The sequence below is a fragment of the Rahnella bruchi genome (genome assembly GCF_003614975.1).
Lineage (GTDB): Bacteria > Pseudomonadota > Gammaproteobacteria > Enterobacterales > Enterobacteriaceae > Rahnella > Rahnella bruchi.
This window is the reverse complement of record NZ_QZWI01000001.1, coordinates 977,744-1,035,414: the sequence shown is the minus strand read 5'-3', so window position 1 is coordinate 1,035,414 and position 57,671 is coordinate 977,744. Positions and strand designations below refer to the sequence as shown.

Below are 57,671 nucleotides of genomic sequence, written 5' to 3'. Positions count from 1 at the left end.
GGGCAACGGGGCGCATTAAACCGTATTGGGCATGTGTCGTCAACGGCTTTTTGTAACAACGGAGGTGTTCGTCACCTGAATGATGCTTTTTACGACGATTTGTCGATTTAACTGCCGGAATCTGCGGTTTGCCGGAAATTTACAGGAAGAATTCCCTGCCAGGCAGTGTCGTAATTTGTAAGAAATTTGCGCGATTTACAGGGTTGAACAGGGGTCTAAAAGATGCCATTATTGCGCCGATTTATTAAACAACTCTGTTCCCGTTTTCACGCGACAGCTCAAGAGGGTTGCGGCATGGCTGGTTTATCACATCGCGCTTTTTATAAGTGCAGAAAAAATCTGATGATGATCTCCGGGTGCTGTAAACACCACGATTTCAGCTTTTCTCCTTTTGCAGTTTCTTTCATGCGGTAAGGCTACCGTTTGTCCGCTGTTAGACATTATTAAAAACAGAGAGTCATCCGCAGGGTATTTCTCTGATTTTACTGTTGTCTATCAGACGTGGCTGGCCTGAAACTCGATTTGTCACCACTTTGCCGCACCGGCATTGTCCTGTCGCACTCGATAACTCGCTTCAGCTAACGTCATTTGCCGGGCCGGGCTCTGCGCGCACTTGCTCCACGACGTAAGAACCTGCTCATTGCCGTGCCATCTGGCACACCCTCTTACTTAACCGTTTGAGAGTCTGAATGAAACACTTAAAACTTGCAGCAAGCGCTTCAGTCGCCCCTTATCTCCAGACTGCACGTCTGGTCGTTGACCTGCGTCGCGCCGATTACGCGGACGTTGCGGCCATCATCATTTCTGTGGGTGACCTGAACCACGGCAGGCTGGCGGAGATTGAAACGCTGGGATTTGGTATTCCCGCGTTTGTTGCTGTGCAGGGAACGGAGCAGGTTTCGCCGGAATTTTTACCGGCACTGAAAGGCGTGATCACCTTGTCGGATGCCAATCAGGCGTTTTATGCGGCACAGATTGAATCCGCCGCTCAGGCTTATGAGGAAGCGCTGTTCCCGCCGTTTTTTGACACGCTGAAAAAGTATGTTGAGATGGAGAACGCCACGTTTGCGTGTCCCGGACATCAGGGAGGGGAGTTCTTCCGTCGCCATCCGGCCGGACGTCAGTTTTATGATTTCTACGGCCCGAATATTTTCCGCTCCGACATGTGTAATGCGGACGTCAAACTGGGCGATTTGCTGATCCACGAAGGCTCGGCGAAAGATGCACAAAAGTATGCAGCCAAAGTCTTCAGCGCAGATAAAACCTATTTCGTGCTCAATGGCACGTCTGCGGCCAATAAAGTCGTCACAAATGCGCTGCTGACCCGCGACGATCTGGTGTTGTTCGACCGTAACAATCACAAATCAAACCACCACGGCGCGCTTTTACAGGCAGGCGCGACGCCGGTTTATCTCGAAACAGCACGCAACCCGTTTGGGTTTATCGGCGGCATCGATGCGGCCTGTTTCGATGAAGCGTATCTGCGCAAACAGATTAAAGAAGTGGCGCCGGATCGCGCTGAAGAGAAACGTCCGTTCCGTCTGGCGATTATACAGCTCGGCACCTACGACGGCACGGTGTACAACGCGCGTCAGGTGGTCGATAAAATCGGTCATCTGTGCGATTACATCCTGTTTGATTCCGCATGGGTTGGTTATGAGCAATTCATCCCGATGATGAAAGAGTGTTCGCCGCTGCTGCTGGACCTTAACGAAAACGATCCTGGCATCATCGTTACGCAGTCGGTGCATAAGCAGCAGGCAGGATTCTCTCAGACTTCGCAGATCCACAAAAAAGACAATCACATCAAAGGCCAGAAGCGGCATTGCAGCCATAAAAAGCTGAACAATGCTTTTATGATGCACGCCTCGACCAGCCCGTTTTATCCGTTGTTTGCCGCACTGGATGTGAATGCGCGTATACATGCCGGTGGCAGCGGAAAACACATGTGGATGGAGTGCGTGAAGCTCGGCATCGAAACCCGCAAAATGCTGCTGGATCAGTGCTCGATGATTTTGCCGTTTGTGCCGCCAACGGTAGGCGGCAAACGCTGGCAGGAACATGAAACCAATGAGATGGCTAACGACGTGCGCTTCTTCGATTTTGTGCCGGGTGAGCGCTGGCACGCGTTCGACGGCTACGCAGAGAAGCAGTATTTTGTTGATCCGTGCAAACTGCTGCTGACCACGCCGGGTATTGATGCGTCCAGTGGTAAATACACTGAGTTCGGGATCCCGGCGACCATTCTGGCCAACTATCTGCGCGAGAACGGCATCGTGCCGGAGAAATGCGACCTGAACTCGATCCTGTTCCTGCTGACGCCTGCCGAAACGCCGGCCAAAATGCAGCTGCTGGTGGAAGAGCTGGTGCGTTTTGAGCAGTACATCGAAGAAGATGCGCCGCTCAGCGAAGTGCTGCCGACGGTGTATCGTAAAAACGAAGATCGTTATCGTAATTACACCATCCGTCAGCTGTGTCAGGAAATGCATAACCTGTATGTCAGCTTCGATGTGAAAGAACTGCAAAAAGAGATGTTCCGCGAAAAGAGCTTCCCGAAAGTGGTGATGAATCCACAGGACGCGCACAACGAGTTTATCCGCGATAACATTGAGCTGGTGGCGATTGGCGATGCAGAAGGTCGTATCGCCGCAGAAGGCGCGTTGCCGTATCCTCCGGGCGTGTTGTGCGTGGTGCCGGGCGAACTGTGGGGCGGGGCGGTACAGCGTTACTTTATGGCGCTGGAAGAGGGCATCAACCTGTTACCTGGCTTTTCGCCGGAATTGCAGGGCGTGTATATCGAGAAGAAATCGGTCGGCTGGAAACGCGTGATGGGGTATGTTCTCGCGCAATAGTCCCCATAAAAACCCATCTCCGGATGGGTTTTTATATCGTTATCTCCCGGTAATAAAATGGGTGTCCGGATATGTGATGCAGGTCGAAAATTAAGCTCTCATTCAGCCAGAGTATAGATACCTGCGTCACAGTTGATTAAAAGCATAAAACGTAAATGAGAAATCACAATACTCAGAGTGATTTTCTGGAATTATAACTAATGCAGATCTCCATCTTAATAAAGGTGACTGCATGTCAGCATTAACTGAAAGGATCAGTGCGAAAGAAAAACTGGGTTTTGGATTAGGTGATGCGGCAAGTCACATTGTTTTTGATTCCTCTGTCGCTATTCTTGCTTATTTCTATACGAATATTTATGGCTTACCGCCGGCAGTAATGGGCACGCTGTTCTTAGTGGTCAGGGTGCTTGATGCGATCACCGATCCTATTATGGGGGCGATTGCCGATCAGACAAAAAGTCGCTGGGGAAGATTTCGTCCCTGGTTACTGATTATTTGCATTCCCTTTGCCGTCAGTTGTGTGCTGGTTTATTCGACACCGGATTTTGAACAAACCGGTAAAATTGTTTATGCAGTATTCGCCTATATATTTATGACCTTAATGTACACGGCGATTAATATTCCTTACTGCTCGTTAGGCGCGGCTATTACGGCGGATCCACAGGATAATCTTTCCCTGCAATCCTGGCGCTTTGCTATTGCGCCGATCGGTGGCGCAATGGGCACGGCGCTTATTCTGCCGTTAGCGGATTATCTCTCTCCGGGAGACCGTGCAACCGGCATGCAGTGGGCGATGGGCATCTTCGGCGTGATTGGTTGCGTGATGTTCTTTGTGTGTTTTCTGACGACGCGGGAACGTATTACGCCGGTGAAGGAAGAGAACATGAATATTGTCCGCGATGTCCGCGTTCTTTTGCAAAATGACCAGTGGCGGATCCTCTCCGTTTATAATCTTGCCATGTTATGCGGCGTTGTTGTTCGCGGGAGTTTGCTGGTTTATTTTGTGCAATATGTTCTTCATCAGGGAAGTGGCATTATTTCCATGTTCATGATGGCGACCACTGTTGCTGCTGTTATCGGCAGTTTATTTGCCAAAAAACTCGGCTCGTGGATGTGTAAAATCCGTGCATCCATCTGGGTGAATATATCAAGCGCATTCGCCGGACTCCTCTTCTTTGTGCTCCCCACCGATTACTGGATCCCGGCCTTTATCGTTCATATTGCCCTTAACTTATTACAGGGAATAAACGCACCATTGCAATGGTCAATGATTACAGATGCCAATAATTACGGCGAATGGAAAACTCAGCGTCGTATAACCGGAATGAACATTGCGGCGAATATTTTTGTGATTAAGCTCGGTGTGGCGATTGGTGGTGCGTTGACCGGATGGGGGCTGGCATGGTTTGGCTATCAGGCTGGCGTGGAACAACAATCGGCAGAGGCTGTACGCGGCGTTCTGATTTTATTCACCGTCTTACCGGCTATTTTCTATCTGATTACGGCTTTCTCTATCCGTTATTATCAGCTGACGGAAGAGCGGATGAATCACATCGTCAGTGATTTAGGTAAAGGTAAATTCCAGACGCAAAGTCTGCAAACACAGAGTGTACAGATCCACAGTTAAGACGTTCGTACCGGCTCCTCACGCCTGAAGAGCCGGTACGGTAAACGTTAATCCACGCGGCGGTAGCTGCGCTGAGTATTGTTCACTTTGTACAGATAGCGGCGCGATTCTGCCGACGGGTGTTTTGTCGTCAGCGTGGTGTAAACGTCGCCCGGTGCCATATTGTTGATAATGTTAAACGCCTGCGTTTTGTTCTGTGAGAACACGCGAAGAACGCTACCTGCACCACCGTTATAAGCCGTAATCACTGCATAGCGACGTGAGGTCGGGTTATCGATATTCCCCAGATACACGTTTTGCAGCATCGCCAGATAAGCCGTGCCGGTATTAATATTATTCTGCGGATCAAACAGATAGCTTCGGCTAGGTTTTCCCCATTTGCCTTCAGATTTGAACACATCCACACCTGCGGTGTGCTGCACAACCTGCATCAGACCCAGCGCATCGGCATTACTCACTGCATACGGGTTAAATGCGGATTCGGTTTGCATGATTGCGAGGATCAGTGACTGATCGACGCCATATTTGGCGGACGCTTCACGGATCATCGGCAGATATTTATGCGCACGTTTGTTCAGGTGGTTTGGCACCATCTGGATTGTGACGGAATAAATGATGTGCATGCCGGACTGACGGCGCATCAGCTTATTCTGCACCAGATAGTCGGCAAAGCTATTGGCACGCCCGACCCAGCGGATTGGCTGACCGGTGTTATCGAGCACCTGACCGTACAGCATCGGCTCGCGGCTGATCTGGATATCGTTGGCATCGGAATAGAGGTCAACGTTGCCCGGATCATCGCCCACCAGCAATGTGCTGACGATCGCCTGACGCAGGCTGGTCGCCGGATCAGTACCAGAAATGGTTTCGATAGTAATCGTACCCGCATCAAAGTTGATGTGGCTGCGGGTGTAATACTGATCGCTATATTTCACGTAGTCTTTCGGACCCGCGATCAGTACTTCATTCATACCCCAAATGTTTTCGATGTTGTGGGCAAATTGCCCCATCAAAATATCGAATCCGTTGGTGTCTTTTACATAAGCTTCGTTGAACTGGTCTTTCTTACTGCCGGAGCAGGAGATCAACATGGGCGCGATAACCAGCAAAGCTAAAATTTTCTTCATCTTAAAAGCCATTTCTGATGAAAGAAGCAGACGCTTTTCAGCACCTGCCTTAATATTTTAATCATTGTTATTAATGATTATTTTGACGGTGGGGTATAGCCTTCGATATGAACATCCTGACCTTCGAACAGGAAGTTGACCATTTCCTGTTCCAGCAATTTGCGGTCTTCCGGATTCATCATGCTGAGTTTCTTTTCGTTGATCAGCATAGTTTGCTTGGCCATCCACTGAGACCAGGCTTCTTTCGAAATCTCATTAAAGATACGTTTGCCAATCTCGCCAGGGTACAGCTGGAAGTCTTGCCCTTCAGCATCACGCTTGAGAAAAGTACAAAAAATCGTTCTGCTCATGCTAATTCCTTATCGATCGTTCTTTTGGGTCGGTTCTTTGGCCAGCTGCGTCAAAAGACGCTCTACCGGCGCGGCCAGCCCGACGGATTGTGGTTGCGCTAAGTTATACCAGAGACCCGCACCTTCATCCATGCAACCCGCAGCGGAACGCAGATTTAACCACATCGGGACAATATCCAGATGAAAATGGCTGAAAGTGTGACGAAAAGCGGTCTGCTGCTGCAACTGATTTTGCGTAACACCGTATTTTTTTAGCCCTAAAGCCAGTTCATCTTCGGTGGTAAATTGCGGGAAGCAGAACAGACCGCCCCACAGACCGACCGGCGGACGCTGTTCCAGCCAGACTTTATCTTCCTGCTGGATCATCAGCATAAACGCGGTCTTTTCGGGCAAGGTTTTCTTAGGCTTTTTACCGGGATATTTCGCCCAGCTGTGATGTGCATAAGCCTCGCAACCTGATTTCACCGGGCACAGTTCGCACTTTGGCTTGCTGCGGGTGCATACCATCGCGCCCAGATCCATCATTGCCTGATTAAACTGTGCAACGCCTTCGGCGGGCGTAACATCTTCGCTTATCGCCCACAGCTTGTTTTCGGTTTTCTTCTCACCCGGCCAGCCGTCAACGGCGTAGCAACGGGCCAGCACGCGCTTCACATTCCCGTCTAAAATAGGGTAGTGCTGATTGAGTGCCAGCGACAACACCGCTCCCGCCGTGGAGCGGCCAATGCCGGGCAGCGCGAGGATTTCATCAAAGGTCGTCGGGAATACGCCGCCGTGGTGACTGGCAATGGTCTGCGCCGCTTTATGCAGATTACGCGCACGGGCGTAATAGCCCAGTCCTGTCCATAAATGCAGAACTTCATCGAGCGGAGCGGCGGCCAGATCAGACACCGTCGGAAAGCGTTGCATAAAACGTTCAAAATACGGGATAACAGTCGCTACCTGCGTTTGCTGCAACATCACTTCTGAAAGCCAGACTTTATAAGCTGTTTTTGCGATTTGCCACGGCAGCGTTTTGCGGCCATAGCGCTGATACCAGTCGAGCACCAGAGGTGAGAAAAGTTGGGCTTCCATCATGGGTGAATTACAGTCCGGCAGGGTTAAAAGACGGGGCTGATCACATCACAGTTCCCGTCTGGCTGTAAACCGGAACTTTCCGCACTGCTTTACGCACGCTAATGACGGATTTCCTGCCCGCAAACCTTGCTAATCGGGAGTAAGTTTGGATAATGCGCCTTTCCTTATATTTAGTGACCAAAGCACAGGCATCCGCGCGCGGGTACCGCGTCTTGCCAATCGGAGTGGAAACACCATGAAAAACGACGTCATTTCACCGGAATTCGACGAGAACGGTCGCGCAATGCGCCGTATCCGTAGTTTTGTCCGCCGTCAGGGCCGTCTGACCAAAGGTCAGCAATTTGCGCTGGACAACTTCTGGCCGGTGATGGGCGTAGAGTTTCAGGCGGAACCACTAGCAATTGATGCCTTATTTGGTCGCTCAGCCCCCGTTGTGCTGGAAATCGGTTTCGGCATGGGCACTTCGCTTGTGACGATGGCGCAGCAGAATCCTGATCAGAACTTTATCGGGATTGAAGTCCACTCGCCGGGTGTCGGCGCATGTCTGGCGACCGCGCACGAAGAGGGCGTCAGCAACCTGCGTGTGATGTGTCACGATGCGGTTGAAGTGCTGGAAAAAATGATTCCGGATGGCTCGCTCGACATGGTGCAGCTATTCTTTCCTGACCCGTGGCACAAAGCGCGTCATAATAAGCGCCGTATCGTGCAGCCGGAGTTCGTTGAGAAGCTGCGCAAAAAACTGAAAGTGGGCGGTGTATTCCACATGGCAACCGACTGGGAGCCGTATGCGGAACACATGCTCGAAGTGATGACCAGTTTAGAAAGCTGGGCGAATCTGTCGCAGGAAGGTAATTATGTCCCGCGTCCGGAATCGCGCCCGGTAACCAAGTTCGAAATGCGTGGTCAGCGTTTAGGCCACGGCGTATGGGATCTGATGTTTGAGAGGAAGCAATAATGGCTACAAATCGCAGTCGTCGTTTACGTAAGAAGTTACACATTGCCGAGTTCCAGGAACTGGGCTTCTCTGTAAAATGGCGTTTCCCGGAAGGTACCGCGGTAGAAACCATTGATGAATCCCTAGATAAATTCATCGACGGTGTGATCGAGCCAAACAAACTGGCTTTTGATGGCAGCGGCTATCTGCAATGGGAAGGTCTGGTTTGCCGCCAGGATATCGGTCACTGCACTGATGAACAGCGCGCGCAGGTCAAAAAATGGTTAGAAGACCATAAAATGGAAGACGTGGAAGTCAGCGATTTATTCGATATCTGGTGGGATTGATTCCTCCAGGCAGATAAATTCTGAATCTTTTAAAGGTGCCTTTCCGGCACCTTTGTTACATCTGGAGGCAGGACGTTGGGTACCGAACTCGATAACAGTTTGCTGGAAGATATTCTTGCGCAGGTCAGGCCGCTGATTGGCCGCGGCAAAGTTGCCGATTACATTCCTGCACTGGCCGAAGTCAGTCCCGAACACTTAGGGATCGCCGTATGTACCACGAAAGGGGAGATCTTTCGTGCCGGTGATGCTGGAACCCGTTTCTCCATTCAGTCTATTTCTAAAGTGCTCAGCCTGACGCTGGCGCTGACCCGCTATCAGGAAAGCGAAATCTGGCAGCGCGTCGGCAAAGAACCGTCAGGGCAGCCGTTTAACTCCCTGGTACAGCTCGAACTTGAGCAGGGTAAACCGCGCAATCCGTTTATCAATCCTGGCGCGCTCGTGGTTTGCGATATGCTGCAAACCCGCCTGACTGCACCGAAGCAGAGAATGCTGGAAGTGGTGCGTCAACTGGCTGGATCGGCGGATCTCAACTACGATCGGCACGTTGCCCGTTCTGAATTTGAACATTCTGACCGCAATGCGGCGATTGCGTATCTGATGAAGTCTTTCGGTAATTTCGACAACGATGTCATCACGGTTTTACATACCTATTTTCACTACTGTGCATTGCGCATGAGCTGTGAAGAACTGGCGCGTACGTTTGTTTATCTTGCCAATAAAGGCCATCCGCTGGGCAGTGAAAAACCGCTCATAGATGCCCGTCAGGCGCGACAGATTAATGCGATGATGGTCACCAGCGGCATGTACGACGGCGCGGGTGAATTTGCTTATCGCGTGGGAATGCCGGGTAAATCCGGCGTGGGTGGCGGCATAATGGCTGTCGTTCCCGGAGAGATGTGTATCGCGGTATGGTCGCCGGAACTTGATGCGGCAGGGAACTCTTTGGCAGGTATTGCTGCCTTAGAATTACTGGCGCAACGTATTGGCCGTTCAATTTTTTGAGTTTGCTGTCTTAAGGGAGAGTACATGTTAGTAAAAAGCGGAGTGGTAAAAACCGGACTGGCTGCATTGCTGGCGCTGACTGCGTGGAGCGCGCAGGCTGATTATCAGTGTGCGGTGCAACCTAAAGACGATGTTGTCATCAAGCCGCAGACCGTTCAGGTTGTGGGCAAAAACGGTGACTTACTGATTACCCCTAACGGTAACGTGACTCTTAACGGAAAAGACATGACCCTGAGCGCCAGACAGCGTCAGGAAGCGATCGATTATCAGGCCGGTTTACGCCGCGATCTGCCGTGGATTGATCAGGGTGCGACGGCGCATCTCGAAAAAGGCCGCGCGGGGGTTGACCGGGTGATCGTCGAGAAACTCGGTACTGACAGCAACGTGCGTAACCGTCTGGTCAAGCTCGACAAGCAGCTGAAAGAACAGATGAACCTCATCATTGAACACCGCGCCGACGGGCTGACCTTCCACTATAAAGCAGTGGATCAGGTTAAACAGAATGGTCAGAAGCTGATGGAACAAACCATGGGCGGCGTGATGCAGGACAGCATCAACGAAATGGGCCTGAAACAGGCAGCCAGCGGCGGAAATCCGTTGCAGGCGATGATGGGGAATCTGGGCGGTTTGCAACAGGCCGTACAGGATGAGTGGAGCAAGCAGGAAAAAGAGTTCAAAGCCTTTGGCGATGACGTCTGTAAGCGGGTAACGAATCTGGATACTCAGCACAAAGCCTTGCTGGCGGATTTGAAGCAATAATCTGCCATCAATAAGAGGGGAGATATTCCCCTCTTATTCCGGTTAATACTTCACGTTAATTTTCTTTACCACGCATATTGCAGCCTGACCATCCAGGTCGAAATATCCGGTGATCCAGTCTCCTTTCTTGTCGTATCGGTATAAGCAAAAGCGCCGCCCAGCTGTGGCGATAACATAAAACCCACCGAAGCCCCCAGTAATACATTCTGCTGTTCGTTATCTTGCAGCACGCCATCAATCCGTGTTTCGCCGCCTTTACTGAGTGTACTGTCTAAAGATATCCATAACGCCGGGTTCAGCGTCAGACTGAAATGTCCTTCAGCAGCATAAAGGGGTTTTTGTGCCAGGCGATGAGTGCCGAGATATTCATTATTGTCTTCATAAAATGAAATCATGGGATTAATTTCAATCCAGAAGGGGCCAGCCGGATATCCAAAAGCCAGTTCCGGTTTTATTACCCAACGATTTCCGCCAATATTCAACAGCTTCTTTTTATCGTATTCTCCGGTAGGTGCCGTGACCCATATTGCCGTGGTCAAAAATGTCCCCGGTGTCCAGCGTCTGAACTCCTCCGTCGTCAGAGCTGGCGCACCAAAGAGGTTATAGACGAAAGCTAACTGCGTATCCCCGATTCCGTGACGGGAAGGCGTATTGTCTGAGGTCAGCGCTCCGTCTGCCGACGTGGTAATGTCCGCCACTGGCTGAAGGATTTGGATCCCGGCAGTCTGACCCCCGAAATTAAATGATCTCGCATAACGAAGAATATATAAATTTGCATCCACCGAAGCGTTATTTATTGGCAGCGAAGAATCAATTGAAGTATTGCTGTCTATACGATTGTAATAGCCGAATAAAATATTGATATCATCCGGCACATTTTGCCAGTCCCTGGCATTATCCGCGTAACTCAGACATGGAGTAGATAAGCAGACTAATAACATCAGCCTGTTAAATACGCGCGTGTGTTTAACCGTCATTGTAAACCTCTCTGACAGGCTGTGATTCCTTGAAAGAATTTTATGGCGTAACGATATTAAACATTCCCGGGAAGACATCGAGCATCCCCTGAAGTTCTTTTATTTCACCGGCATCACCTTCAACTTTAATATCTGACTGCTTCAGCTCATTATTCAGCGCTTCGCCTTGCATAAAGAGGCGGGAGAATGCATTTTTATCTGCCCTGAGGGTAATATCCGCAGAGGGTATGAGCTGGTTAAAATTATAAATAATGACGGAGTTTTTCAGTTCAATACCGTATTGCGTGCCGTCAGGGAGTATCCAGTTCATACGGATGTTTTTATTGAGCGCTGCCTGACTGTTGAGGCGAACCCCCATATAATCGAGGATCAGATCTGGTGCCATTGAACGGACCATATCCGGACTGGCTGTATTGACCGGTGGGGCATCAGGCACGCCGTTACGTAATTCATAGGCACCCATCAGATATTCATTTCTCCAGGTAGGATTTTCTGACTGATAACCGAGCTGTTCAAACGCATCCGCCTGGAGATCGCGCGCGGCCTGATTTTTCGGATCAGCAAAGACCACGTGTTTCAGTACTTCAGCGGCCCAGCGATATTCACCCGCAGCGATAGATTTTCTCGCTTTCTCGATGACCTGATTTTCTCCGCCCATAAACTCGACATATTTTCTCGCGGCTTCTTCCGGTGGAAGTGGATTAAGATCCGCAGGGTTACTGTCATACCAGCCCATATATCGCTGGTAGACAGCTTTGGAATCATGGCTGACTGAGCCGTAATATCCTCGGTTGTACCATTCGTTTGAAAGCGCCGGAGGCAACCGCAGTGTTTCGGCAATCTCATTCATTGTCAGACCTTTATTCACCATGTTCAGCGTCTGGTCATGAATGAATTTGAACATATCCCGCTGATCAGAGAGGAATTTGATGATTTTCTCATTTCCCCAGGTTGGCCAGTGGTGCTGAGCAATGACAATCTCGACGCGCTTGCCTTGCTGACTGATGGCGTAATTGAGTACTTTCCACCATGCGCTGGCGTCGCGTACCTGCGCCCCGCGCAGGGTATAAAGATTATGCAGGGTATGCGTGGCATCTTCGGCGGTGTCGAGCATGTTAAATTGCGGGAACCAGATCAGCATTTCAGAGGGCGCTTCAGTATCTGCCGCCATCTGGAACTGCATTTCAACGCCGGCAATGACGCGCTTTTCACCGGTTTTACTGACGGTATCGGTAGGAGGGATTAGCGTAAACGTGCCGAGTGATGTGGTTTTCCCCAGGCCCGCATCAATCTGGCCTCGTCCGCTGCGTGGCAGCATCGCCCCATACTGATAAAGCGTTCTGCGACTCATGGCATTTCCTGCCAGCACGTTTTCGCTGACTGCTTCTTTCAGAAAACCTTCCGGTGCAATAATGCTGACTTTACCTGAGTTTATATCCCGCTCATTCACCACACCGCGCACACCCCCATAATGGTCAGCGTGGCTGTGGGTATAAATTACTGCCACTACCGGTTTATAAGGGCGATGCTGGTAGTAAAGTTTTAATCCGGCGCTGGCAACTTCGGTTGTGACCAGCGGATCAATAATGATGATCCCTTTATCGCCCTCCACAATGGTCATATTCGATAAATCAAAACCGCGGATCTGATACACCGAATCGGTGACTTTAAACAGCCCATTTTGCATGTTTAGTTTTGCAATTCGCCAGAGACTCGGATTGACAGTATCTGGCGCTTTACCCTGAATAAAACCGTAGCTTTCTAGATCCCATGAAACATTTCCGGCAGTGTCTTTAATCACCATCGGGGAAAGGGTGGCGATAAAACCCTTTTTTGCATCCAGAAAATCGGATTCATCGCCAAAAGGTAGCGTCTTATAAACACTGTCATTCATCTGACGGGTAAATGAACTGGCCGCTTTAGGTAATTCATTTGAATAAGCCGAATGGCCGAGTGAAATAAAAGTGATGAACACAGCGATTTTAGAAACTTTCATTGAAGAGCCCCTTTAATAAAATTCCATTAATGTCGGGGGATACGCTATCTGAGTTTTAAATAGTTGATAAAGATCTATAAGTACTAACAGGCTCCAGGTTTTACTGATGCAATTATAATAATAACAATGCTATTAATTAGCAATAACATTTATTTTAAATATGCACAATGGGAAATTGATCTATATATCACATGAATTATTGAATAGTATTCCTTATTAAGTAAAGGCACCTGGTTTTAAATGATCAGGCAGGATGCGTTATGTATTGTTGATAATAAATAAATGAGTTGGTTCGAGGTAATTAAAGCAGAGGGAAGAGGGTGTAATTAAATGATTCCATCTGTAACATTTTATTAAAAATCACGCCTTCCAGGGCTATTCTTTCAGCAAAAAAAACGTATTTTTCTGAACATAAATAACCTGATAAGGGAATATTTTTACACTTATCAGGTTTTAAAGTAGAGAGACGCCTTCGGTTACTCCGTCAAAAACAGCTCAAGCAGCGAATTCAGGAACAGTTTTCCTTTGCTGGTGATCTGCCAGTGGGTGTCGGTTTCTACCAGATATTCTTTGGCGATGGCTTCGTCTAATGGCGCGCGGATCACCGATTCATTCAGTCCGGTATATAAACCAAACTCTTCACGGGGCGCGGCCTCCAGCAGGCGGAAGCGATTCATGAAGAACTCAAACGGCAGTTCTGCGGTTTCGACCGGATGCTGTTTATCCATGTAACGCCCCTGCATGTAACCGCGCGGGTGCTTGGTTTTCACGGTACGCAGGATCTGCCCGTCAGGTTGTGTCAGCTTGCCGTGCGAGCCGCAGCCGATGCCGAGATAATCCCCGAAGCGCCAGTAGTTCAGGTTGTGCTGACACTGGTAACCCGGTTTGGCGTAAGCAGAGGTTTCATATTGCTGATAACCGGCTGCGGTGAGCAGTCGATCGCCTTGCTCGAAAATATCCCACAGTGCGTCATCATCCGGCAGTTTTGGCGGACGTGAGGCGTACATCGTATTTGGTTCGATGGTCAGCTGATACCACGACAAATGTGGCGGATTTAGCGCGATGGCCTGACGTAAATCATCCAGTGCTTCTTCCAGCGTCTGATCCGGCAGACCGTGCATCAGATCCAGATTGAAGCTGCGCAGATTCAGGCCGGTCGCCAGATGCGCCGCGCGTTTAGCTTCTTCTGGGCCGTGAATGCGTCCAAGACGTTCCAGTTTCTGCGCATCGAAACTTTGTACGCCGATGGAGATACGATTCACTCCGGCGCGCTGATAGCCGCTGAAGCGGTCTGCTTCGACGGTACCCGGATTGGCTTCCATGGTAATTTCAGCGTCAGCATCGACCGGCAAGCGCGCGCGGACGCCGTCGAGCAGATTTTGCATCGCTTCGCTGCTCAGCAGGCTAGGAGTTCCGCCGCCGATAAAAATTGTCCCTACACTGCGCCCACCGACCAGATGCAGATCCGCATCCAAATCAGCCAGCAGATGCGCAACATAATCGTCATGCGGTACTTCACCCTTTAACGCGTGCGAGTTGAAATCGCAGTAGGGGCATTTTTGCACGCACCACGGAATATGGATGTAGAGACTCAGCGGCGGTAACTTACGCATTCTTCTTTACAGCCTCTTTCATCGCGGCAAATAACAATTTTAATGCCTGCCCGCGGTGCGAAACCGCACTTTTTTCTTCACGGCTCAGTTCTGCGGCCGTTTTACCCAGTTCCGGAACATAGAAAATAGGGTCATAACCAAAGCCGCCTGCGCCTGCTTCAGCAAAGGTAATTTCGCCGGCCCAGCTGCCGTGGCAGACCAGCGGCGTCGGATCTTCAGCGTGGCGCATATACACCAGCACGCAGTGGAATTGCGCACTGCGCTGGCCCTGCGGCACATCTTTTAACGCCACCAGCAGCTTATCGAGATTCTCCTGATCGCAGGCATCAGCGCCTGCGTAGCGTGCAGAGTAAATTCCCGGCGCACCGCCGAGAAAATCCACCGCCAGACCTGAGTCATCGGCAACAGCAGGCAAACCGGTGATAGCCGCTGCGTGGCGGGCTTTCAGGATGGCGTTCTCAATGAACGTCAGGCCTGTTTCTTCGGCGGATTCAACACCGAGTTCGGTTTGTGCGACCACATCCAGCCCGAAATCGGCCAGAAGATGTGCGAGTTCACGCACTTTACCGGCGTTGCCGGTAGCTAATACGACTTTCTGCATGGGAGAGTCCTGACTTAAACGTTATTCAGCGAGCAGTACCGCGACCTCAGTCGGGATATTTTGCGGATTGGTAATGCGGACTTGTTTATGGCGGCCCAGCTCGCCCTTTTCGATGCTTATCTGACTTTTGGCGACTTTAAACTGTTTTGCGAGAAATTTCACCAGATGAGTATTGGCCTGTCCATCTACCGGCGGGGCGGTGATGGCGACTTTCAGCTCATCGCCATGCAAACCTACCAGGCTGTCACGGCTGGCTTTGGGCTGGATAACCAGCCGCAAAACCAGCGCGTCAGACTGCCAGACTACCGGACTTAAAGCTGGAACCACAGCGCACCCAGCAAATCCATACCGAGATAGTTCAGCATATACAGAATAAGGATCACGACCATCGCTGAGAAATCGATACCGCCCATCGCCGGAAGAATACGGCGGATAGGTGCCATCAGCGGCTCAGTCAGCTGCATCAGCAGATAATCCATCGGTCCGCGGCCCTGGCTCACCCAGCTCATCAGCGAGCGGATAATGACCAGCCAGAACACCAGATAACCGGCAGCTTTGACCAGCCCTATCAGGCCAATCAGCAGGCTGCTCAGACCAAAGAAGATAGCGCCGCTCTGGATAAGCAACAGCAACGGGAATTTGATGGTGCAAAGAATGAAAGCCAGCAGCAGGCTTGCGCTGTCAATCGGGCCCAGCGGCGGAATAATCCGGCGAAGCGGTCCGATAATGGGCTGAGTAATCTTCACCACAAACTGTGAAAACGGGTTATAGAAATCGGTACGAGCCCACTGCATCCAGATACGCAGCAGTAAAACCATCACGTAGAGATCAATGAGGGTCTTAACCAGAAAAGTCAGCGTTAACATGCGTTACCTTTAATATTTTTAATTAGAACAGTTTTTCCATTTCCTGCGCGCGGGTAATGGCGGCCTGCATGGCCTCGGAAACGATCTCCGGTAATTTACGATCAGTGAACACTTTCAATGCTTCAAAGGTGGTGCCGCCTTTGGACGTCACATTCTCACGAAGTTGTGACAATGGCGTGTCCGGGCTGGCAGCAACCAGTGCGCTGGCACCGCTGGCGGCCTGTTCAACCAGCATCCGCGCGGTTTCAGCGCTGAATCCCAGACGCTGCGCTTCGGCTTGCATCGCTTCCATAAACAGGAAGAAATAGGCCGGTGCGCTGCCCGCGGCAGCAATCACGTGGTTGATACCTTCTTCGGTGTCGACCCAGCAAATTTTACCGACGGCGGTCATCAGTTCGCCACTGTAATCACGGTCAGCCTGTGAAACTTGTTCCGGTGCATACAAACCGCTCATGCCCTGACCGACCAGCGAAGGGGTGTTAGGCATAATCCGCACTACGTTCAGATTTTCGCCCAGCAGCGCGCAGAAGCGTGCCACGCTGACACCTGCGGCAATCGACAGTACCAGCTTGCCGCTGAAATCCACGTCTTTTTGCAGTGCTTTACACACATCCGCCATCATTTGCGGTTTTACAGACAATACAACGACATCCGCCGCTTTCGCGCAGCCGCTGTTATCGCTGCTGCTCTGTACGCCATATTTTGCGGCCAGCGCATCGCGATGGGTGGTGGAAGGGGCACAAACGCTGATCATATTGGCCGGATAACCACTTTCAACCAGGCCGGAAATGATGGCGCCTGCCATGTTACCGGCACCGATAAAACAAATTTTGCGATGTTGCATTCATGCTCCTTGCTTTTAATGGGGGCTGAATTGAGCCAATCAATAGTAAAGCAGTAAACCAGCAGAGTGCGGTTACTGTTTTGCGCTGTAATCACGGGCACCGAAAATGGCGGTGCCGATACGAACCATCGTGCTGCCTGCCGCAATTGCGGCAGGCATATCATCAGTCATGCCCATCGATAAAGTATCGGCCTGCGGGCAAATCTTTTGTAACTCTTTAAGGGCATCACGCATCTGGCCAAAAACTTCCAGCTGGCGCGCATAGTCGGTTTCCACCGCCGGGATCGCCATCAGACCGCGTAAAGTCAGGTTAGGCATCGCCATAATCTGCGTCGCCAGCTCCGCTACTTCACTCACAGCAATGCCTGATTTACTGCTTTCGTCGCTGATATTGACCTGGACGAGCACCTGTAATGGCGCTAAATCCCCCGGACGTTGCTCGTTGAGTCGCTGGGCGATCTTCAGGCGGTCGATGGTATGACACCAGTCGAAGTTCTCCGCCACCAGTCGGCTTTTATTTGACTGCAACGGCCCGATGAAATGCCAGGTCAGCGCAGGCTGGTGTCCGGCAAAGTGGGCAATCTTATCCACGCCTTCCTGCACATAGTTTTCGCCGAACGCTAACTGCCCGGCGGCAATCGCTTCTTCGACAGCGCTCGCAGGTTTAGTTTTACTCACTGCAAGCAATGTAATTTCTTCTGAAGGCCTGCCGCAAAGGTGTGCAGCGGCTGCGATTTTCTCGCGGACATTCTGTAAGTTCTGCTCAATAGCGTTTTGCTGACTAAGGCTCATAGGGACTCAGAAGGATTTCAACATGGATATTGATGGATTGGTGGGACGTAGTGTAAAGCAAAATGCCTCTGATCTGCACCTTTGTACCGGCTATCGGCCTGTGCTGCGCATCGGAGGGGAATTATGTCCGTGTGAAGACCTGCCGGTGATAGACGCTTCGCAGATGCAAAAGCTTGTCAGCCAGTGGCTGAATGTTACGGAACAGACAAGTCTGCAACTGAGCGGACAATTCGATAAAGCGCTGACGCTGGCGCATGGAGTACGAATGCGCCTGAATGTGTTTCAGCAATTGCAGGGTTTGTCGGCGGCACTCAGGCCGGTTCCCGCCTGTTGTCCAGAACTGGCCGCACTGCTGGCGCCGGATATTTTGCAGCAAATCATTATGCGGGAAGATGGCCTGATCCTGGTGACCGGCGCAACGGGCAGCGGGAAGTCCACCACGCTGGCGGCAATGATTGATTACCTCAACCGTCATACGGCGCGACATATTATTACGCTGGAAGATCCCATTGAGCTTATCCATGTCAGCAGGCAGTGCCTTATTCAGCAGCGCGAACTGGGGCTGCATACCCGTTCATTTAAAGAAGCGGTTCGGGGGGCATTGCGTGAGGATCCGGACGTGTTATTGCTGGGAGAACTGCGTGATACCGAAAGCATCCGGCTGGCGCTGACGGCAGCAGAAACAGGGCATCTGGTACTGGCGACACTGCATACGCGCAATGCGACGCAGGCCATCGACCGGCTGATTGATGTTTTTCCGGCTGAGGAAAAAGCCTTTGTGCGGGCGCAGCTGGCGGGCAGTCTGCGGGCTGTTGTCGCGCAAAAACTGGCGGTGACGAAAGAAAAGGACGGTAAAAAATCGGGAAGGGTGGCGTTGTTTGAAGTGCTGACGTCAACGCCCGCAGTGTGCAATATGATCCGCGAAGGAAAAACTCATCAGCTGGCGGATATTCTGCAAACCGGCGCACAGGCCGGAATGCAGACATTTGCCCAAAGTCTTCAGCAGCGACAAAGTGCCGGGCTGCTGGCCGAAAATCAGGGCTGACTCCATTGTTTCTCGAACCAGCTTTCCAGAATGATCACCGCAGAAGCGGCATCCACGCTACCTTTGTCCAGCGCGCGGAATCCGCCACGGTCAAACAAATCAGCGCGGGCTTCAACAGTGCTCAGACGTTCATCATGCAGCTCAACCTGAACGCCAAACCGGCCATGCAGGCGGTTAGCAAATTTGCGCGCGCGCGCAGTCAGAGGTTGTTCTGTGCCGTCCATATTCAGTGGCAGACCCACAACGACCAGATCCGGCAGCCATTCTTTCAGCAGTTTTTCGATTTTCTGCCAGTCCGGCGTGCCGTCCTGCGCTTTAAACGATGTCAGCGGGCGGGCTGTGCCGGTAACTTCCTGACCGATGGCCAGACCGATACTTTTAGTGCCGAAGTCGAAAGCAAAAACAGTGCGGTTAGCCATTATGCGTGCCCTGCATGCGTGGCAAGCTGGCTGACATCGACACCGATCATTTTCGCGGCTTCACGCCAGCGGTCGGCAATCGGGGTACGGAATAAAATGTCACTGCTGGCCTCAATGGTCAGCCAGGAATTTTCCAGCAACTCTTTTTCCAGCTGGCCCTGTTCCCATGCGGCGTATCCGAGCGCCACCAGCACATCTTTCGGCTGGTCTGGCGTACCCAGCGTTTCCAGTACGTCTTTAGACGTCGTGATCATGGTGCTGTCCGAGATAAGGATACTGGAGCCAAAACCTTCGCGCGGCGTATGCAGAATAAATCCGCGATCGTCAGCCAGCGGACCACCGGAAAAGACCGGGCGGTCGAGACGGATGTTCAGGTCGCGAGGTTCAGGGGTAATATCCAGTTTTTCGAGGACGTTTTCTACGGTGAAATCTTCGACCAGTTTGTTTATCACCAGACCCATTGCGCCGTCTTCATTATGTTCGCAGATATAGACGACCGAACGTTTGAACTGGGGTTCATCCAGGCCAGGCATCGCAATAAGAAAGTGATGTTGTAGATTCATGGTATGTAGGATGTTTAACCTCAGAAAATTAAAATACAGCGGAGAGGGCAGTGTAGTACGTCATCCGCAGCAAAAAAAGTGGGTTATCCAGCATAGCTGAACAACCCATCAGATTATGCGGTCAGACAGTTCAGCGGGCGGCCAGACGCTTTTCGATAGCGTCCATCAGCATGCCGGTGATGGAAATCGGGAATGCTGCTTCGATTTCACGCGCACAGGTCGGGCTGGTGACGTTAATTTCAGTCAGGCGGTCGCCGATAATATCCAGACCGACAAAAATCAGGCCTTTCTGCTTAAGGACTGGCGCGACAGTGCGGGCAATCGCCCAGTCGCTTTCGCTCAGCGGGCGTGCTTCACCACGACCACCGGCCGCCAGATTGCCACGGGTTTCGCCCTGTGCCGGAATGCGCGCCAGGCAGTAAGGCACCGGTTCGCCATCGACGACGAGAACGCGTTTGTCACCGTCCTTGATGGCCGGCAGATAATTTTGCGCCATACAGAAACGGCTGCCGTGTTCGGTCAGGGTTTCAATCACCACTGAAACGTTCGCATCTTCCGGTTTCAGACGGAAAATTGAAGCGCCACCCATGCCGTCCAGCGGCTTGAGGATCACGTCAGTGTGTTCTTTGTGGAACGCTTTCAGCTGTGCCGCATTGCGGGTGACCAGCGTATCTGGCGTCAGTTCCGGGAACCACGCGGTGAACAGCTTTTCGTTACAGTCACGCAGGCTCTGCGGCTTGTTAACGATCAGCGTGCCTTTTTCTTCGGCACGTTCAAGAATGTAAGTGGCGTAAATGAATTCGGTATCGAACGGAGGATCCTTACGCATCAGGATGACATCCAGTTCCTGCAGGGCGATATCCTGCTCAGTACCAAACTCATACCAGCCGTCGTAATCCTGCTTCACGCTGAGTTTTTTGGTGGTCGCACGGCCTTCGCCGCCACGCAGATACAGGGAATTCATTTCCATGTAGTGCAGCTCGTAGCCACGACTCTGCGCTTCCAGCAACATAGCGAAACTGGTGTCTTTTTTAATGTTGATGGAAGAAATCGGGTCCATCACGATGCCAAGCTTGATCATTTGGTCTCCTCTTAACCCAGATCGCCGAAACGAACCTGTAAGGCCGTTATCGCGGTGAGTGCTGTGGTTTCTGTACGCAGAACACGGGGTCCCAGCAGGATATCAGTAAATCCGTAGCCGGAGGTCATTGCAATTTCGTCAGCGGATAAACCGCCTTCAGGGCCGATCAGTAAGCGGACGTGGCTCACCGGCAGCGGCAGGGTATTAATACTGTGGCTGGCGCGCGGATGCAGGTTCAGCTTCAGGCTGTCGTCCTGTTCGGCACACCAGGCTTCAAGCTGCATCGCCGGGCGAATTTCAGGGATGCGGTTACGTCCGCATTGCTCGCAGGCCGCGATGGCAATTTTCTGCCATTGCTGCAATTTTTTTTCCAGACGTTCGCCGTCAAGTTTGACGCCACAACGCTCAGAGAAGAGCGGGGTAATGGTATTCACACCCAGCTCGATGGATTTCTGAATGGTGAATTCCATCTTCTCGCCGCGTGAAATTACCTGACCGAGATGCAGATTCAGCGGGGATTCGTTGTCTGACAGCACGCCTTCGCTCAGGCTGACACGCACACTTTTCTTATCAACCTGAGTGATGCTGGCTTCGAAAACCTGATTACTGCCATCAAATAACTGGATCGCCTGACCGGGCTGCATTCTCAGAACGCGTCCGACATGGTTGGCGGCATCTTCGCTCAGCGCAATCTCGCTGTGAGCGGTCAGTGTTTCCGGATGATAAATGCGGGGTATGCGCATGTGAGGCTGCTGTCCTTAAAGTCTTTTCTGGAGGGCTATTTTGGCGTGATTAGCCCGCGTTGTCGCGAGCTAATGTGCCCTGATGACGTGTTAATACTAAGTTAGCTTTTTCGTTGTGCGCAAGCCTGCTGAACGTAAGGATTATGATTGCCCTGTACGCTGGCGATGCGGTTGTCGCGTTCACATTCCCAGGAGGTGACCGGATACTGGCGATCCCAGGCGGTAAACAGCTGGGTTTGCTGGCGGGACAAATTCAGTTTGTACTGGTCTCGCATGTAGAAATAGGTGCGAGCGATAGCGCCGCGGGCGCGAACCGGCGGCTCAGCGGCTTTTGCCTTGAAGTCGACTTTCATTTCGCAGCGGCCATATTGTCCTTCTCCGCCATTCCATTGACCGTACATGAAGTTATTGCGGTCACCGTTCACTTCACCGATGGCCGGTTCAAGGTTATGCAGATCAGTTTCTACCTGACGATAATCGGCGTTTTTCGCACAATTTTTGCGTCCGCCATCCTGCCAGCACTGCATCTGATGGCCGAACTGCCACGCGGGAACCACATGCTCCCACTCAATCCGGCTGGCGCGCTGTTCGCTTTTTCTTACCTGATAGCCGCAGGATTGCAGGTTCGGCGTCCCTTTTTTCCCCTGCCAGCTGATATCACAGCCGCAGTAAAAGGTCGGGGCACCCTGATTGATTTTAACGGCGGCGGCTTTGGCCTGGCTGAAGTTATTGATGGCTTTGCCAGACTGGCTGAAGGCGCTCAGCGGTACCAGCGCACCGATAAACAGAAAAGATAAGAACGTTTTACGAAACATGTTTCTGAAAGCCCTGAGACTAAAAGGCCGGAAGGGTAACGGATACCAGTGGCTGTGACAATGAGACTTTACCGCTATTAGTGATTGAAAAATCAACAGTTAGTGGTGCCTTTAGCGTTGAAACGTAAGAGCTCGCCGCAATGGCGACAGCGATATTCTGACTCTTTTCGCATCACTTTATTATGACGACGCACGGTGAGCTGATGATCGCGACAGGCGCATAAATATGGATAGGTTTTGCTTTGTACCGAGGCAACTTCAAATTTGTGCGTTCTGCTGGCGGAAACGCCCAGCACGTGTTCCATCATCCAGCGCCACTCTTTGCCATGCGGGGCCGGTGCCCGGCCAAAACGCCGGTATACCAGCAAATGAGCCAGTTCGTGGGGGACGACTTCATCGATAAAAGGCTGTTGATTTTCCATCAGCAGCACCGGATTCAGGCGGATTTGCCAGTGTTGAAGATACGCGCTTCCCGCGCTGGTGCCGCGTTGCTGATAGGTGATTTCCGGCTCGGAGTAATCGGTGCCGAAAAACTGATTGGCCATCTGGAGTTTTTCCCGCAGGCAGCGCATAACGGCTTGCTGAAGGGCGATGGGGAGACGTGAGGTTTTCATCTGGCGAAGGATAAATCTGGTGGGGAAGAGATGCAATCTTGAATTCCTCCCCTTTGCAGGGGAGGAATGGCGGACTTACTTACCGATGTCGCGCAGGGCTTCGCCTTTCATCAGATTGCGTTCGATATGTTCCAGAGAGACGTTTTTGGTCTCAGGGATCAGCGCAATGGTGATGAAGATGAAGACCACGTTCAGCGCGGCGTACACCCAGAAGGTGTTGGCGTTGCCGAGGCTGTCGAGCATGGTCAGGAAGGTCGCGCCGACGATCATGTTGGCAATCCAGTTGGTCGCGGTGGAAACGGTGATACCAAAATCGCGGCCTTTCAGTGGCTGAATTTCAGAACACAGAACCCAGATCAGCGGACCGGCACTCATTGCAAAACCAACGATAAACATCAGCAACATGGCGATGGAGAAGTATTTCGCCGCATCGGATTCGACACCGATGTGCAGCATGGTACCCAGCACGCCCATACCCACTGCCATCACCAGGAAGCCCAGTTTCAGCGTTGGCTTACGGCCCCAGCGGTCAACCAGCCCGATAGCAATGAAGGTTGCCAGAACGTTGACCAGACCAACAATTACCGTGCCCCACATCTGCTGAGAGGTGCTGGCGAAACCGGCGATACCGAAGATTTTCGGCGCGTAGTACATGATGACGTTCATACCGGTGAACTGCTGCATTACCTGCAACAGAATGCCGAGGTAAACCGCACGACGGAAGTTTTTGTTGTTAACAAATAAACCCCAGCCGCTTTGTTTTACTTTCAGACTTTCACGGATTTCATCCAGTTCGCGTTTTGCCTGCTCGCTGGAATCACGCAGTTTTTCCAGTACGCGGCGCGCTTTACCGTCATCGCCACGTGCAGCCAGCCAACGCGGGCTGTCCGGCAGGAAGAAGACGCCAACCAGCAGCAGCAACGCAGGGATAGTGATGATGCCCAGCATCCAGCGCCACGCGCCGGTGTAGCTGAATGCGGTATCAGACAGATACGCCGCCAGAATACCAATGGTGATCATCAGCTGGTACATGGAAATCATACTGCCGCGGATTTTTTCCGGTGCGATTTCTGACAGGTAAATCGGCGCAGTGTAAGACGCGATACCGACCGCCAGACCCAGCAGTACGCGCGCAACAATCAGGATTTCTGCATTAGGCGCAAAGGCGGAGCACAGGGAACCAATGACGAACAAGATAGCGCCGATCATCAGGCTATACTTACGTCCGAGGCGGAAATTCAGCCAGCCACTGCCCACAGCGCCGACAGCAGCACCAAACATCATAGAACTCACCACCCACTCCTGTTGGTGGTTGGTAATTTGAAAGTCATGGCTGATAAATGGCAGGGCACCAGCGATGACGCCGATATCTAAGCCGAACAGCAGTCCGGCCAGTGCAGCGAGAAAACAGACAAAGAAAGTGACGCTTTTGTTAGAGCGTTTTCCTTTGGTCGATGTTGAGTTGTTCATCCGGTCTCCAAAATAATGCAATCGTTTTGAGTTTGTAATAATGCTTAGGTTGTTATGTTATTTACCCTGCGCACAGCTTAACGTGAACCCGGTCACAGTGTTGTAATCGTTTACACTTATAGGTGTGATTGGGAGGGTTGTTCGGTAAGGGTTTCAAAGAGATATGCAGCAGGGGAGGGACTTTCATGCAGAGTAATAGCCCATAAATTGATTTATATCAATCAAAATTATGTGACACATTTTTAATCATGAAAATAATCTATTAATTTATAACAAGTTATTATCTGTAACCGTTTTCATTTCCCATCAAAATTCAGACTCCATCCCAATAAATCCCTTAAAAACAAGCAATAAAAAACCCCGCCGCAAGGGCAGGGTTTCAGTGCAGAACAGTCTGAAAAAATTATTTCAGGCCTGCTGCCTCGCGCAACTGAGCCGCTTTGTCGGTTTTTTCCCAAGGGAAATGTTCGCGACCAAAGTGACCGTATGCAGCGGTTTCTTTGTAGATCGGGTGCAGCAAATCCATCATCTGGATCAGGCCGTATGGACGCAGGTCAAAGAACTCGCGAACCAGCAAAGTCAGCTGTTCGTTAGACACTTTACCGGTACCGAAAGTTTCCACCATGATGGAAGTCGGTTCTGCCACGCCGATAGCGTAAGACACCTGAATTTCACAACGGTCAGCCAGGCCGGCAGCCACGATGTTTTTCGCGACATAACGTGCCGCGTAAGCTGCTGAACGGTCAACTTTAGACGGATCTTTACCCGAGAACGCACCGCCACCATGACGTGCCATGCCGCCGTAGGTATCCACGATGATTTTACGACCGGTCAGACCGCAGTCACCCATCGGGCCGCCGATAACAAAACGGCCAGTCGGGTTGATGTGGTATTTAGTACCGGCGTTCAGCCATTCTGCCGGCAGTACAGGTTTGATGATTTCTTCCATCACCGCTTCCTGCAAATCTTTCAGCGCAATATCTTCAGAGTGCTGAGTAGACAACACCACCGCATCGATACCGACGATTTTGCCTTCGTCATACTGGAAAGTGACCTGGCTTTTTGCATCCGGACGCAACCATGGCAGGGTGCCTGATTTGCGAACTTCAGCCTGACGCTGCACCAGACGGTGTGCATAAGTAATCGGGGCAGGCATCAGTACGCTGGTTTCGTTGGTGGCATAACCAAACATCAGACCCTGGTCGCCCGCGCCTTGTTCCAGCGGATCGGTACGGTCAACGCCCTGATTGATGTCCGGCGATTGTTTGCCGATAGCGCTCAGAACTGCGCAGGAATTGGCATCGAAACCCATGTCAGAATGGATATAGCCAATTTCACGAACAGTCTGACGCGTGATTTCTTCAACGTCGACCCATGCGCTGGTGGTGATTTCACCGCCAACCAGGACCATGCCGGTTTTGACATAAGTTTCACATGCAACACGTGCTTTTGGGTCTTGCTCTAAGATTGCGTCCAGGACTGCATCGGAAATCTGGTCAGCAATTTTATCTGGATGTCCTTCCGAAACGGATTCGGACGTGAAGAGGTGTTTAGCCATTATGTTCTTTACCTTACATACGACGGGTTAGATATCACTGCATAGCACTGGGGAGACTGGCAGATGAGGAGCTGAGCTCGCCATTGTCGCAATGCGTCCTGCATGTCCCCATTAGGCAAAGCCTTGAAGCAGTTTGCGCGTTAAACCACCCAAGCGTGCGGACGGATTAACATCTGGACGGCTATTTTAGGATAGCAGATGCCGCAATTGCCAGTCATTTTTGTGATGGATATGGCGTTATTGTGCGGGATTGCAGTGATATTCACGTCCGGAAACTATTTGCACTGCATTTTCATTTTGCAATTACAGCGGGTTGCCGGTATAAACGGCGCGCGCTATGCATATTTCTGTAGTCTCTATAGAAGCAGCGTATTCCAGTAATTACTGTTTTCTCAGCTCGAATGCCCGCGGGTGATGCGTGGCACGTGTGGAGGTGGTTAGTTTAATGACCCACTTTTTACCGTTTGTAACATTTCTACAGCATCCCCTGCAGCCTTCATTGCGTTCTGCAGCACTTCTATCAGACCTTCATTGTGAAAAGCGTCTGTCCTCTCTGCGATGTTTCAGACAGCCTGACTATAGACAGGTCAGTCGCCGACATCGGTACGCTACTCAGTAAGTTCCGGTTTGCGTGAGCATCGCAATCCCGACATATAACTGATGTAGCCTGCAACCTCTTGGGGCATTCATCCCCTGATTTCTCCCGACTCGTTACACGGAGTCTAAAAACGTGTTTTACAATGATATGAGTGGAAAACAGTCCCATGGCTGTGGCACGCAGGGTTTTATCCTGTCTGAAAGCCAGCCTTACGGGTTGTTCTCACTTGTTGTTACTGCGATAGTGGCTGGCCATGTTGTCAGTATAGAAAGAGGATTTACCTATGTCTGATGACATCCAGTCCCACCGTCCGTCACACGCGGGCGATACTGTTTCTTTGCGCTCCATGCAGGAGGTTGCCGTGAACGATCGTGATGCCAGCAAGATGCTGCGCACTTACAACGTTGCCTATTGGGGTAACAACTATTTTGACGTCAACGAACTGGGCCACATCAGTGTTTGCCCAGATCCTGATGAGCCTTCTGCCCGTGTTGATCTGGCACAACTGGTAAAAGACATGCGTGAGCAGGACGGTCAGCGTCTGCCGGCATTGTTCTGTTTCCCACAAATTTTGCAGCACCGTCTGCGTTCAATTAACGCCGCGTTCAAACGCGCGCGCGAATCGTTCGGTTACGAGGGTGACTACTTCCTGGTTTATCCGATTAAGGTCAACCAGCACCGCCGCGTGATTGAATCGTTGGTGGAATCCGGCGAACCGCTGGGTCTGGAAGCCGGTTCGAAAGCTGAGCTGATGGCCGTACTGGCGCACGCCGGGATGACCCGTTCCGTGATCGTTTGTAATGGTTATAAAGACCGCGAATACATCCGTCTGGCGTTGATTGGCGAGAAACTTGGCCACAAGGTGTATCTGGTTATCGAGAAGATGACTGAGATTAAACTGGTGCTGGAAGAAGCCGAGCGTCTGAACGTGATCCCGCGTCTGGGTGTGCGCGCGCGCCTGTCTTCGCAGGGCTCCGGGAAATGGCAGTCAAGCGGTGGCGAAAAATCCAAATTCGGGCTGGCGGCATCTCAGGTTCTGCAACTGGTCGAAATGCTGCGTGAAGCAGGGCGTCTGGAAAGCCTGCAACTGCTGCACTTCCATCTGGGTTCTCAGCTGGCGAATATCCGTGATATCTCAACAGGTGTACGTGAGTCTGCGCGTTTCTACGTCGAACTGCACAAGCTGGGCGTCAACATTCAGTGCTTCGACGTCGGCGGCGGTTTGGGTGTGGATTACGAAGGCACCCGTTCGCAGTCTGACTGCTCGGTGAACTACGGTCTGAACGAATACGCCAACAACGTCATCTGGGGTATCGGCGATGCCTGTAATGAGCATGGCCTGCCACACCCGACGGTGATCACCGAGTCAGGTCGCGCCGTGACCGCGCACCACACCGTGCTGGTTTCCAATGTGATTGGCGTTGAACGCAACGAGTTTAAAGAGCCGGTTGCGCCAGAAAATGACGCACCGCGCGCGCTCGGCAGCATGTGGGATACCTGGAATGAAATGCACGATCCGGAAAATCGTCGCTCACTGCGTGAATGGCTACATGACTGCCAGATGGATCTGCACGATGTCCATTCGCAGTATGCACACGGTATTCTGGATCTGACGCAGCGTGCCTGGGCGGAAGACATCTACCTGAATATCTGCAATAAAATTCAGGATCAGTTGGATCCGAGTAACCGTGCGCACCGTCCGATCATTGACGAATTGCAGGAACGTATGGCGGACAAACTGTACGTCAACTTCTCGCTGTTCCAGTCAATGCCGGATGCGTGGGGTATCGATCAGTTATTCCCGGTTCTGCCGCTGGAAGGTCTGGACAAGCCACCGGTAGGTCGTGCGGTTCTGCTCGACATCACCTGTGATTCCGATGGCACAATCGATCACTACATTGACGGTGACGGCGTGGCGACCACGATGCCAATGCCGCCGTACGACCCTGAGAATCCGCCAGTGCTGGGCTTCTTTATGGTCGGCGCGTACCAGGAAATCCTCGGTAACATGCATAATCTGTTCGGTGATACGGCGGCGGTCGATGTGTTTGTCTTCCCTGACGGCAGCATTGAAGTGCAGCAGTCTGATGAAGGCGATACCGTCGCTGACATGCTGGAATACGTGCAACTGGATCCGAATGTGTTGCTGGCCCGTTTCCGCGATCAGGTGAAAGAAACCGATCTGGACGCTGAACTGCAGGCGCAGTTCGTCGAAGAATTTGAATCCGGTTTATACGGATACACTTATCTGGAAGACGAATAACAGTACGTAAAATGTTATCAATAATTAATCAGCGCCCGATATTATTCGGGCGTTTTTATTTGTGCTGTGAATGCTAACTCAGCAACCAATATTAAATATCAATTAATACCTCACTAAATTCTATTCATTAAAATTATTTCTTTGCAAATAGCCCCCGTCCGCACGCGTTAACAATTCCTCCGTGTTTTTATCCCGTATCGTTCGCCCCATTATTTATCTTCCTTTCTAATTTGTTTTATTTGTTGAGTGAATAGTTAAATTGAAATCAATTCATAAGCTTTATAAAAATAAAATAATATCGTCATTTATTTTATTGCCTTTATTTCTGTCCGTGAGCGGATGCGCATGGGTGCATGACGAAAAACCTGCACTGCCTGTCACAGATATTGCAAAGCTGCGCACCCCGGAAGTCCCTGCTTCCGCCATGCGCGAATGGCCGGGTTCAGACTGGTGGCTGAACTACCATAATCCGCAATTAAATACACTGGTTGAGCAGGCACTGAGAGATTCGCCTTCGATAGCCGTTGTGCAGCAACGCGTTGAACTGGCGAAAGCTAAGATCAAGATGCAGGAAGCCCGTGGCGGTCCGCAGCTGGATTTCGGTGCGGATGTCGAGCGGCAGAAGATGTCCGCAGAAGGTGTGATGGGGCCGTTTGCGCTGGATGATCCGGCGGCGGGAACCACCGGCCCGTGGTATACCAACGGGACTTTTGGCTTGCAGGGCAGCTACGAGCTGGATCTGTGGGGCAAAAACCGTTCGGAAATTCAGTCGGCGCTGGGCGTTTCACAGGCGAAACAAGCTGAGCTGGCCGAAGCGCATTTACTGGTGTCATCGGCGGTGGTCGAGTTGTACTGGGACATCCAGACATACATGGCGCTGCATCAGACCTTGCTGGATTTACGTGAGCAGGAAGCCATCATCGCTAAAACGGATCAGCAGCTCTATGCGCAGGGGGTTCGTTCTTCATTCGATGACACCAGTACCAAAATTCGTCTGGCGAAAATTGACGAAAAAATTGATGCTTCAAAAGGCCGCCTGCAATTGCTGCAAACCTCCTTGCAGGCGATGCTGGGTCTGAAATCGCCAGCGGTTCACCTGACACCTGTTGCCTTGCCGCCGGTCAGAGAGAGTTTGCCGCCGCGGCTCGACTATGAGCTTATGGCGCGCCGTCCGGACTTGCAGGCAGCGCACTGGTATATCGAATCGTCCCTGAGCGCGGTTGATGCGGCGCACGCTGCATTTTATCCAAGCATCAATCTGATGGGGTTCCTGCAATACGATGCCTTGCATATGAGTGATTTGTTCCGCAGTTCCGCGCAGCAAATGGGTGTCGTCGCCGGGCTCACGCTGCCGATATTTGACAGCGGCAGACTGAACGCCAATCTGGATATTGTGCGCACCAGCAGTAATCTGAGCATTGCCTCGTATAACAAGGCAGTCGTCGATGCGGTAACCGACGTGGTGAAAAGTGCCAGTCAGGTACAGACACTTTCCACTGAAAATGCACATCAGCAAATGGCAGTTGATGGCAGTCAGCATCTGTGGGAACTGACCCGGCAGCGATATGAAGTGGGGATCCTGAGCGGGGCCGATGTCGCCAGAGCGAAGTTGCCATTGTTACAGGAACAGGCGACACAAATTCAGATGCAGGGCGAATGGATCAGTGCTGATATTCATCTGACCCGTGCGTTAGGTGGCGGTTACCGTGCCGCAGAGCCTGATTCATCTCACCAAAGATAAAACGAAAAGGGGGCATGTTTGAATGCCCCCTGACTTTTTAGTTTCTGAAACTTTTCATCCTGGCAAACACTTTATTTCTGACGACTATTTATTGTCAGCAATACGCTGTTTGATATGGTCGGCGCGTTCCTGAGATGGCGGATGCGAGCTGAATAAACTCTTCTCGCTGCCACCGCTCATTTTCGCCAGTTTCTCAAAGGCTGTCACTAAGCCCTGAGTCGGCAGACCACGTTTTTTAAGCAAGTCATAGGAATAATCATCTGCGTCAGATTCCTGTTTCTGCGAGAACTGCGCGTTGATCAGGTCTTCACCCAGATCAGCCAGCTGGGTGCTGGAAAGTTGTCCCGCAATGCCACCGGCTGCACCCGCAGCATTGTGCGCGGCAGAAGCGCTATACGCGACCTGCATGGCTTTTTTGGTGTGACCGAGGGCGACGTGACCCATTTCATGACCCAGAACGCCTTCCACTTCATCGTCTGTCATCATGTCCATCAGACCGCTGTAAACGCGGATACAACCGTTGGCCATCGCCCAGGCGTTAACGTCGCTGGTGAGATAAACTTTGTAATTCGCCGGTGTGCCATTGATATTATTACCAAGATTTTTGGCAATTTTATTCAGACGTTTTGTGTATTTGCTTTTTGATGAAGCAATTTTAGATTCGGCATCCATCGCTTTACAGGCACCGTCAGTCATGTTGATGACATCCTGATCTGTCAGCGTAGCCGCTTTGTAAGCGTCTGAGCCGGATTTCATCATTGCATCAGTATTTAATGAGCCGTTCTGACAGCCGCTTAATAATACCGCTACGCCTAATGCAATTGAGGTTAAACGAAAATTCATAATCCATCTTCCTTAATAGTTAAATTAACTGCTGAGGAAGAATAACCAATCGGCTTAAGTAAGCGAGAAAAAGCGCGGGTAAGATGTTATTTTCAGATTTAGTGATGGCTTATTTCTATTAATCAGAAAGTTAAGGAAATAATAAGCTTTTTGGAATTTTAAAAACGGGATGCGAAAAATGACGCATCCCGTAAAATGATTACTTTCCGGAAGCTATACGATCGCGAATATGCTGAGCGCGGGCTTCAGAGGAAGGGTGATCGTCAAACCAGCCGATGCTGCTTCCCTGATCCAGTTTCGCCAGCTTCTCAAAGCTGGTCGCCAGACCGGTCGGATCGATGCCGCGTTTTTTCAGCAAATCAAAAGAGTAATCATCGGCTTCAGATTCCTGTTTCTGCGAGAACTGCGCATTGACGTATTTCTCGCCCAGATCCGCCAGCTGTGATTGCGACAGAGTGGCGCTGACACCGCCGAGTGACGAAATCGCAGAACGCGCCGCCGTGGTGCTGTAAGCCACCTGCATGGCTTTACGGGTATGGCCCAGCGCGACGTGGCCCATTTCATGGCCGAGCACGCCTTCAACTTCGTTGTCGTTCATCATATCCATCAGCCCGCTGTAAACGCGGATACAACCGTTGGCCATCGCCCAGGCGTTGACGTCTTTAGTCAGATAAACCTTATAGTTGGCGGGCGTACCGTTGATGTTATCGCCCAGCGCCGCCGAGATTTTCTTCAGGCGCTGTGCATATTCACTGTCGTCCGGAGCAATCTGTGCTTTTTTATCCATTTCTTCGCAAGACTGCACGCTCAGCGTTTTAACGTCGGCATCGCTCAGCGTATATGCCTGATAAGCCTGAGCGCCGGACTGCATTAACGTATCGGTATTGACGGTCGCGCAGCCGCTGACCAGCGACGCGGCAAAAAGGCTCAACAAAACAGGGCGAAATTTCATTAATTTGGGTTCCCGGAGAAAGTTAAAAAAACAGTGAATGCAGCCAGAAAAAGGCTCTGACTGTAAGAATAGCGTTAGGGTAGGTTTTTCGCAGTACCCGATCTATAGTGTAAGTCCGAAAAAACGCACTGATTTAAAAGCGGATTTTGTGAACTTAATCACGAGAGTGATTAGAGATTGCCGTTTTAATGCCGAGTCTGAGAAAATGACTTTCTTGACTGCTTTTTTAATCCGACCTGGAGTAGAACATGTCCTCTCGTAAAGAGCTTGCGAACGCTATTCGCGCACTTAGTATGGATGCCGTGCAGAAAGCGAATTCCGGCCACCCTGGTGCCCCTATGGGCATGGCAGACATTGCCGAAGTGTTGTGGCGCGATTACCTGAACCATAACCCGACGAACCCGCACTGGGCTGACCGCGACCGCTTCGTGCTGTCCAACGGCCATGGTTCAATGCTGATTTACAGCCTGCTGCACCTCACTGGCTATGATCTGCCGATGAGCGAACTGGCAAACTTCCGTCAGCTGCATTCCAAAACCCCGGGTCACCCTGAATACGGCTACACTCCAGGCGTTGAAACCACCACGGGGCCGCTGGGGCAGGGTATCGCGAACGCCGTTGGTTTTGCTATTGCAGAACGTACGCTGGCTGCGCAGTTCAACAAACCAGGCCATGACATCGTCGATCACCAGACTTATACATTCCTGGGCGACGGCTGCATGATGGAAGGCATTTCTCACGAAGTGTGTTCTCTGGCCGGTACCATGAAGCTCGGCAAACTGACCGCGTTTTATGATGACAACGGTATCTCCATCGACGGCCACGTAGAAGGCTGGTTCACTGATGATACTGCTAAGCGTTTCGAAGCTTACGGCTGGCACGTAGTCAGCGGTGTTGATGGTCACAATCCTGACGCCATCAAAGCGGCTATCGAAGAAGCACATAAAGTGACCGATAAGCCATCCCTGCTGATGTGCAAAACCGTGATCGGTTTCGGTTCTCCGAACAAAGCCGGTACTCACGATGTGCATGGCGCGGCGCTGGGTGCTGCTGAAGTTGCTGCAACCCGCGAAGCTCTGGGCTGGAAATACGCTGCGTTTGAAATCCCGCAAGATATCTATGCTCAGTGGGATGCAAAAGAAGCGGGTAAAGCGAAAGAAGCTGCATGGAACGACAAGTTCGATGCTTACGCTAAAGCGCATCCTGAACTGGCAAAAGAGTTCAAACGTCGTGTGAACGGCGAGCTGCCAGCGAACTGGGAAACCGAAGCACAGAAATTCATCGAACAGCTGCAGGCTAACCCTGCAAACATCGCCAGCCGTAAAGCGTCCCAGAATGCGCTGGAAGCTTTTGGTAAAGTGTTGCCTGAATTCCTGGGCGGCTCCGCTGATCTGGCACCAAGCAACCTGACCATGTGGTCTGGTTCTAAGTCTATCGGCGACGATCAGGCGGGTAACTACATCCATTACGGCGTGCGTGAATTCGGTATGACGGCGATCACCAACGGTATCGCGCTGCACGGCGGTTTCCTGCCGTACTCTGCGACCTTCCTGATGTTCGTGGAATACGCGCGTAACGCTGTGCGTATGGCTGCGCTGATGAAAATCCGCAACGTATTCGTATACACCCATGACTCCATCGGTCTGGGCGAAGACGGCCCGACGCACCAGCCTGTTGAGCAAATCGCCAGCCTGCGCGTTACGCCAAACATGAGCACCTGGCGTCCTGCGGATCAGGTTGAATCTGCTGTGGCATGGAAATACGCGATTGAGCGTAACGATGGCCCGGTTACCCTGATCTTCTCCCGTCAGAACCTGACCCAGCAACCACGTACCGCTGAACAGCTGGCAAACGTGGCACGCGGTGGTTATGTGCTGAAAGATTGCGACGGTACGCCGGAAGTGATCCTGATCGCGACCGGTTCCGAAGTGGGTATCACCGTGGAAGCGGCCGATAAACTGGCTGTTGCTGGCACCAAAGTGCGCGTGGTTTCCATGCCTTCAACTGACGCTTTCGACAAACAGGATGCCGCTTACCGTGAATCCGTACTGCCGAAAGCCGTTTCTGCACGTGTTGCGGTTGAAGCGGGTATCGCGGATTACTGGTTTAAATACGTTGGCCTGAATGGCGCAATCGTCGGTATGCACAGCTTCGGTGAGTCTGCTCCGGCAGACCTGCTGTTTAAAGAGTTTGGTTTCACTGTGGATAACGTTGTTGCTCAGGCACAGGCGTTACTGAAGTAATCTGACCTTTTTTAATCAAAAGCACCTTCGGGTGCTTTTTTTTCGTCTGCAATTTCATGCGCAGGTTCTCAGTTTCTCGCGAAATGACGCAGGTCAAACCCTTCAGGTGCGGACTCAGCTAAACTCCCTGCATCCTGACGCTGTTTCATTCCGTCGGTTTTTGAGAATAATCACTGTCGAAAAGGTGATGAAAAAGTAAAATCACTGTGAATACACAGAATTGCCTGATGTTTTTTTAAGCGTTCGGCGCGATTAATGCGCCTGAGACTGACGAATTATTCCTTTTGTTCATTGTTTGGTTTATTCTCAGCTGAACCGTTTCAGTCGGGCTATTTGAGCTTAACATCGTCACCAGGTTGTTATCGTGCCGGAAACTGAAATTTTTCTGCCGCACGCATCGTGCTGACAGATGACGATGGTGATTCACCGTAAACGCACGCTGCATTACTATAGGTGTTACTGATATTGAGTAACAACCGTGTAACAGGGAGATGTATGCCAATACGTATTGCAATTAATGGCTTTGGTCGCATTGGCCGTAGCGTATTGCGCGCGTTATACGAATCCGGGCGTCGGGCGGAAATCACCGTCATTGCCATCAATGAAATTGCCAGCCCTGAAGGCATGGCCCATCTGCTCAAATATGACTCCAGCCACGGGCGCTTCGCCTGGGATGTCCGCCAGGAAGGTGAGAACCTTTACGTCGGCGATGATTCAATCCGTTTACTTCATCAGTCTGATGCCAGCCAGTTGCCCTGGGGCGAACTGAGCATTGACGTGGTGCTCGATTGCACCGGCGTTTACGGCAGTCGCGAAGACGGTGAAGCACAGCTTGCGGCCGGAGCCAAAAAAATTCTGTTCGCGCATCCAGGCGGTCATGATCTTGACGCCACCGTGGTTTACGGTGTGAACCACGATCTGCTCGAACGTCAGCACCGCATTGTGTCCAATGCGTCCTGCACCACCAACTGTATTATCCCTGTGATCAAACTGCTCGACGATGCCTTTGGCATTGAGTCCGGCACGGTAACGACCATCCACTCTTCGATGAATGACCAGCCGGTAATCGATGCGTACCATGCGGATTTACGCCGTACGCGCGCTGCCAGCCAGTCCATTATTCCGGTCGATACCAAACTGGCCGCAGGGATCACGCGCATCATGCCAAAATTTTGCGATCGCTTTGAAGCGATCTCGGTGCGTGTGCCGACAATCAATGTTACAGCCATTGATCTGAGCGTATTTGTCGAGGGTTCTGTGACGGTAGACGAGGTGAACCAGCTGCTGCAAAAGGCCGCAACAGGCGCTTTTCGTGGTATAGTTGACTATACCGAACTACCATTAGTCTCGACAGATTTTAACCACGATCCCCACAGCGCCATCGTAGATGGAACGCAGACGCGGGTAAGTGGAAAGCACCTGATAAAAACACTGGTCTGGTGCGATAACGAGTGGGGTTTTGCCAACCGAATGTTGGATACAACATTGGCAATGTCCGCTAGCGGTTTCTAGTACGGCTGTTCCGGCCTTCTGGCCGAAATTGCCTTCAAGCAACTTTAAAGAGAATCAACGAGAGGATTCACCATGTCTGTTATTAAGATGAGCGATCTGGATTTAGCGGGTAAACGCGTACTGATCCGTGCCGATCTGAACGTGCCAGTTAAAGATGGCAAAGTAACTTCAGATGCACGTATCCGCGCTTCTTTGCCAACCATCGAAATTGCCCTGAAACAAGGCGCACGCGTGATGGTTACCTCGCATCTGGGTCGTCCGACTGAAGGCGAATATAACGAAGAGTTTTCTCTGCTGCCGGTTGTTAACTACCTGAAAGACAAACTGTCTTCTCCTGTACGTCTGGCTAAAGACTATCTGGATGGCGTTGAAGTTGCCGAAGGCGAGCTGGTTGTTCTGGAAAACGTTCGCTTCAACAAAGGCGAAAAGAAAGACGACGAAGCACTTTCCAAAAAATACGCTGCCCTGTGTGACATCTATGTAATGGACGCATTCGGTACTGCGCACCGTGCGCAGGCTTCTACTCATGGCGTGGGCAAATTTGCTCCAATCGCTTGTGCGGGTCCGCTGCTGTCAGCAGAACTGGAAGCACTGGGTAAAGCGCTGGGTAACCCGGCTCGTCCGATGGTTGCTATCGTGGGTGGTTCTAAAGTTTCTACCAAACTGACCGTTCTGGATTCCCTGTCCAAAATTGCTGACCAGCTGATTGTTGGCGGTGGTATTGCGAACACCTTCGTGGCTGCTCAAGGCAACAACGTCGGTAAATCCCTGTACGAAGCAGACCTGGTAGGCACAGCAAGCAAATTGCTGGAAACCTGCGACATTCCTGTTCCTACAGATGTTCGCGTGGCCACTGAGTTCTCCGAAACTGCAACTGCCACTGTGAAGTCTGTAAAAGACATCAAAGATGACGAACAAATTCTCGACATGGGCGACGAGTCTGCATATCGCCTGGCTGAGATCATTAAAAACGCTAAAACCATTCTATGGAATGGTCCTGTAGGCGTGTTCGAGTTCCCTAACTTCCGTAAAGGGACTGAGATTGTGGCGCAGGCTATTGCTGACAGCGAAGGTTTCTCTATCGCAGGCGGCGGCGACACTCTTGCAGCGATCGACCTGTTCGGTATCGCTGACAAAATTTCCTATATCTCTACTGGCGGTGGCGCATTCCTGGAATTCGTTGAAGGGAAAGCACTGCCAGCGGTTGTGATGCTGGAAGAGCGTGCTAAGAAGTAATGAACCCTGAGCGGGGAGCCAGCGGCTTCCTGTTCTTCTTTGCCGCGCGAGGGGCTGCACAGTGGAACTCGCGCGACATAGCAAACCGATTCAATCCATCTACGGCCGACGAATACAGGACAAAGAACTATGTCTAAAATTTTTGATTTCGTAAAACCAGGCGTTATCACTGGTGATGATGTACAGAAAGTTTTCGCTATTGCTAAAGAAAACAAATTTGCTCTGCCAGCGGTTAACTGCGTAGGCACCGACTCTATCAACGCCGTTCTCGAAGCTGCTGCGAAAGTCCGTTCACCGGTTATCGTTCAGTTCTCTAACGGTGGCGCTGCGTTCATCGCGGGTAAAGGCCTGAAAACTGACGTGCCACAAGGCGCGGCAATCCTGGGCGCAATCTCTGGCGCGCATCACGTGCACCAGATGGCAGAACATTACGGCGTGCCAGTTATCCTGCACACCGACCACTGCGCGAAAAAACTGCTGCCATGGATCGACGGTCTGCTGGACGCGGGTGAAGCTCACTTCGCCAAAACCGGTAAACCACTGTTCTCTTCACACATGATCGACCTGTCTGAAGAATCTCTGGAAGAAAACATCGAAATTTGCAGCAAGTACTTAGCTCGCATGGCAAAACTCGACATGACTCTGGAAATCGAACTGGGTTGCACCGGCGGTGAAGAAGATGGCGTGGACAACAGCCATATGGACGCATCAGCACTGTACACTCAGCCACAAGACGTTGATTACGCATACGAAAAACTGAACGCAATCAGCCCGCGTTTCACTATCGCTGCGTCATTCGGTAACGTACACGGTGTCTACAAACCAGGTAACGTTAAACTGACTCCAACGATCCTGCGCGATTCTCAGGAATACGTTTGCAAGAAACACAACCTGCCACACAACAGCCTGAACTTCGTATTCCACGGCGGTTCCGGTTCTACTGCAGCAGAAATCAAAGAATCTGTAGGCTACGGTGTTATCAAAATGAACATCGATACCGACACCCAGTGGGCTAACTGGGATGGTATCCTGCAGTTCTACAAGAAAAACGAAGCTTACCTGCAAGGTCAGTTGGGTAACCCGGAAGGCGCGGACAAACCTAACAAGAAATTCTATGACCCGCGCGTATGGCTGCGTTCTGCTCAGTCTTCCATGGTGACTCGCCTGGAACTTGCATTCAAAGAACTGAACGCAATCGACGTACTGTAATTCTTACGCTTCCGGTGCTTGACCACCGGAATGTGAGGATAATCGTCAAAGGGGCTTCGGCCCCTTTTTTATTGCCCGTTTTATCTTCACAATGTCAGTCCTGTTAACGGAAACGCCCCTGGCGGAGAAAATTATGCGTATAGCTTTGTTCGCGTTATTTGCCCTGACACCGTTCGTTCATGCTGCTGAAGTTGATTGTAAAAATGCCACGACGCAGATAGATATGAATATCTGTGCCGGACAGGATTTCAAGCGCAGCGATGTGTTGTTAAATCAGGCCTACAAACAAAAAATGGCGCAACTTACGCCGGAGCAGCAAACCAAATTCAAAGCAGCCCAGCGCAGCTGGATTGCATTTCGTGATAGCGACTGCGCCTTTATGTCTTCCGGCGTTGACGGGGGCTCTGTCCAGCCAATGATTTATTCAGGCTGTCTGCAACAAAAAACCGAGCAGCGCACCAAAGAAATTAATGACATTCTGCACTGCGAAGAAGGCGACTTAAGCTGTCCTTAACATGAAGTCTGAAGGTAGAGAGCCATGAAGCCAAAATCTGTCACCCTTGATGATGTCGCGCGCCACGCGGGTGTGTCCTATCAGACCGTTTCGCGCGTACTGAATCAGGCGGCGCATGTCTCGTCGAAGACGCGTGATAAAGTGGAACAGGCGATGGCTGCGCTGAACTACGTGCCGAATCGTGTGGCCCAGCAACTGGCCGGTAAGCAAAGCTATACGCTGGGTCTCGCAACCACAGAACTGGCGCTGCATGCCCCTTCACAAATTGCCTCGGCGATGAAAACCCGTGCTAACCAGTTAGGTTTCAACGTCGTGATTTCGATGATTGATAACCTGAGTCTGACCGCCTGTCGCACGGCGGTGAACGAACTGATGTCGCAGCGGGTGGATGGCGTACTGATTAACGTGCCGCTGTCGAATGACGATGCTGGCGCAATTGCGCAGCTTTGTGGCAATTTACCGGCGTTGTTTCTGGATGTGGATCCGCAGGCCGACGTTTTCAAAATTCTGTTCGATCCGCACTGCGGGGCGGAGCAGGGCGTGGAACATTTGCTGGCGCTTGGGCATCGGCAAATCGCGGTGCTGACCGGCCCGCTGGAATCCATCTCTGCGCGCTTACGTTATGAAGGCTGGCTGAATACACTGGCAACACGTGATATTACGCCCTGTGCGGTTCAGCACGGCGACTGGAGCGCCGCTTCCGGTTACCAGCAGGCATTGTTATTACTCAGCGAGACTGTGCGGCCTACGGCGATCCTGGTGGCCAATGACCAGATGGCGCTAGGCGTGCTGCGTGCTGTCCATGAGTTTGGCCTGCGCGTGCCGGAGCAAATCTCGGTGATTGGCTATGACGATACCGAAGACAGCGCGTTTTTCTTCCCGCCGCTGACCACCATCAAGCAGGATTTCCGCCAGCTCGGTTACGAAAGTATCAACCGGCTTGTCGGCCATCTGCATACACATGGCGATCATCAGCAGCCCTCGCTGTTGCTGCCCACTTCTCTGGTCGAGCGCCACACAACGGCCACACCCGGCGCAGAAAATGTGTCGCAGGAAACCTTATCTCAGGAACTGATCCGCATCGCGCGTCAGCTCAGCGCGCTGTGATCCTCTTTTAACGATCCTGTGACGCGGAATTTGTGATCCGCGTCCCTTTCCGGCATCCCTCTGCTTTACTTACTCTCTCCGGTTACGCATGTTTATAATATTGTGAGCGCATAACAATTTACCGGGGAGATATTATGAATCCATCAGCGGAAGATAAATTATCATCGCTGGCCGTCGTTCTGGCCCGCCGTGACTGGGAAAAACCTGCCTCGACGCAGTGCAACAGATTACCCGCGCATCCGCCATTCAGCAGCTGGCGTGATGCGCAGAAAGCCAGAGAAGATAAGCCTTCAGAAAACTTCCGCAGCCTCAATGGCGAGTGGGTGTTCAGCTATTTTACCCGTCCCGAAGCAGTGCCTGAACAATGGTTGCAACAGGATCTGGCTGATGCAGACCGCGTGCAGGTGCCGTCGAACTGGCAACTGGCAGGCTATGACGCGCCTGTTTATACCAACGTTCAGTATCCGATCCCGGTCAATCCGCCGTTTGTGCCAGAAGAAAACCCTACCGGTTGTTACTCGCTCACAGTCTCTGTGGATGATGACTGGCTGAGCAGCGGACAGACGCGCATCGTGTTTAACGGCGTGAACTCCGCGTTCTATCTGTGGTGTAACGGTCAGTGGATAGGTTATTCGCAGGACAGCCGTTTACCGGCAGAATTCGATCTCAGTCATGTGCTGCACGCCGGTGAAAACCGTCTGGCGGTGATGGTGCTGCGCTGGAGCGATGGCAGCTATCTGGAAGATCAGGATATGTGGCGTATGAGCGGAATTTTCCGCGATGTCACCCTGCTGCATAAACCGGCTGAGCAAATCACCGACTTACAGGTGCGCACGCATCTGTTCCATAGCTTCACGCAGGCCGAACTGGAAGTGCAGGTCAGCGCCGCGGTGCCGCAGGAAAACGCCACCGAATATCAGGTGCGCGTCCAGCTCTGGCAGGGCGATGAACCGGTCGCGGAACATCAGCAATCGCTTGGCAGCGAAATTATTGATGAACGCGGATCGGCATTTGACCGTACCACGCTGCGTCTTCCGGTGAGTAAGCCCTCATTGTGGAGCGCAGAACAACCCGCTCTTTACCGCGCAGTGATTACCCTGATTTCTCCGCAAGGGCAGCTTATTGAAGCCGAAGCCTGCGACGTCGGTTTCCGTCAGGTGGAAATCAGCAACGGCCTGCTGAAAGTGAACGGTCAGCCGGTGCTGATCCGCGGCACTAACCGTCATGAGCATCATCCTGAAAACGGTCAGGTGATGGATGAGGCGACAATGCGTCGTGACATCGTGCTGATGAAACAGCACAACTTCAACGCCGTGCGCTGCTCGCATTATCCGAACCATCCGCTGTGGTACAAACTTTGCGATGAATACGGCCTGTATGTGGTCGATGAAGCCAATATCGAAACCCACGGCATGCAGCCAATGAACCGTCTGTCTGACGATCCGGTATGGTTCAACGCTTTCAGCGAACGCGTAACGCGTATGGTCCAGCGCGACCGCAACCATCCGTGCATCATCATCTGGTCGCTGGGCAACGAATCCGGGCATGGCGCGAATCATGACGCGCTGTACTGCTGGATTAAATCCGTTGATCCGACGCGCCCGGTGCAGTACGAAGGCGGCGGCGCTAACAGTGCAGCAACCGACATTATCTGCCCGATGTATTCCCGCGTCGAACAGGACCAGCCTTTCCCGGCCGTACCAAAATGGTCGATCAAAAAGTGGATCAGCATGCCGGGCGAAACACGCCCGCTGATCCTCTGCGAATACGCCCATGCCATGGGCAACAGCTTCGGCGGCTTCGATAAATACTGGAAAGCGTTCCGTCAGTTCCCGCGTTTACAGGGCGGTTTTGTCTGGGACTGGGTAGATCAAAGTCTGCTGCGTACCGGCGAAGACGGGGAGCGTTATATGGCCTACGGCGGTGATTTTGGCGATACGCCAAACGACCGCCAGTTCTGTATGAACGGTCTGGTGTTTGCCGACCGCACGCCGCATCCGTCCTTGTTTGAAGCACAGCGCGCACAGCAATTCTTCCAGTTCTCGCTGACTGGCACCTCGCCGCTGACGCTGGAAATTCACAGTGAGTATCTGTTCCGTCACAGCGATAACGAACAGCTGGTCTGGCGTATTGAACGTGACGGAGACGTCATTTCTGAGGGCGAAGCGGTACTGAATATCGCGCCAAATGGCAGGCAGATAATGGAGCTGGGAGCCATTTCGCAGTCAGAAGGCGATTTATGGCTGAACGTTGCGGTGCATCAGCCGCAGGCGACCGCGTGGTCAGAAGCCGGACACCGCAGCGCCTGGGATCAATGGCAATTGCCACAGCCGCTGAGCCTGCCGGTTCCGGAGAAAATCTCCGCTGCTGCGCCGGTTCTGGATCAACAGGGTGACCTGATTTCTGTCGTGCATGGCGCGCAGCGCTGGCAGTTCAGTCAGCAGAGCGGGCAGCTGGAACAGTGGTTCGATGGCAAAACGCCGCGTCTGCTTTCTGCACTTCGCGATCAGTTTGTCCGTGCGCCGGTGGATAACGATATCGGTGTCAGCGAAGTGACGCGCATTGACCCCAATGCCTGGGTGGAACGCTGGAAAGCCGCCGGAATGTATCAGCTGGAATCGCGTCTGCTGAATATCTCCGCCGATCAGTTACAGGACGGCGTGGTGATCATTACCACGCACGCGTTTATGGCGGGTGAGGAAACGCGTCTGCTGAGTCGCAAAATTTTCCGCATCGATAATCAGGGTGAGCTGCATATCAGCGCCGATGTCCGTGTGGCATCCAACGTGCCGTCGCCGGGGCGCATCGGTCTGACCTGTCAGCTGGCGGAAACCGCAGAAAACGTCAGCTGGCTGGGGCTGGGGCCACACGAAAACTATCCGGATCGCCGATTGGCCGCGCAACACGGACGCTGGACCCTGCCGCTGGCGGAACTCTATACGCCGTACGTTTTCCCGACCGAAAACGGCCTGCGCGGTGAGACACGCGAGCTGGATTACGCGGGCTGGAAACTGCGAGGTAATTTCCACTTTGGCCTGAGCCGCTACAGCCTGCAACAGCTGACGGATACCCCTCATCGTCATTTGTTGCGTGAAGAAGAGGGCACCTGGCTGAACATCGACGGCTTCCATATGGGCGTCGGCGGCGATGACTCATGGAGCCCGAGCGTCAGTCCGGACTTCCTGCTGACTGCCGGTCAGTACCATTATTCGTTCACCTGGAAACGTGCCTGACCGCCTGCGCCGTGGCGATTTTGCCACGGCGCGACATTCAGACGTAAGGAAACTGCTTATGTATTACCTGAAAAATACTAACTTTTGGATGTTCGGGCTGTTCTTCTTCTTTTACTTTTTCATCATGGGCGCCTACTTCCCGTTCTTCCCGATCTGGCTCCATGACATCAATCACATCAGTAAAAGCGACACCGGCATTATCTTCGCCAGCATTTCGTTATTCTCGCTAATGTTCCAGCCGGTGTTTGGTTTACTGGCCGATAAACTGGGGCTGAAAAAGCATTTGCTGTGGATCATCACCGGCATGCTGGTTTTGTTCGCGCCATTCTTTATCTACGTGTTTGGCCCGTTGCTGAAGATAAACATTTATCTGGGATCAGTGGTCGGCGGAATTTATCTCGGTCTGATTTACAACGCCGGTGCGCCAGCCATTGAGGCCTACATCGAAAAAGTCAGCCGCCGCAGCAGCTTTGAATTTGGTCGTGCGCGAATGTTTGGTTGTGTCGGCTGGGCACTGTGTGCGTCAGTGGTCGGCATCATGTTTACCATCAACAACGAATTCGTGTTCTGGCTCGGCTCCGGCTGTGCGGTGATCCTCGCCATTCTGTTGCTGATCGCCAAACCGGAAGTCACGTCGAGCGCCCGCGTGGCCAATGAACTGGGAGCCAACTCCAAACCCTTCAATCTCAAACTTGCGCTCGAACTGCTGAAAGACAAAAAACTGTGGTTCCTGGCGCTGTACGTGATTGGTGTTTCCTGCACTTATGACGTATTCGACCAGCAATTTGCCAACTTCTTTACCTCGTTCTTCTCATCATCTTCCGAAGGAACCAGGGTCTTTGGCTATGTGACCACGATGGGTGAATTGCTCAACGCCTGCATCATGTTCTTCGCGCCGCTGATTGTGAACCGTATTGGTGGCAAGAATGCGTTGCTGCTGGCCGGGATGATTATGTCAGTGCGCATCATCGGTTCTTCATTTGCTTCAACGCCACTGGAAGTGGTGGTGCTGAAAACGCTGCATATGTTTGAAATACCTTTCCTGATTGTGGGCTGTTTCAAATACATCACATCAGTGTTTGAAGTACGGTTCTCCGCGACGATTTATCTGGTCACATTCTGCTTCTTCAAACAGGTGGCGATCATGTTTATGTCCGTCTTTGCCGGGAACATGTATGACCGCATCGGTTTCCACGGAACCTATCTGATCCTTGGTCTGGTGGCACTGACCTTCACGATAATCTCAGCTTTCACGCTGAGTGGCCGCGGACCTCTTCAGGCATTCAAAACTGCGGAAACGTTAAAAAACAGCCACGCGAATTCTTAATTCACCGGAAGTCTTTCGTGCAGAATTGGCACTTCATGACTTTGTTAGTTAACCTTAAAGCACACTTGCTGCCCGCCTCGTCGGGCAGTTTTGTTTTCTTACAGCCCGTCAGGGTGTAATTTTGAGGTACTTTAAATGGATGATTTAAAAGTTGTGGGCAGCATTAATAATGCTGGCAACTGGCTGGTGAGAAACCAGGCGTTACTGCTTCATTATGCTGTGAATATTGTGGCTGCTATTTTCATTCTGATTATCGGTATGATTATCGCCCGTGCCGTCTCCGGTGCCGTCAGCCGGGTCTTAAAAATTCGTGGCATTGATATCACAGTTTCCGATTTCCTTTCCGCTATGGTGCGTTACGCGATTATCGCGTTCACGCTGATTGCGGTTCTGGGGCGAATTGGCGTGCAAACCACGTCCGTGATTGCGGTCATCGGTGCCGCCGGTCTGGCCGTTGGTCTGGCATTACAGGGGTCGCTTTCTAACTTTGCAGCAGGCGTTTTGCTGGTGATCTTCCGTCCGTTCCGCGCCGGTGAGTATGTTGATCTCGGTGGTGTAGCCGGTACGGTCACTCAGGTGCAAATTTTCTCGACCACCCTGCGTACGCCTGACAACAAAATCATTGTGGTGCCAAACGGAAAAATCATCGCCGGCAATATCATCAACAACTCCCGCGAACCGACCAGTCGTATCGACCTGACCATTGGCGTGGGTTATGACTCTGACATCGATCTGGTCAAGCAACTTCTGACCGAGATCGTTTCTGCCGATCCGCGCGTTTTGAAAGATAAAGATGTCGTGGTTCGTCTGAACGAAATGGCAGCGTCTACCCTGAATTTTATCGTGTACGCATGGACCAACAACGGCGATGCGCAGAACGTGAAATGGGATCTGCTGGAATCGTTCAAGCGCGCCCTGGATAAAAACAAAATCAATATTGCTTACCCGCAAATGGATGTTCACCTTTATCAGGTGGCGAATGCGGCAGACAACCAGCAGGAAGAACGACGCTCGTTCGAGTAACCGATTCTTGCCGGATCCAGATTTTCAGAGGCGCCTGCGGGCGCTTTTTTTATGCCGCAGATTGACGATTTGTGTTTATAAGCCAGTCTAATGAGCGATTAGAAATATCCATTTCCTCTTATGCCAGAAAAGCCCTTACACTGCGCGCAATCTCTGTTATCCACTTTCTGTTATCAACTCTCTGAAGGATATCCCGTGCTGGCTATTTTCCTGCAAGGACTGGCGATGAGCGCCGCAATGATTTTACCGATTGGCCCGCAGAATGCGTTTGTAATGAATCAGGGCATTCGCCGTCAGTATCACCTGATGATTGCCGGATTATGCGCGCTGAGCGACATCGCGCTGATCTGCGGCGGCATTTTTGGCGGCAGCGCGCTGCTGAGCAAATCCCCTATGTTGCTGTTACTGGTGAGCTGGGGCGGTGTGGCATTTTTACTCTGGTATGGCTGGGGTGCGTTTCGCACGGCATTCAGTAAAAATCCCGAACTGGCGCAGGCGGAAGTGGCGAAACAAAGCCGCTGGAAAATCGTCGTCAGTATGCTGGCGGTCACCTGGCTGAATCCGCATGTTTATCTGGATACCTTTGTGGTGCTGGGGAGTCTCGGCGGCAGCCTGAGTCACGATGAGCGTTCGTGGTTTGCGCTCGGTGCGGTCAGTGCTTCCGTCATTTGGTTCTTCGGGCTGGCTATTCTCGCCGCCATGCTGGCGCCGTGGCTGAATACCGGCAAAGTGCAGCGGGTCATCAACTTTATCGTTGGCACGATTATGTGGGGCATTGCCGTACAATTGGCGCGTCAGACCGGCGTATTTTAAGTTTTGTCACTAATCTTAGTTTCAGTTGTAACGGATTATGCTACGGTTTCGCAGATTGTTTTGACCTATCTATTGCCAGATCTTTGATGATTAATGGAGGCACTGTGAAACTGAAAGCATTAGCTGTAGCAGCGATGTTGGGATTAGGGACATTACCTTTGGCGTTGCAAGCGGCGGAATTACCTGCCGGGCCGCATGTGGTGACGTCAGGCACGGCGAGCGTTGATGCAACGCCGGATATCGCGACGCTGGCAATTGAAGTCAGCGTGTCGGCGAATGATTCAGCCAGCGCCAAGAAACAGGCCGATGAGCGCGTCGCGGAATATTTTGCTTTCCTGCAAAAAAACGGCATTGAGAAGAAAGATATCAATGCGGCCAACCTGCGCACTCAGCCGGAATATAACTACCTGAAAGACGGTACCTCACAGCTGAAAGGCTATCGTGCCGTGCGTCAGGTTCAGGTGACATTGCGTCAGCTGGACAAACTGAACGAGCTTCTGGATGGCGCACTGAAATCAGGTCTGAATGAAGTGCGTGCGGTTGAACTGGGCGTGGCAAATCCGGATAAATTCCGTGATGAAGCACGTCAGAAAGCGATTGAAAACGCCACGCAGCAGGCAAAATCTCTGGCCGAAGGTTTCCACACCAAACTGGGGCCGGTTTACAGCATTCGCTATCACGTAGCCAACTATCAGCCTATGCCGGTGGCGCGGATGTATAAAACCGCCGAAGCCGCAGGTCAGAGCGATGTCGCACAGACTTACGAGCAGCAAAGCATTCACTTCGACGATCAGGTCGATGTGGTGTTCGAATTGCAGCCGCAGGCTCCGGCACCCGCGCAGTAAAAATGACGCCGTCATAATGAAAAAACCCGCTCCGGCGGGTTTTTTGTTTGTGGACATGTGCCTGCGGCACTGCGGGCATTGCTCGAGATGGTCCGGGAGAAAAGCAGGTAAGCGCCGCTTTTCACACCGGAAATTTTTATCAGTCCTGACGCAATACCTGATGGCCGTGGGCGATCAGCGCGTCGGTAACTTTACGCATCATGCGGCTTTCCGGCGCAAACCGATGCCAGTAAAGCATACGACGCTGGAACAGGCCGGGTGTCAGGTCAATCAGTTCACCGCTTTCCAGCTCTTTCTCAATCTGTAAATGCGGGATCATACAACAGGTGGTGCCCTGACGGGCCAGCTGCACGAAGGCTTCCGACGAGTTAACGATATGACACGGAACGCTGCCCGGCGACAGATCGAAGTTCTGTTGCAGAAAGGCCTGGTGCATATCATCCAGATGGTCAAACGCCACCGCTGGTGCTTTCAGCAAGGCGGAGCGGGTGACACCATTCGGGAAATAGCGATCGGCAAACGGTTTGGAACCGACAAATAAATAGTCCAGCGCGCCAAGCTGATCCACCAGACAACTCGGCAGCGGCTGTGGCTGAATACTCACCGCACCGACCACTTCGCCGCGACGCAGACGTTCCTGCGTGCGCGTTTCATCTTCGACCTGCAAATTCAGACGGATAGGCGAATCGACCAGCACCGATTTCAGCGCTGGTAACAGCCAGGTCGCCAGACTGTCGGCGTTGACCGCCAGCGAAAGCAGCAATGGCGTATCGTTGCTTTCATTATTGCTGTCACTGCCCAGCCACTCTTCTTCCAGCAGTTCCACCTGATGCAGCAATGCGAGTAATTTCTGACCCTGTTCGGTCGGACGGGGCGGTACAGTACGCACCAGCAAAGGCTGGCCGAACAAATTTTCCAGTTGTTTAATGCGCTGAGAGACCGCCGATTGAGTGATGCAAAGCTTCTGTGCTGCGCGCTCAAAACCGCGCTCGCGGATCACCGCATCCAGTGCCTGCAGCGTTCTATAGTCCGGGCGTTTCATCGGAGTTCTGTCCCTTAGATTTAATTTTATCCGAACACTATGCCACAGATTGTCAGGATTTGTGGTGAGGAAAATCTTTGTGTTTGCAGCACAATTGCACTTAATAAGTGTGATCTGGCTGCGGTGTTGCTTATCCAAATTGTCGGCACATGCTTTATAATCACCGCCACTATTCGTTCCATCGAAGCATTCACGCCACTTTCGTGTTATCAGACAGAGAAGCCATTATGACGCAGGAAGAATTGAAAAAAGCAGTCGGCTGGGCCGCACTGGATTACGTCACGCCGGGCACCATTGTCGGTGTCGGCACTGGATCCACAGCCGCACATTTCATTGACGCACTGGGTTCCATCAAAGGCCAGATTGAAGGCGCGGTTTCCAGTTCCGACGCCTCTACCGCGAAACTGAAAAGTTTAGGTATTCACGTTTTCGACAGCAACGAAGTGGATTCGCTGGATGTGTATGTCGATGGCGCTGATGAAATCAACGGCTCAATGCAGATGATTAAAGGCGGTGGCGCAGCGCTGACCCGCGAAAAAATCATTGCGGCGATTGCCAAAAAATTCATCTGTATCGTGGATGCTTCCAAGCAGGTTGATGTGCTGGGTAAATTCCCGCTGCCGGTGGAAGTGATCCCGATGGCGCGTTCTTATGTGGCGCGTGAACTGGTGAAACTGGGCGGTCTGCCGGAATACCGTCAGAATGTGCTGACCGACAACGGCAACGTGATCCTGGATGTGCATAACCTGAATATTCTGGATGCTGTTGCGATGGAAAATAAGATCAACAGTATTGCCGGTGTGGTGACTGTCGGCCTGTTTGCCAACCGTGGCGCTGACGTGGCGCTGGTCGGCACTTCTGAAGGCGTTAAAACTGTTAAGCTGAAATAAGCCAGCGATAAGCAGAAGATCTGGCTGCTCATAGAAAAGCAGCCAGACACACTCCTGTCATAACGCAATGTTATGAAGATGATAATTTTCTGGATGAATCATCTTTTCTTCAAAAGCCTTAATTTGGTGACTTATGTCACATTCCTAACATTCTCCTCCTGAACGTCTGGCTCCATAAATTCTAACCAGCACGAAATGCTGAAAACCATCAGGCGAAGTGAGCCTTCTGCTACGGGGCAGGCAATCGTTTGTATTGATGATGGCGAATTTTTTGTTATGTTGACTGAGCAGTCACCTAGCAGTTCGAATTCAGCCAGTAAAATATAGGGTCGGGAAATGGCAAAAGTATCACTTGAGAAAGACAAGATTAAATTTTTGTTAGTGGAAGGCGTCCACCAAAGTGCGGTTGATACACTCCGTGCCGCGGGTTACACCAATATTGAATTTCACAAAGGTGCTTTAGATACGGAGTCGCTGAAAGAATCGATCCGTGATGCGCACTTTGTTGGACTCCGATCGCGTACTCAGCTGACTGAAGAAGTGTTCCAGGCAGCCGAAAAACTGATAGCTGTTGGGTGTTTCTGTATCGGGACTAATCAGGTTGATCTGAAAGCCGCGACGCGCCGCGGTATTCCGGTCTTCAATGCACCGTTCTCTAATACCCGTTCGGTTGCCGAAATGGTGCTGGGCGAAATGCTGCTGATGATGCGTGGTATTCCTGAAGCCAACGCCAAAGCGCACCGCGGTATCTGGAACAAACTGGCGGTCGGCTCCTTCGAAGCGCGTGGTAAACGTCTGGGGATTATCGGTTACGGCCACATCGGTACGCAGCTGGGGATCCTGGCGGAAAGCCTGGGAATGCGCGTCTTCTATTATGACATCGAAAGTAAACTGCCTTTGGGCAACGCACAGCCGATTGCTACTCTGGAAGAACTGCTCAGCACCAGCGACGTCGTTACGCTGCACGTGCCGGAAACCCTGAGCACCAAAGACATGATTTCTGAAGTGCAGCTGGCGCAAATGAAGCCGGGCGCACTGCTGATCAACGCCTCACGCGGTACGGTCATCGACATTGCTGCCCTGTGCAACGCACTGCGCAGCAAGCATCTTTCCGGTGCGGCAATCGATGTCTTCCCGGAAGAACCAGCAACCAACAGCGATCCCTTCATTTCTCCGCTGTGTGAATTCGATAATGTATTGCTGACGCCACACATCGGCGGTTCTACGATGGAAGCGCAGGAAGGTATTGGTCTGGAAGTGGCAGGTAAACTGGCAAAATACTCAGACAACGGTTCAACGCTGTCAGCGGTTAACTTCCCGGAAGCCTCTTTGCCAGCGCATACCGAGAAAGCCAGCCGTTTGCTGCATATTCACGAAAACCGTCCGGGCGTGCTGACCAGCATCAACCAGATTTTCGCGGAGCAAGGCATCAACATTGCGGCACAGTACCTGCAAACCAGCCCTGAAATCGGTTATGTGGTCATCGACGCAGAAACGGATATCAATACGCTGACTACCGCGCTGCAACTGATGAAGGCCATTCCGGGCACCATCCGCGCACGTCTGCTTTACTGATCGTATCAGCCGTAAATAACAAAGCCGCCGAAAGGCGGTTTTTTTGTTTGTGGCATCAGGGAATTAAAGAATGTCGGGAGGGATATAACCGGGCAACGAAAGCATTCAGAAGTAAAAGGAGAGGGCGACCAGACCACAAAGGATCAACGATGACAGGGTGATTTCAAACTGGTAGCGGCGCAGCATCATCTGTCAGTACCTCGGAATAAAAAACGGAGAAAAAAACACCCGGCGAACCGGGTGTTAAATTAACAGTCTTGATAAGAGCGAGCAGTGATGCTCACGAAGACTTCTTCGTTACGTCTTATGCTGCCGGAGTTGCTTTCGCAGCTGGTGCAGCTTTCTTAGCATGTTTTACATGTTTTTTAGCAGCCTGCGCTTTCTGAGCTACTGGCGCAGCTTTCTTAGCGTGTTTCACGTGTTTTTTAGCAGCCTGCGCTTTCTGCGCTACTGGTGCAGCTTTCTTAGCGTGTTTCACGTGTTTTTTAGCAGCCTGAGCTTTCTGGGCTACCGGTGCAGCTTTCTTGGCGTGTTTCACGTGTTTTTTAGCAGCCTGAGCTTTCTGAGCTACCGGTGCAGCTTTCTTGGCTGCTTTTTTGTGTTTCTTGGCAGCCTGAGCTTTTTGCACAGGTTTTTTGTGTGCTTTATGTTTAGTCGCATGAGCCGGAGCAGCGGTAGTCGCTGTTGCAGCGGGTGCCGGAGTTGCAGTGGTTTCAGCAGCGAAAGCAACTGAAGACAGGCCCATTGCAGCGGCTACAACCAGAGCTAATACTTTTTTCATGTGTAATTCCTTTAGAATTTTTGGTTTATGTGTCCACCCCACTGCGGGGCCGGTGAGAGAATAATAGGCGTGACGGCTTGCGCTGTCCGTGAGTGATTGGTATCGGCGTGTAACGGTATGTATAAAATGAGGATGTTCTTTATTTCAAAGAGTTAGCTGTGATGTATTACGCGCTGCGCAGAAAGATAACTTGCTTAGTTACAACATACAAATGGATTGCACAATATGTCTGCCGTATCTGTACTTTACTGTGATGTTTTAGTGCCTGGCATTACCATGTCCATACTTTCGCGGGCGTAATCACCTGAGGCAAAGGCACATCCCAGTATTCCACCGGCAAAGCATCGACATGCTGACAATCGTGCGCAAGACCTATCGGATATGCCCCGCTTTCCTGCCAGTGCTCAAGGGTGCGGTCATAAAAGCCGCCGCCCATACCTAAGCGTTGTCCGGTGCTGTCGAAAGCGACCAGCGGCGTCAGGATGATATTCAGCTGTGATAATGGAATGACCTGCGTGACGTCCAGCTGTGGCTCCAGAATTTTGAGGCGATTGCGGATCAGCGGGGTATCGGGCGTGTAACGCAGAAAAAGCAGATTGCCCGCAGAGAAAGGGTGAAGCACCGGCAGACAAAGCTGTTTGCCTTCGCGCCATAGCCGGTCGATCAGCGGTTTTGTATCCAGCTCGCCATCAAAGGACAGAAAGACGGAAATTGTTTTTGCGGATTGAATCTTTGGGTGTGTAGCGACACGTTCTGCTGCCTGAAGCGCAAATTGCGATTGCTGTTCAGCGGTCAGATTATTTCTGCGTTGACGTATTTCAGTGCGGATAGTTTGTCGGGCTGATGCAAACAGAGGTGTGTAGGGCATAGATACAAACACCAGAAAGGGATGTACCGAAAAGAAAGGGGAATCTCCGAGATGCCGTCGCAGGCTGTAACCCTTGAACCCATGGTTCAAGGTGAACGTGCTGTCGCAATCTTTAGGCTTCTCGGACGGACCGAGCATGCGCACCGATTACGGATCATCACATTCTGTTGGTACTAATTATCGGCTCAGGGGACGGGCCCGCTGGCGAACATCTCAGAGAAATTTTTTACCGTTTCTGACGACCTGTGACCAGTCAGTCAGCAACGTGTGTTATTCGAAAGGCGCCCCTTCACGTTCAGAGATCCGGCCTTGTTCGAGCAATGCCTGCTCGATGGTTTGTTGCAACATCCGGATACGTTGTTCCATATTGGATGCGTAGTCGCGCGTTTTCAACCTTTCCTGAGCAAGTTCGTGACATACGTTCAATGCCGCGATGAAAACCAGTTGCTCTGTATTGGTGACTCTAGTGCGAACTTTCAGATCTTGCAACCGCTGATTAAGATCATCAGCTGCCAGATTCAGTGCTTCCTGTTGTTCTGGCGGACAATTCACTCGTAAAGAGCGACCAAAAATTTGAATATCTACCGGTTGTGCAGACATGCCACCTTCCTGCTGAATTATTCGTCCGCCCCAACGTGACCACTACGACCTGGCGCAGGATGTTGGAAGCGGGCGCCACTATAACTATCTCAATACCAGGTTACAACCCCATGACCGACTGACTGCTGCCCGATTGTTCAGGGCGTGCCATTCATGCCTTATACCACCCGATCGCGGGCTGCTAATCTGGTACTACGACAGACCTTGGTGGTAGCATAACACGAACTTAACCAGCCAACGATGGCGAATGCGCATGTCTATTGAGAATACTTACCCTACTTACGATTCGTTGGATCAAAACCTGAAACAACAATCGGTTGCTTTGACCGCAGCAGAAATGCACGGTTTGATCAGTGGCTTGCTGTGCGGTGGCAATCGCGACGGCAGCTGGCTGACGATGGTGCATGATCTGACTAATGAAGGCATGGCCTTCCCGCACACACTGGCAGATTTGCTACAGCAACTGCGCAAAGTGACGTCAGACACCCTCGAAGATGACAGCTTCGAATTCAAAATGCTGATGCCTGATGATGAAAAACACGTCTTTGAGCGTGCCGATGCGCTGGCTGGATGGGTCAACCATTTCCTGCTCGGGCTGGGAATGATGCAACCAAAACTCGCTAAAGTGAAAGGTGAAGTCGGTGAAGCTATCGACGATTTGCGTAGCATCGCGCAACTTGGTTACGACGAAGATGAAGATCAGGAACAACTGGCGCAATCTTTAGAAGAAGTGGTGGAGTACGTTCGCGTCGCTGCCATTTTGTGCTTTGGTGAATTTGGTCACAGCCGCCCGACGGCTGCGGAAAATCACCGTACATTGCACTAATTAAAACGATGCATTAATTAAAACGATTTCAGGAGAAGGTGATGACTCAGCAAGAGTACGAGAATCGTCGTCAGGCGCTGTTAGCGAAGATGGCACCGGGAAGCGCTGCGATAATTTTTTCTGCGCCGCAAGCAACACGCAGTGCCGACAGTGAATACCCGTATCGTCAGAGCAGTGATTTCTGGTACTTCACCGGTTTCAATGAACCGGAAGCTGTGCTGATCCTGGTGAAAAGTGATGAAAATCATAACCACAGCGTGCTGTTCAACCGCGTACGTGATCTCACCGCTGAAATCTGGTTTGGTCGTCGTTTAGGTCAGGAAGCTGCGCCCGCCAAACTTGGCGTGACTAAAGCGTTGCCTTTTGACGATATCAACGATCAGCTTCATCTGCTGCTTAACGGCCTTGATGTGATGTATCACGCGCAGGGCGATTACGCCTATGCCGACGAAATCGTAAACCGTGCAATGGAAAAACTGCGCAAAGGTTTTCGTCAGAACTTCTCTGCTCCGGCAACCGTCATCGACTGGCGTCCCTGGGTGCATGACATGCGCCTGTTCAAATCGGCGGAAGAAATTGCCATCATGCGCCGGGCCGGAGAAATCACCGCGCTGGCTCATACCCGTGCGATGGAAAAATGCCGTCCGGGCATGTTTGAATATCAGCTTGAAGGCGAAATTCATCACGAATTTAACCGCCACGGCGCGCGTTATCCTTCCTACAACACCATTGTGGGCGGCGGCGAAAACGGCTGCATCCTGCATTACACCGAAAACGAATGCGAACTGCGTGACGGTGACTTAGTGCTGATCGACGCCGGTTGTGAATATCGTGGCTATGCCGGTGATATCACCCGCACGTTCCCGGTGAACGGTAAATTCAGTAAAGCGCAGCGTGAAATCTACGACATCGTGCTGGCGTCAGAATATAAAGCGCTGGAGGTCTTCGGGCCGGGCAGCAGCATTCAGGCCGCGACCGAAGCGGCAGTGCGCGTCATGATTGAAGGTCTAGTGAAACTGGGCGTGATGAAAGGCGACGTTGAGACCCTTTACGCCGAGCAGGCACATCGCCAGTTCTTCATGCACGGTTTATCTCACTGGCTGGGGCTGGACGTGCATGACGTCGGTCATTATGGCTCAGTTGATCGCAGCCGTACGCTGGAACCGGGCATGGTACTGACCGTTGAACCGGGTCTGTATATCGCGCCGGACGCTGACGTACCGGAAGCGTATCGCGGTATCGGTATCCGCATCGAAGACGACATTCTGATCACCGCCACCGGCATTGAAATTCTGACCGGCGATGTGGTGAAAGAAGCCGATGATATTGAAGCATTAATGGCGGCGGCACAGAAATAATATGAGCATCGTAATTGTTGGCGGCGGAATGACCGGTGCCTCTCTGGCGCTGGCGATTTCCTCGCTGACGAAAGGCAGTTTACCGGTGCATCTGGTGGAGGCCACTGCGCCGGAACATCACGGGCATCCGGGTTTTGATGCCCGCTCAATTGCGCTGGCGCAAGGAACCTGTCAGCAATTAGCCCGCGTCGGCATCTGGCCAGCGCTGAAGGCTATCGCCACACCGATCCGTGATATTCACGTCAGTGACCGCGGTCATGCGGCCTTTGTGAATCTCAATGCCGCCCATTACGGCGTAGAAGCACTGGGGCAGGTGGTTGAGCTGCACGAAGTTGGCAAGCGTCTGTTTGGCATGCTGAAAAAGGCGCCCGGCGTGACGCTACATTGCCCGGCGAAAGTCACCGATGTCGCGCGCTCGCAAGATTCAGCCAGCGTGACGCTCGATACCGGCGAAACGTTGCACGCACAGCTGCTTGTGGCCGCAGACGGTTCGCATTCTTCGCTGGCAAAAGCCTGCAATATTGGCTGGCAGCGTGAAGATTATGGTCAGATTGCCGTCATCGCTAACGTGGCGACCAGCGAGCCACACAACGGCCGTGCTTTTGAGCGATTCACAACACACGGGCCGCTGGCGCTGCTGCCGATGTCGGATGGCCGCAGTTCTCTGGTCTGGTGTCATCCGCGAGAAGCGAAAGAAGAAATCGATAACTGGAGCGAGGCGCAGTTCCTCAGCGAGCTGCAAAAGGCGTTTGGCTGGCGTCTGGGCACCATGAAACAGGCCGGTAAACGTTTCAGTTATCCGCTGCAATTACAGAAAGCTAACAGCCATATCAGCCATCGTCTGGCGCTGGTCGGCAATGCGGCGCAAACGCTGCATCCGATTGCCGGACAGGGCTTTAACCTCGGTCTGCGCGATGTCATGACGCTGGCGGAAACGCTATCCGGAGCGGCGGCGAAGGGCGCCGATGTCGGCAGTTATCGCGTGCTGAGTGAATATCAGCAGCGCCGTCAGCCCGATCAGCAGGCAACCGTCGGTGTAACCGATGGCCTGATCCATCTCTTTGCCAACCGCTGGCTGCCGCTAATGGTCGGACGTAACCTCGGTCTGCTGGCGATGGAAGGCATCACGCCGTTGCGCGATGCTTTCACCCGCAGGACGCTGGGTTGGGTTGACCGTTAATCCTTACAGGAACAATTATGCAATCTTTTGATGTGGTTATCGCCGGTGGCGGAATGGTCGGTCTGGCGCTGGCATGTGGTTTACAGGGCAGCGGCCTGCGTGTTGCGGTGCTGGAAAACCAGCAGCCGGATCTGGATTCACCGTTACCGGAACAGCCGGGTTTGCGGGTTTCTGCTATTAATGCTGCCAGTGAACGTCTGCTGAAATTTATCGGCGTCTGGGACAACATTATTGCTCAACGCGCGAATGCCTATCAGGGGATGGAAGTTTGGGATCGCGACAGCTTCGGCAAAATTGCGTTTCGCGGCGAAGAGTACGGTTTCAGCCATCTTGGCCACATTGTCGAAAATCAGGTGATCCACCGCGCCTTGTGGCAACGTGCGGAAAAATCTTCCGACATCACTTTGCTCGCACCAGCGACCCTGAAGAATGTGGCGTGGGGCGAAAATGAGGCGTTCATTACCCTCAATGATGACCGGCAGCTCAGCGCACGGCTAGTGGTCGGAGCGGACGGCGCGCAGTCATGGCTGCGCCAGCATGCCGACATTCCGCTGACGTTCTGGGATTACCGCCATCATGCACTGGTAGCGACCATCCGCACCGAAGAACCGCACCAGTCTGTTGCACGCCAAGTCTTCCACGGCGAAGGCATTCTGGCATTTCTTCCGCTGGCCGATGCGCATTTGTCTTCTATTGTCTGGTCAGTTTCGCCAGATGAGGCGCAACGTCTGAGCGCGCTGGAGCCTCAGGAGTTCAACAAAATCCTCGCCAGCACCTTTGACCTGCGTCTCGGTGTTTGTTCCGTGGAAAGCGAGCGTATGACCTTCCCGCTGACCGGTCGTTATGCCCGCAGTTTTGCCGGGCAACGCCTGGCGCTGGTCGGCGATGCGGCACATACCGTGCATCCGCTGGCCGGGCAGGGCGTTAATTTAGGTTTCATGGATGCCGCTGAACTGGCTTCAGAAATCAAACGCCTGCAAAAAGAAGGCAAAGATTTCGGCCAGCATATGTACCTGCGTC

The 57,671-nt window shown here is 51.9% G+C and carries 52 protein-coding genes, 1 tRNA gene and 1 other RNA gene (2 of these 54 running past the window's edge); 26 read left to right on the top strand and 28 right to left on the bottom strand.

Annotation, left to right across the window (positions count from 1 at the left end):
* A tRNA-Phe gene (locus D5398_RS04945) sits at window positions 1-4 on the bottom strand (it extends 72 nt beyond the left edge of the window).
* Between the two features lie 685 nt (window positions 5-689).
* On the opposite strand from D5398_RS04945, the gene speF reads away from it, so the two are divergent.
* Both speF and D5398_RS04935 read left to right on the top strand, forming a co-directional pair.
* Entirely contained in the window at window positions 690-2,852 is a 2,163-nt protein-coding gene (gene speF, locus D5398_RS04940; RefSeq protein ID WP_120506567.1) for an ornithine decarboxylase SpeF, read from the top strand.
* Window positions 2,853-3,084: 232 nt separating this feature from the next.
* Complete coding sequence (locus tag D5398_RS04935) at window positions 3,085-4,479, top strand: glycoside-pentoside-hexuronide (GPH):cation symporter (protein WP_120506566.1); 1,395 nt, start codon at window positions 3,085-3,087, stop codon at window positions 4,477-4,479.
* 47 nt (window positions 4,480-4,526) lie between these two features.
* Here D5398_RS04935 and mltC read toward each other — a convergent pair whose 3' ends face one another.
* The 3 genes from mltC to mutY all read right to left on the bottom strand — a co-directional run bounded on the left by mltC (window position 4,527) and on the right by mutY (window position 7,033).
* Window positions 4,527-5,606, bottom strand: coding sequence for a membrane-bound lytic murein transglycosylase MltC (gene mltC, locus D5398_RS04930; RefSeq protein WP_120506565.1), 1,080 nt, complete (start codon window positions 5,604-5,606; stop codon window positions 4,527-4,529).
* A gap of 77 nt (window positions 5,607-5,683) precedes the next feature.
* The gene (locus tag D5398_RS04925) at window positions 5,684-5,956 is read right to left on the bottom strand and encodes an oxidative damage protection protein (protein ID WP_112289019.1); all 273 of its coding nucleotides are present in this window, start codon (window positions 5,954-5,956) and stop codon (window positions 5,684-5,686) included.
* A 9-nt stretch (window positions 5,957-5,965) separates the two neighbouring features.
* Entirely contained in the window at window positions 5,966-7,033 is a 1,068-nt protein-coding gene (gene mutY, locus D5398_RS04920) for an A/G-specific adenine glycosylase (RefSeq protein ID WP_162940715.1), read from the bottom strand.
* A 235-nt stretch (window positions 7,034-7,268) separates the two neighbouring features.
* On the opposite strand from mutY, the gene trmB reads away from it, so the two are divergent.
* From trmB to D5398_RS04900, 4 genes are all read left to right on the top strand, one after another.
* On the top strand, window positions 7,269-7,988 hold the full coding sequence (gene trmB / locus D5398_RS04915) for a tRNA (guanosine(46)-N7)-methyltransferase TrmB (RefSeq protein WP_120506564.1): 720 nt from the start codon (window positions 7,269-7,271) through the stop codon (window positions 7,986-7,988).
* Window positions 7,988-8,314, top strand: a complete 327-nt coding sequence (locus tag D5398_RS04910; protein ID WP_015698505.1) for a YggL family protein — start codon at window positions 7,988-7,990, stop codon at window positions 8,312-8,314. The genes trmB and D5398_RS04910 overlap by 1 nt, the downstream gene beginning before the upstream one ends.
* A 75-nt stretch (window positions 8,315-8,389) precedes the next feature.
* Window positions 8,390-9,316: a glutaminase B gene (glsB, locus tag D5398_RS04905; RefSeq protein WP_120506563.1), complete on the top strand. Its 927-nt coding sequence runs from the start codon at window positions 8,390-8,392 to the stop codon at window positions 9,314-9,316.
* A gap of 24 nt (window positions 9,317-9,340) precedes the next feature.
* Window positions 9,341-10,075, top strand: coding sequence for a YggN family protein (locus D5398_RS04900; protein ID WP_120506562.1), 735 nt, complete (start codon window positions 9,341-9,343; stop codon window positions 10,073-10,075).
* 65 nt (window positions 10,076-10,140) lie between these two features.
* On the opposite strand, the gene D5398_RS04895 is transcribed toward D5398_RS04900, so the two are convergent.
* The 8 genes from D5398_RS04895 to D5398_RS04860 all read right to left on the bottom strand — a co-directional run bounded on the left by D5398_RS04895 (window position 10,141) and on the right by D5398_RS04860 (window position 17,764).
* Window positions 10,141-11,052 carry a transporter gene (locus D5398_RS04895; RefSeq protein WP_120506561.1) on the bottom strand — a complete coding sequence of 304 codons (912 nt, stop codon included), beginning with the start codon at window positions 11,050-11,052 and terminating at the stop codon, window positions 10,141-10,143.
* Window positions 11,053-11,092: 40 nt separating this feature from the next.
* Complete coding sequence (locus tag D5398_RS04890) at window positions 11,093-13,048, bottom strand: alkyl/aryl-sulfatase (protein ID WP_120506560.1); 1,956 nt, start codon at window positions 13,046-13,048, stop codon at window positions 11,093-11,095.
* Window positions 13,049-13,524: 476 nt separating this feature from the next.
* The gene (gene hemW / locus D5398_RS04885) at window positions 13,525-14,661 is read right to left on the bottom strand and encodes a radical SAM family heme chaperone HemW (RefSeq protein ID WP_120506559.1); all 1,137 of its coding nucleotides are present in this window, start codon (window positions 14,659-14,661) and stop codon (window positions 13,525-13,527) included.
* Window positions 14,654-15,262 carry an XTP/dITP diphosphatase gene (locus tag D5398_RS04880; RefSeq protein WP_120506558.1) on the bottom strand — a complete coding sequence of 203 codons (609 nt, stop codon included), beginning with the start codon at window positions 15,260-15,262 and terminating at the stop codon, window positions 14,654-14,656. The genes hemW and D5398_RS04880 overlap by 8 nt, the downstream gene beginning before the upstream one ends.
* A gap of 21 nt (window positions 15,263-15,283) precedes the next feature.
* Window positions 15,284-15,589, bottom strand: coding sequence for a DUF167 family protein YggU (gene yggU / locus D5398_RS04875; protein ID WP_120134058.1), 306 nt, complete (start codon window positions 15,587-15,589; stop codon window positions 15,284-15,286).
* Window positions 15,574-16,128 (bottom strand): YggT family protein, encoded by a 555-nt coding sequence (locus D5398_RS04870; protein WP_013576832.1) that lies wholly within the window; start codon window positions 16,126-16,128, stop codon window positions 15,574-15,576. The genes yggU and D5398_RS04870 overlap by 16 nt, the downstream gene beginning before the upstream one ends.
* A 22-nt stretch (window positions 16,129-16,150) precedes the next feature.
* Window positions 16,151-16,972, bottom strand: a complete 822-nt coding sequence (proC, locus tag D5398_RS04865; RefSeq protein ID WP_120506557.1) for a pyrroline-5-carboxylate reductase — start codon at window positions 16,970-16,972, stop codon at window positions 16,151-16,153.
* A 72-nt stretch (window positions 16,973-17,044) separates the two neighbouring features.
* A complete protein-coding gene (locus tag D5398_RS04860) occupies window positions 17,045-17,764 on the bottom strand; it encodes a YggS family pyridoxal phosphate-dependent enzyme (RefSeq protein ID WP_120506556.1) in 720 nt (239 codons plus the stop codon).
* A 22-nt stretch (window positions 17,765-17,786) separates the two neighbouring features.
* Between D5398_RS04860 and D5398_RS04855 the strand changes: the two genes are divergently transcribed.
* On the top strand, window positions 17,787-18,809 hold the full coding sequence (locus D5398_RS04855) for a type IV pilus twitching motility protein PilT (RefSeq protein WP_120506555.1): 1,023 nt from the start codon (window positions 17,787-17,789) through the stop codon (window positions 18,807-18,809).
* Here the strand turns inward: D5398_RS04855 and ruvX are convergent.
* The 8 genes from ruvX to metK form a co-directional block, all read right to left on the bottom strand.
* Complete coding sequence (gene ruvX / locus D5398_RS04850; RefSeq protein ID WP_120506554.1) at window positions 18,800-19,228, bottom strand: Holliday junction resolvase RuvX; 429 nt, start codon at window positions 19,226-19,228, stop codon at window positions 18,800-18,802. The genes D5398_RS04855 and ruvX overlap by 10 nt on opposite strands.
* Window positions 19,228-19,791 carry a YqgE/AlgH family protein gene (locus D5398_RS04845; protein ID WP_120506553.1) on the bottom strand — a complete coding sequence of 188 codons (564 nt, stop codon included), beginning with the start codon at window positions 19,789-19,791 and terminating at the stop codon, window positions 19,228-19,230. The genes ruvX and D5398_RS04845 overlap by 1 nt, the downstream gene beginning before the upstream one ends.
* 130 nt (window positions 19,792-19,921) lie before the next feature.
* Window positions 19,922-20,872 carry a glutathione synthase gene (gene gshB, locus D5398_RS04840; protein WP_015698493.1) on the bottom strand — a complete coding sequence of 317 codons (951 nt, stop codon included), beginning with the start codon at window positions 20,870-20,872 and terminating at the stop codon, window positions 19,922-19,924.
* Between the two features lie 11 nt (window positions 20,873-20,883).
* Window positions 20,884-21,615: a 16S rRNA (uracil(1498)-N(3))-methyltransferase gene (rsmE, locus tag D5398_RS04835; RefSeq protein WP_120506552.1), complete on the bottom strand. Its 732-nt coding sequence runs from the start codon at window positions 21,613-21,615 to the stop codon at window positions 20,884-20,886.
* Window positions 21,616-21,716: 101 nt separating this feature from the next.
* Complete coding sequence (gene endA / locus D5398_RS04830) at window positions 21,717-22,430, bottom strand: deoxyribonuclease I (RefSeq protein WP_120506551.1); 714 nt, start codon at window positions 22,428-22,430, stop codon at window positions 21,717-21,719.
* A 92-nt stretch (window positions 22,431-22,522) separates the two neighbouring features.
* Complete coding sequence (locus D5398_RS04825) at window positions 22,523-23,044, bottom strand: SprT family zinc-dependent metalloprotease (RefSeq protein ID WP_120134049.1); 522 nt, start codon at window positions 23,042-23,044, stop codon at window positions 22,523-22,525.
* Between the two features lie 75 nt (window positions 23,045-23,119).
* Window positions 23,120-24,514 carry a sugar porter family MFS transporter gene (locus tag D5398_RS04820; protein WP_120506550.1) on the bottom strand — a complete coding sequence of 465 codons (1,395 nt, stop codon included), beginning with the start codon at window positions 24,512-24,514 and terminating at the stop codon, window positions 23,120-23,122.
* Between the two features lie 403 nt (window positions 24,515-24,917).
* Complete coding sequence (gene metK, locus D5398_RS04815) at window positions 24,918-26,072, bottom strand: methionine adenosyltransferase (protein ID WP_104923205.1); 1,155 nt, start codon at window positions 26,070-26,072, stop codon at window positions 24,918-24,920.
* A gap of 881 nt (window positions 26,073-26,953) precedes the next feature.
* On the opposite strand from metK, the gene speA reads away from it, so the two are divergent.
* Window positions 26,954-28,933, top strand: coding sequence for a biosynthetic arginine decarboxylase (gene speA, locus D5398_RS04810; protein ID WP_120506549.1), 1,980 nt, complete (start codon window positions 26,954-26,956; stop codon window positions 28,931-28,933).
* A 259-nt stretch (window positions 28,934-29,192) separates the two neighbouring features.
* On the top strand, window positions 29,193-30,674 hold the full coding sequence (locus D5398_RS04805) for an efflux transporter outer membrane subunit (RefSeq protein WP_415838482.1): 1,482 nt from the start codon (window positions 29,193-29,195) through the stop codon (window positions 30,672-30,674).
* 84 nt (window positions 30,675-30,758) lie between these two features.
* On the opposite strand, the gene loiP (D5398_RS04800) is transcribed toward D5398_RS04805, so the two are convergent.
* Together loiP (D5398_RS04800) and loiP (D5398_RS04795) are read right to left on the bottom strand one after the other, a co-directional pair.
* Window positions 30,759-31,517, bottom strand: a complete 759-nt coding sequence (gene loiP / locus D5398_RS04800; RefSeq protein ID WP_120506548.1) for a metalloprotease LoiP — start codon at window positions 31,515-31,517, stop codon at window positions 30,759-30,761.
* A gap of 199 nt (window positions 31,518-31,716) precedes the next feature.
* On the bottom strand, window positions 31,717-32,469 hold the full coding sequence (gene loiP, locus D5398_RS04795) for a metalloprotease LoiP (protein WP_120506547.1): 753 nt from the start codon (window positions 32,467-32,469) through the stop codon (window positions 31,717-31,719).
* A 248-nt stretch (window positions 32,470-32,717) separates the two neighbouring features.
* Here loiP (D5398_RS04795) and tkt point away from each other — a divergent pair, with 248 nt between their 5' ends.
* The 11 genes from tkt (at window position 32,718) to D5398_RS04740 (ending at window position 47,531) form a co-directional block, all read left to right on the top strand.
* Window positions 32,718-34,712, top strand: coding sequence for a transketolase (gene tkt, locus D5398_RS04790; RefSeq protein ID WP_120506546.1), 1,995 nt, complete (start codon window positions 32,718-32,720; stop codon window positions 34,710-34,712).
* Window positions 34,713-35,207: 495 nt separating this feature from the next.
* Complete coding sequence (gene epd, locus D5398_RS04785; RefSeq protein ID WP_120506545.1) at window positions 35,208-36,224, top strand: erythrose-4-phosphate dehydrogenase; 1,017 nt, start codon at window positions 35,208-35,210, stop codon at window positions 36,222-36,224.
* Window positions 36,225-36,296: 72 nt separating this feature from the next.
* Window positions 36,297-37,460: a phosphoglycerate kinase gene (gene pgk, locus D5398_RS04780; protein ID WP_120506544.1), complete on the top strand. Its 1,164-nt coding sequence runs from the start codon at window positions 36,297-36,299 to the stop codon at window positions 37,458-37,460.
* 129 nt (window positions 37,461-37,589) lie between these two features.
* The gene (gene fbaA, locus D5398_RS04775) at window positions 37,590-38,669 is read left to right on the top strand and encodes a class II fructose-bisphosphate aldolase (RefSeq protein WP_056773197.1); all 1,080 of its coding nucleotides are present in this window, start codon (window positions 37,590-37,592) and stop codon (window positions 38,667-38,669) included.
* Window positions 38,670-38,802: 133 nt separating this feature from the next.
* On the top strand, window positions 38,803-39,183 hold the full coding sequence (locus D5398_RS04770) for a lysozyme inhibitor LprI family protein (RefSeq protein ID WP_120506543.1): 381 nt from the start codon (window positions 38,803-38,805) through the stop codon (window positions 39,181-39,183).
* A 24-nt stretch (window positions 39,184-39,207) separates the two neighbouring features.
* Complete coding sequence (locus D5398_RS04765) at window positions 39,208-40,290, top strand: LacI family DNA-binding transcriptional regulator (RefSeq protein ID WP_120506542.1); 1,083 nt, start codon at window positions 39,208-39,210, stop codon at window positions 40,288-40,290.
* Between the two features lie 134 nt (window positions 40,291-40,424).
* Window positions 40,425-43,523 carry a beta-galactosidase gene (locus D5398_RS04760; RefSeq protein WP_120506541.1) on the top strand — a complete coding sequence of 1,033 codons (3,099 nt, stop codon included), beginning with the start codon at window positions 40,425-40,427 and terminating at the stop codon, window positions 43,521-43,523.
* Between the two features lie 58 nt (window positions 43,524-43,581).
* Entirely contained in the window at window positions 43,582-44,850 is a 1,269-nt protein-coding gene (locus tag D5398_RS04755) for an MFS transporter (RefSeq protein WP_120506540.1), read from the top strand.
* A gap of 135 nt (window positions 44,851-44,985) precedes the next feature.
* Complete coding sequence (gene mscS, locus D5398_RS04750) at window positions 44,986-45,873, top strand: small-conductance mechanosensitive channel MscS (protein WP_120506539.1); 888 nt, start codon at window positions 44,986-44,988, stop codon at window positions 45,871-45,873.
* A 195-nt stretch (window positions 45,874-46,068) separates the two neighbouring features.
* Entirely contained in the window at window positions 46,069-46,686 is a 618-nt protein-coding gene (gene argO / locus D5398_RS04745) for an arginine exporter ArgO (protein WP_120506538.1), read from the top strand.
* A gap of 104 nt (window positions 46,687-46,790) precedes the next feature.
* A complete protein-coding gene (locus tag D5398_RS04740; protein ID WP_120506537.1) occupies window positions 46,791-47,531 on the top strand; it encodes an oxidative stress defense protein in 741 nt (246 codons plus the stop codon).
* Between the two features lie 139 nt (window positions 47,532-47,670).
* Here the strand turns inward: D5398_RS04740 and D5398_RS04735 are convergent, their stop codons facing one another.
* Window positions 47,671-48,573: a LysR family transcriptional regulator ArgP gene (locus D5398_RS04735; RefSeq protein ID WP_013576793.1), complete on the bottom strand. Its 903-nt coding sequence runs from the start codon at window positions 48,571-48,573 to the stop codon at window positions 47,671-47,673.
* A gap of 227 nt (window positions 48,574-48,800) precedes the next feature.
* Here D5398_RS04735 and rpiA point away from each other — a divergent pair, with 227 nt between their 5' ends.
* Together rpiA and serA are read left to right on the top strand one after the other, a co-directional pair.
* The gene (rpiA, locus tag D5398_RS04730; RefSeq protein ID WP_013576792.1) at window positions 48,801-49,463 is read left to right on the top strand and encodes a ribose-5-phosphate isomerase RpiA; all 663 of its coding nucleotides are present in this window, start codon (window positions 48,801-48,803) and stop codon (window positions 49,461-49,463) included.
* Window positions 49,464-49,799: 336 nt separating this feature from the next.
* A complete protein-coding gene (gene serA, locus D5398_RS04725; RefSeq protein ID WP_120506536.1) occupies window positions 49,800-51,038 on the top strand; it encodes a phosphoglycerate dehydrogenase in 1,239 nt (412 codons plus the stop codon).
* 105 nt (window positions 51,039-51,143) lie between these two features.
* Here the strand turns inward: serA and ydgU are convergent, their stop codons facing one another.
* The 5 genes from ydgU to zapA form a co-directional block, all read right to left on the bottom strand.
* On the bottom strand, window positions 51,144-51,224 hold the full coding sequence (gene ydgU / locus D5398_RS25890) for a small membrane protein YdgU (RefSeq protein WP_476655299.1): 81 nt from the start codon (window positions 51,222-51,224) through the stop codon (window positions 51,144-51,146).
* Window positions 51,225-51,342: 118 nt separating this feature from the next.
* Window positions 51,343-51,819 carry an acid resistance repetitive basic protein Asr gene (asr, locus tag D5398_RS04720; protein WP_120506535.1) on the bottom strand — a complete coding sequence of 159 codons (477 nt, stop codon included), beginning with the start codon at window positions 51,817-51,819 and terminating at the stop codon, window positions 51,343-51,345.
* A gap of 271 nt (window positions 51,820-52,090) precedes the next feature.
* Window positions 52,091-52,687: a 5-formyltetrahydrofolate cyclo-ligase gene (locus tag D5398_RS04715; protein WP_120506534.1), complete on the bottom strand. Its 597-nt coding sequence runs from the start codon at window positions 52,685-52,687 to the stop codon at window positions 52,091-52,093.
* Window positions 52,688-52,726: 39 nt separating this feature from the next.
* A non-coding RNA gene (gene ssrS, locus D5398_RS04710) (6S RNA) lies at window positions 52,727-52,910 on the bottom strand.
* Between the two features lie 47 nt (window positions 52,911-52,957).
* Window positions 52,958-53,287 (bottom strand): cell division protein ZapA, encoded by a 330-nt coding sequence (gene zapA / locus D5398_RS04705; protein ID WP_112290630.1) that lies wholly within the window; start codon window positions 53,285-53,287, stop codon window positions 52,958-52,960.
* Between the two features lie 253 nt (window positions 53,288-53,540).
* Here zapA and D5398_RS04700 point away from each other — a divergent pair, with 253 nt between their 5' ends.
* The 4 genes in view from D5398_RS04700 to ubiI are tightly spaced (at most 41 nt apart) and all read left to right on the top strand, a layout consistent with a single transcriptional unit that may run on beyond the window.
* Window positions 53,541-54,113: a YecA/YgfB family protein gene (locus tag D5398_RS04700; protein ID WP_120506533.1), complete on the top strand. Its 573-nt coding sequence runs from the start codon at window positions 53,541-53,543 to the stop codon at window positions 54,111-54,113.
* 41 nt (window positions 54,114-54,154) lie between these two features.
* Entirely contained in the window at window positions 54,155-55,471 is a 1,317-nt protein-coding gene (pepP, locus tag D5398_RS04695) for a Xaa-Pro aminopeptidase (RefSeq protein ID WP_120506532.1), read from the top strand.
* Window position 55,472: 1 nt separating this feature from the next.
* Window positions 55,473-56,651: a 2-octaprenyl-6-methoxyphenyl hydroxylase gene (gene ubiH / locus D5398_RS04690; RefSeq protein ID WP_120506531.1), complete on the top strand. Its 1,179-nt coding sequence runs from the start codon at window positions 55,473-55,475 to the stop codon at window positions 56,649-56,651.
* Window positions 56,652-56,668: 17 nt separating this feature from the next.
* A protein-coding gene (gene ubiI / locus D5398_RS04685; protein ID WP_120506530.1) for an FAD-dependent 2-octaprenylphenol hydroxylase crosses the window boundary here: on the top strand, window positions 56,669-57,671 show its 5' portion. It continues 224 nt past the right edge of the window; only the first 1,003 of its 1,227 coding nucleotides appear in the window; its start codon is at window positions 56,669-56,671; its stop codon lies off the right edge, out of view.

Bases quoted from the DNA above. Each gene is read 5' to 3' on its own strand.
- rsmE (WP_120506552.1), bottom strand. From the start codon at position 21,615: ATGCGCATACCCCGCATTTATCATCCGGAAACACTGACCGCTCACAGC.
- pepP (WP_120506532.1), top strand. From the start codon at position 54,155: ATGACTCAGCAAGAGTACGAGAATCGTCGTCAGGCGCTGTTAGCGAAG.
- D5398_RS04770 (WP_120506543.1), top strand. From the start codon at position 38,803: ATGCGTATAGCTTTGTTCGCGTTATTTGCCCTGACACCGTTCGTTCAT.
- D5398_RS04860 (WP_120506556.1), bottom strand. From the start codon at position 17,764: ATGAGCCTTAGTCAGCAAAACGCTATTGAGCAGAACTTACAGAATGTC.
- D5398_RS04755 (WP_120506540.1), top strand. From the start codon at position 43,582: ATGTATTACCTGAAAAATACTAACTTTTGGATGTTCGGGCTGTTCTTC.
- rpiA (WP_013576792.1), top strand. From the start codon at position 48,801: ATGACGCAGGAAGAATTGAAAAAAGCAGTCGGCTGGGCCGCACTGGAT.
- ydgU (WP_476655299.1), bottom strand. From the start codon at position 51,224: ATGCTGCGCCGCTACCAGTTTGAAATCACCCTGTCATCGTTGATCCTT.
- D5398_RS04925 (WP_112289019.1), bottom strand. From the start codon at position 5,956: ATGAGCAGAACGATTTTTTGTACTTTTCTCAAGCGTGATGCTGAAGGG.
- pgk (WP_120506544.1), top strand. From the start codon at position 36,297: ATGTCTGTTATTAAGATGAGCGATCTGGATTTAGCGGGTAAACGCGTA.
- D5398_RS04890 (WP_120506560.1), bottom strand. From the start codon at position 13,048: ATGAAAGTTTCTAAAATCGCTGTGTTCATCACTTTTATTTCACTCGGC.
- D5398_RS04880 (WP_120506558.1), bottom strand. From the start codon at position 15,262: ATGCAGAAAGTCGTATTAGCTACCGGCAACGCCGGTAAAGTGCGTGAA.
- endA (WP_120506551.1), bottom strand. From the start codon at position 22,430: ATGTTTCGTAAAACGTTCTTATCTTTTCTGTTTATCGGTGCGCTGGTA.
- mutY (WP_162940715.1), bottom strand. From the start codon at position 7,033: ATGATGGAAGCCCAACTTTTCTCACCTCTGGTGCTCGACTGGTATCAG.
- D5398_RS04910 (WP_015698505.1), top strand. From the start codon at position 7,988: ATGGCTACAAATCGCAGTCGTCGTTTACGTAAGAAGTTACACATTGCC.
- ubiH (WP_120506531.1), top strand. From the start codon at position 55,473: ATGAGCATCGTAATTGTTGGCGGCGGAATGACCGGTGCCTCTCTGGCG.
- gshB (WP_015698493.1), bottom strand. From the start codon at position 20,872: ATGATCAAGCTTGGCATCGTGATGGACCCGATTTCTTCCATCAACATT.
- zapA (WP_112290630.1), bottom strand. From the start codon at position 53,287: ATGTCTGCACAACCGGTAGATATTCAAATTTTTGGTCGCTCTTTACGA.
- hemW (WP_120506559.1), bottom strand. From the start codon at position 14,661: ATGCGTAAGTTACCGCCGCTGAGTCTCTACATCCATATTCCGTGGTGC.
- loiP (WP_120506548.1), bottom strand. From the start codon at position 31,517: ATGAATTTTCGTTTAACCTCAATTGCATTAGGCGTAGCGGTATTATTA.
- serA (WP_120506536.1), top strand. From the start codon at position 49,800: ATGGCAAAAGTATCACTTGAGAAAGACAAGATTAAATTTTTGTTAGTG.
- D5398_RS04935 (WP_120506566.1), top strand. From the start codon at position 3,085: ATGTCAGCATTAACTGAAAGGATCAGTGCGAAAGAAAAACTGGGTTTT.
- proC (WP_120506557.1), bottom strand. From the start codon at position 16,972: ATGCAACATCGCAAAATTTGTTTTATCGGTGCCGGTAACATGGCAGGC.
- tkt (WP_120506546.1), top strand. From the start codon at position 32,718: ATGTCCTCTCGTAAAGAGCTTGCGAACGCTATTCGCGCACTTAGTATG.
- D5398_RS04895 (WP_120506561.1), bottom strand. From the start codon at position 11,052: ATGACGGTTAAACACACGCGCGTATTTAACAGGCTGATGTTATTAGTC.
- D5398_RS04870 (WP_013576832.1), bottom strand. From the start codon at position 16,128: ATGTTAACGCTGACTTTTCTGGTTAAGACCCTCATTGATCTCTACGTG.
- D5398_RS04715 (WP_120506534.1), bottom strand. From the start codon at position 52,687: ATGCCCTACACACCTCTGTTTGCATCAGCCCGACAAACTATCCGCACT.
- mltC (WP_120506565.1), bottom strand. From the start codon at position 5,606: ATGAAGAAAATTTTAGCTTTGCTGGTTATCGCGCCCATGTTGATCTCC.
- D5398_RS04825 (WP_120134049.1), bottom strand. From the start codon at position 23,044: ATGAAAACCTCACGTCTCCCCATCGCCCTTCAGCAAGCCGTTATGCGC.
- D5398_RS04845 (WP_120506553.1), bottom strand. From the start codon at position 19,791: ATGAATCTACAACATCACTTTCTTATTGCGATGCCTGGCCTGGATGAA.
- epd (WP_120506545.1), top strand. From the start codon at position 35,208: ATGCCAATACGTATTGCAATTAATGGCTTTGGTCGCATTGGCCGTAGC.
- ruvX (WP_120506554.1), bottom strand. From the start codon at position 19,228: ATGGCTAACCGCACTGTTTTTGCTTTCGACTTCGGCACTAAAAGTATC.
- trmB (WP_120506564.1), top strand. From the start codon at position 7,269: ATGAAAAACGACGTCATTTCACCGGAATTCGACGAGAACGGTCGCGCA.
- D5398_RS04765 (WP_120506542.1), top strand. From the start codon at position 39,208: ATGAAGCCAAAATCTGTCACCCTTGATGATGTCGCGCGCCACGCGGGT.
- D5398_RS04700 (WP_120506533.1), top strand. From the start codon at position 53,541: ATGTCTATTGAGAATACTTACCCTACTTACGATTCGTTGGATCAAAAC.
- D5398_RS04855 (WP_120506555.1), top strand. From the start codon at position 17,787: ATGGATATTGATGGATTGGTGGGACGTAGTGTAAAGCAAAATGCCTCT.
- fbaA (WP_056773197.1), top strand. From the start codon at position 37,590: ATGTCTAAAATTTTTGATTTCGTAAAACCAGGCGTTATCACTGGTGAT.
- D5398_RS04820 (WP_120506550.1), bottom strand. From the start codon at position 24,514: ATGAACAACTCAACATCGACCAAAGGAAAACGCTCTAACAAAAGCGTC.
- D5398_RS04760 (WP_120506541.1), top strand. From the start codon at position 40,425: ATGAATCCATCAGCGGAAGATAAATTATCATCGCTGGCCGTCGTTCTG.
- D5398_RS04900 (WP_120506562.1), top strand. From the start codon at position 9,341: ATGTTAGTAAAAAGCGGAGTGGTAAAAACCGGACTGGCTGCATTGCTG.
- mscS (WP_120506539.1), top strand. From the start codon at position 44,986: ATGGATGATTTAAAAGTTGTGGGCAGCATTAATAATGCTGGCAACTGG.
- asr (WP_120506535.1), bottom strand. From the start codon at position 51,819: ATGAAAAAAGTATTAGCTCTGGTTGTAGCCGCTGCAATGGGCCTGTCT.
- speF (WP_120506567.1), top strand. From the start codon at position 690: ATGAAACACTTAAAACTTGCAGCAAGCGCTTCAGTCGCCCCTTATCTC.
- loiP (WP_120506547.1), bottom strand. From the start codon at position 32,469: ATGAAATTTCGCCCTGTTTTGTTGAGCCTTTTTGCCGCGTCGCTGGTC.
- D5398_RS04735 (WP_013576793.1), bottom strand. From the start codon at position 48,573: ATGAAACGCCCGGACTATAGAACGCTGCAGGCACTGGATGCGGTGATC.
- metK (WP_104923205.1), bottom strand. From the start codon at position 26,072: ATGGCTAAACACCTCTTCACGTCCGAATCCGTTTCGGAAGGACATCCA.
- speA (WP_120506549.1), top strand. From the start codon at position 26,954: ATGTCTGATGACATCCAGTCCCACCGTCCGTCACACGCGGGCGATACT.